This window comes from Microcoleus sp. FACHB-672 (assembly GCF_014695725.1).
In the GTDB taxonomy this organism is placed as follows: domain Bacteria; phylum Cyanobacteriota; class Cyanobacteriia; order Cyanobacteriales; family Oscillatoriaceae; genus FACHB-68.
In genome coordinates this window covers 230686-288146 of the sequence record NZ_JACJOU010000007.1, presented here as the reverse complement: position 1 = coordinate 288146, position 57461 = coordinate 230686, and the positions used below count along the sequence as shown (strand labels likewise).

53 protein-coding genes and 1 pseudogene (2 of these 54 only partly in view) are annotated in these 57461 nt (G+C 47.3%); 26 read left to right on the top strand and 28 right to left on the bottom strand.

The window, feature by feature from the left end; translation table 11 throughout:
- Positions 1-2310, bottom strand: partial view of a bifunctional acetate--CoA ligase family protein/GNAT family N-acetyltransferase gene (locus tag H6F56_RS04905; RefSeq protein ID WP_190665722.1) — the 5' portion only. Its footprint begins 453 nt before the window's first position; only the first 2310 of its 2763 coding nucleotides appear in the window; its start codon is at positions 2308-2310; its stop codon lies beyond the left edge, outside the window.
- A gap of 813 nt (positions 2311-3123) precedes the next feature.
- Between H6F56_RS04905 and pckA the strand changes: the two genes are divergently transcribed.
- From pckA to gap, 3 genes are all read left to right on the top strand, one after another.
- Positions 3124-4791 carry a phosphoenolpyruvate carboxykinase (ATP) gene (gene pckA, locus H6F56_RS04900; protein ID WP_190665721.1) on the top strand — a complete coding sequence of 556 codons (1668 nt, stop codon included), beginning with the start codon at positions 3124-3126 and terminating at the stop codon, positions 4789-4791.
- Between the two features lie 127 nt (positions 4792-4918).
- Positions 4919-5101, top strand: coding sequence for a hypothetical protein (locus H6F56_RS04895; RefSeq protein ID WP_190665720.1), 183 nt, complete (start codon positions 4919-4921; stop codon positions 5099-5101).
- A gap of 41 nt (positions 5102-5142) precedes the next feature.
- Positions 5143-6177 carry a type I glyceraldehyde-3-phosphate dehydrogenase gene (gene gap / locus H6F56_RS04890; protein WP_190665719.1) on the top strand — a complete coding sequence of 345 codons (1035 nt, stop codon included), beginning with the start codon at positions 5143-5145 and terminating at the stop codon, positions 6175-6177.
- 193 nt (positions 6178-6370) lie between these two features.
- Here gap and H6F56_RS04885 read toward each other — a convergent pair whose 3' ends face one another.
- From H6F56_RS04885 to H6F56_RS26745, 3 genes are all read right to left on the bottom strand, one after another.
- Positions 6371-7396, bottom strand: coding sequence for an NAD-dependent epimerase/dehydratase family protein (locus H6F56_RS04885; protein ID WP_190665718.1), 1026 nt, complete (start codon positions 7394-7396; stop codon positions 6371-6373).
- 161 nt (positions 7397-7557) lie between these two features.
- Positions 7558-8622, bottom strand: coding sequence for a uroporphyrinogen decarboxylase (gene hemE / locus H6F56_RS04880; RefSeq protein ID WP_190665717.1), 1065 nt, complete (start codon positions 8620-8622; stop codon positions 7558-7560).
- 70 nt (positions 8623-8692) lie between these two features.
- Entirely contained in the window at positions 8693-8818 is a 126-nt protein-coding gene (locus H6F56_RS26745) for a hypothetical protein (RefSeq protein WP_255513682.1), read from the bottom strand.
- A gap of 363 nt (positions 8819-9181) precedes the next feature.
- On the opposite strand from H6F56_RS26745, the gene H6F56_RS04875 reads away from it, so the two are divergent.
- From H6F56_RS04875 to H6F56_RS04845, 7 genes are all read left to right on the top strand, one after another.
- A complete protein-coding gene (locus tag H6F56_RS04875; protein WP_190665716.1) occupies positions 9182-10213 on the top strand; it encodes a PstS family phosphate ABC transporter substrate-binding protein in 1032 nt (343 codons plus the stop codon).
- A gap of 159 nt (positions 10214-10372) precedes the next feature.
- Positions 10373-11314, top strand: coding sequence for a phosphate ABC transporter permease subunit PstC (pstC, locus tag H6F56_RS04870; protein ID WP_190665715.1), 942 nt, complete (start codon positions 10373-10375; stop codon positions 11312-11314).
- Positions 11315-11319: 5 nt separating this feature from the next.
- Positions 11320-12222, top strand: a complete 903-nt coding sequence (pstA, locus tag H6F56_RS04865; RefSeq protein ID WP_190665714.1) for a phosphate ABC transporter permease PstA — start codon at positions 11320-11322, stop codon at positions 12220-12222.
- A 111-nt stretch (positions 12223-12333) separates the two neighbouring features.
- The gene (gene pstB / locus H6F56_RS04860; protein ID WP_190665713.1) at positions 12334-13143 is read left to right on the top strand and encodes a phosphate ABC transporter ATP-binding protein PstB; all 810 of its coding nucleotides are present in this window, start codon (positions 12334-12336) and stop codon (positions 13141-13143) included.
- Between the two features lie 76 nt (positions 13144-13219).
- Positions 13220-14191, top strand: coding sequence for a polyphosphate kinase 2 family protein (locus H6F56_RS04855; protein WP_190665712.1), 972 nt, complete (start codon positions 13220-13222; stop codon positions 14189-14191).
- 40 nt (positions 14192-14231) lie between these two features.
- Positions 14232-15359, top strand: a complete 1128-nt coding sequence (locus tag H6F56_RS04850) for a sulfate ABC transporter substrate-binding protein (protein WP_190665711.1) — start codon at positions 14232-14234, stop codon at positions 15357-15359.
- Between the two features lie 267 nt (positions 15360-15626).
- A complete protein-coding gene (locus H6F56_RS04845) occupies positions 15627-16049 on the top strand; it encodes a YidH family protein (protein WP_190665710.1) in 423 nt (140 codons plus the stop codon).
- Positions 16050-16321: 272 nt separating this feature from the next.
- On the opposite strand, the gene H6F56_RS04840 is transcribed toward H6F56_RS04845, so the two are convergent.
- Together H6F56_RS04840 and H6F56_RS04835 are read right to left on the bottom strand one after the other, a co-directional pair.
- Positions 16322-16951, bottom strand: coding sequence for a hypothetical protein (locus H6F56_RS04840; protein ID WP_190665709.1), 630 nt, complete (start codon positions 16949-16951; stop codon positions 16322-16324).
- 56 nt (positions 16952-17007) lie between these two features.
- Positions 17008-17718, bottom strand: coding sequence for a cadmium resistance transporter (locus tag H6F56_RS04835; RefSeq protein ID WP_190665708.1), 711 nt, complete (start codon positions 17716-17718; stop codon positions 17008-17010).
- Positions 17719-18263: 545 nt separating this feature from the next.
- Between H6F56_RS04835 and H6F56_RS04830 the strand changes: the two genes are divergently transcribed.
- The gene (locus H6F56_RS04830) at positions 18264-18884 is read left to right on the top strand and encodes a DUF1003 domain-containing protein (RefSeq protein ID WP_242031860.1); all 621 of its coding nucleotides are present in this window, start codon (positions 18264-18266) and stop codon (positions 18882-18884) included.
- A gap of 3 nt (positions 18885-18887) precedes the next feature.
- Here the strand turns inward: H6F56_RS04830 and H6F56_RS04825 are convergent, their stop codons facing one another.
- Entirely contained in the window at positions 18888-19058 is a 171-nt protein-coding gene (locus H6F56_RS04825; RefSeq protein ID WP_190665706.1) for a hypothetical protein, read from the bottom strand.
- 599 nt (positions 19059-19657) lie between these two features.
- Between H6F56_RS04825 and H6F56_RS04820 the strand changes: the two genes are divergently transcribed.
- Positions 19658-20326, top strand: coding sequence for a DUF4214 domain-containing protein (locus H6F56_RS04820; RefSeq protein WP_190665705.1), 669 nt, complete (start codon positions 19658-19660; stop codon positions 20324-20326).
- A 240-nt stretch (positions 20327-20566) separates the two neighbouring features.
- Here the strand turns inward: H6F56_RS04820 and H6F56_RS04815 are convergent, their stop codons facing one another.
- Entirely contained in the window at positions 20567-21370 is an 804-nt protein-coding gene (locus H6F56_RS04815; protein WP_190665704.1) for a DUF1206 domain-containing protein, read from the bottom strand.
- A 671-nt stretch (positions 21371-22041) separates the two neighbouring features.
- Between H6F56_RS04815 and H6F56_RS04810 the strand changes: the two genes are divergently transcribed.
- From H6F56_RS04810 to atpC, 4 genes are all read left to right on the top strand, one after another.
- Positions 22042-22194: a hypothetical protein gene (locus H6F56_RS04810; protein WP_190665703.1), complete on the top strand. Its 153-nt coding sequence runs from the start codon at positions 22042-22044 to the stop codon at positions 22192-22194.
- A 560-nt stretch (positions 22195-22754) separates the two neighbouring features.
- Positions 22755-23711, top strand: a complete 957-nt coding sequence (locus H6F56_RS04805) for an ADP-ribosylglycohydrolase family protein (RefSeq protein ID WP_190665702.1) — start codon at positions 22755-22757, stop codon at positions 23709-23711.
- A 382-nt stretch (positions 23712-24093) separates the two neighbouring features.
- The gene (atpD, locus tag H6F56_RS04800; protein ID WP_190665701.1) at positions 24094-25551 is read left to right on the top strand and encodes a F0F1 ATP synthase subunit beta; all 1458 of its coding nucleotides are present in this window, start codon (positions 24094-24096) and stop codon (positions 25549-25551) included.
- A gap of 160 nt (positions 25552-25711) precedes the next feature.
- Positions 25712-26125: an ATP synthase F1 subunit epsilon gene (gene atpC / locus H6F56_RS04795; protein WP_190665700.1), complete on the top strand. Its 414-nt coding sequence runs from the start codon at positions 25712-25714 to the stop codon at positions 26123-26125.
- A 79-nt stretch (positions 26126-26204) separates the two neighbouring features.
- Here the strand turns inward: atpC and H6F56_RS04790 are convergent, their stop codons facing one another.
- From H6F56_RS04790 to H6F56_RS04780, 3 genes are all read right to left on the bottom strand, one after another.
- Positions 26205-26504 (bottom strand): hypothetical protein, encoded by a 300-nt coding sequence (locus H6F56_RS04790; protein WP_190665699.1) that lies wholly within the window; start codon positions 26502-26504, stop codon positions 26205-26207.
- Between the two features lie 69 nt (positions 26505-26573).
- A complete protein-coding gene (locus H6F56_RS04785; RefSeq protein ID WP_190665698.1) occupies positions 26574-27170 on the bottom strand; it encodes a DUF3177 family protein in 597 nt (198 codons plus the stop codon).
- A gap of 173 nt (positions 27171-27343) precedes the next feature.
- A complete protein-coding gene (locus H6F56_RS04780) occupies positions 27344-27565 on the bottom strand; it encodes a Calvin cycle protein CP12 (RefSeq protein WP_190665697.1) in 222 nt (73 codons plus the stop codon).
- A 728-nt stretch (positions 27566-28293) separates the two neighbouring features.
- Here H6F56_RS04780 and H6F56_RS04775 point away from each other — a divergent pair.
- Both H6F56_RS04775 and H6F56_RS04770 read left to right on the top strand, forming a co-directional pair.
- On the top strand, positions 28294-29520 hold the full coding sequence (locus tag H6F56_RS04775; RefSeq protein WP_323797582.1) for an FIST signal transduction protein: 1227 nt from the start codon (positions 28294-28296) through the stop codon (positions 29518-29520).
- A 110-nt stretch (positions 29521-29630) separates the two neighbouring features.
- Positions 29631-30236 carry a hypothetical protein gene (locus H6F56_RS04770; RefSeq protein ID WP_190665695.1) on the top strand — a complete coding sequence of 202 codons (606 nt, stop codon included), beginning with the start codon at positions 29631-29633 and terminating at the stop codon, positions 30234-30236.
- Positions 30237-30615: 379 nt separating this feature from the next.
- On the opposite strand, the gene H6F56_RS04765 is transcribed toward H6F56_RS04770, so the two are convergent.
- Positions 30616-31704, bottom strand: coding sequence for a metallophosphoesterase family protein (locus H6F56_RS04765; RefSeq protein WP_190665694.1), 1089 nt, complete (start codon positions 31702-31704; stop codon positions 30616-30618).
- A gap of 343 nt (positions 31705-32047) precedes the next feature.
- Here H6F56_RS04765 and H6F56_RS04760 point away from each other — a divergent pair, with 343 nt between their 5' ends.
- Complete coding sequence (locus H6F56_RS04760; protein ID WP_190665693.1) at positions 32048-33541, top strand: hypothetical protein; 1494 nt, start codon at positions 32048-32050, stop codon at positions 33539-33541.
- Between the two features lie 109 nt (positions 33542-33650).
- Here H6F56_RS04760 and H6F56_RS04755 read toward each other — a convergent pair whose 3' ends face one another.
- Positions 33651-35813: an NAD(P)/FAD-dependent oxidoreductase gene (locus H6F56_RS04755; RefSeq protein ID WP_190665692.1), complete on the bottom strand. Its 2163-nt coding sequence runs from the start codon at positions 35811-35813 to the stop codon at positions 33651-33653.
- Between the two features lie 162 nt (positions 35814-35975).
- Here H6F56_RS04755 and H6F56_RS04750 point away from each other — a divergent pair, with 162 nt between their 5' ends.
- Complete coding sequence (locus H6F56_RS04750) at positions 35976-36209, top strand: hypothetical protein (RefSeq protein WP_190665691.1); 234 nt, start codon at positions 35976-35978, stop codon at positions 36207-36209.
- Positions 36210-36289: 80 nt separating this feature from the next.
- Here H6F56_RS04750 and H6F56_RS04745 read toward each other — a convergent pair whose 3' ends face one another.
- Both H6F56_RS04745 and H6F56_RS04740 read right to left on the bottom strand, forming a co-directional pair.
- A complete protein-coding gene (locus H6F56_RS04745; RefSeq protein WP_309236438.1) occupies positions 36290-36727 on the bottom strand; it encodes an MgtC/SapB family protein in 438 nt (145 codons plus the stop codon).
- A 114-nt stretch (positions 36728-36841) separates the two neighbouring features.
- The gene (locus H6F56_RS04740; protein WP_190665690.1) at positions 36842-37948 is read right to left on the bottom strand and encodes a M23 family metallopeptidase; all 1107 of its coding nucleotides are present in this window, start codon (positions 37946-37948) and stop codon (positions 36842-36844) included.
- A gap of 264 nt (positions 37949-38212) precedes the next feature.
- Here H6F56_RS04740 and H6F56_RS04735 point away from each other — a divergent pair, with 264 nt between their 5' ends.
- Positions 38213-38902: a phosphatase PAP2 family protein gene (locus H6F56_RS04735; RefSeq protein WP_190665689.1), complete on the top strand. Its 690-nt coding sequence runs from the start codon at positions 38213-38215 to the stop codon at positions 38900-38902.
- A gap of 196 nt (positions 38903-39098) precedes the next feature.
- Complete coding sequence (locus H6F56_RS26110) at positions 39099-39464, top strand: hypothetical protein (protein WP_190665851.1); 366 nt, start codon at positions 39099-39101, stop codon at positions 39462-39464.
- 268 nt (positions 39465-39732) lie between these two features.
- Here H6F56_RS26110 and H6F56_RS04725 read toward each other — a convergent pair whose 3' ends face one another.
- The 9 genes and pseudogenes from H6F56_RS04725 to phnD form a co-directional block, all read right to left on the bottom strand.
- Entirely contained in the window at positions 39733-40794 is a 1062-nt protein-coding gene (locus H6F56_RS04725; RefSeq protein WP_190665688.1) for an NAD(P)-dependent alcohol dehydrogenase, read from the bottom strand.
- Positions 40795-40832: 38 nt separating this feature from the next.
- A complete protein-coding gene (locus H6F56_RS04720) occupies positions 40833-41039 on the bottom strand; it encodes a hypothetical protein (RefSeq protein WP_190665687.1) in 207 nt (68 codons plus the stop codon).
- Positions 41020-41781: an SDR family oxidoreductase gene (locus tag H6F56_RS04715; protein ID WP_190665686.1), complete on the bottom strand. Its 762-nt coding sequence runs from the start codon at positions 41779-41781 to the stop codon at positions 41020-41022. Before H6F56_RS04715 ends, H6F56_RS04720 begins: the two co-directional genes overlap by 20 nt.
- 30 nt (positions 41782-41811) lie before the next feature.
- On the bottom strand, positions 41812-42897 hold the full coding sequence (locus H6F56_RS04710; RefSeq protein ID WP_190665685.1) for an alpha/beta hydrolase: 1086 nt from the start codon (positions 42895-42897) through the stop codon (positions 41812-41814).
- A 271-nt stretch (positions 42898-43168) separates the two neighbouring features.
- Positions 43169-43705, bottom strand: a complete 537-nt coding sequence (locus H6F56_RS04705) for a cyclophilin-like fold protein (RefSeq protein ID WP_190665684.1) — start codon at positions 43703-43705, stop codon at positions 43169-43171.
- Positions 43705-44016 carry a cupin domain-containing protein gene (locus H6F56_RS04700; protein ID WP_309236437.1) on the bottom strand — a complete coding sequence of 104 codons (312 nt, stop codon included), beginning with the start codon at positions 44014-44016 and terminating at the stop codon, positions 43705-43707. Before H6F56_RS04700 ends, H6F56_RS04705 begins: the two co-directional genes overlap by 1 nt.
- Positions 44017-44681: 665 nt before the next feature.
- A pseudogene (locus H6F56_RS04695) lies at positions 44682-45272 on the bottom strand (DUF1350 family protein).
- Positions 45273-45434: 162 nt separating this feature from the next.
- A complete protein-coding gene (locus H6F56_RS04690) occupies positions 45435-47267 on the bottom strand; it encodes a sensor histidine kinase (protein WP_190665682.1) in 1833 nt (610 codons plus the stop codon).
- Positions 47268-47431: 164 nt separating this feature from the next.
- Positions 47432-48331, bottom strand: a complete 900-nt coding sequence (phnD, locus tag H6F56_RS04685) for a phosphate/phosphite/phosphonate ABC transporter substrate-binding protein (RefSeq protein WP_190665681.1) — start codon at positions 48329-48331, stop codon at positions 47432-47434.
- A gap of 720 nt (positions 48332-49051) precedes the next feature.
- Here phnD and H6F56_RS04680 point away from each other — a divergent pair.
- Positions 49052-50059, top strand: coding sequence for an AraC family transcriptional regulator (locus H6F56_RS04680; protein WP_190665680.1), 1008 nt, complete (start codon positions 49052-49054; stop codon positions 50057-50059).
- Here the strand turns inward: H6F56_RS04680 and H6F56_RS04675 are convergent.
- A complete protein-coding gene (locus H6F56_RS04675) occupies positions 50043-50345 on the bottom strand; it encodes a transposase (RefSeq protein WP_190665679.1) in 303 nt (100 codons plus the stop codon). The genes H6F56_RS04680 and H6F56_RS04675 overlap by 17 nt on opposite strands.
- A gap of 193 nt (positions 50346-50538) precedes the next feature.
- Here H6F56_RS04675 and H6F56_RS04670 point away from each other — a divergent pair, with 193 nt between their 5' ends.
- The gene (locus H6F56_RS04670; protein WP_190665678.1) at positions 50539-51720 is read left to right on the top strand and encodes an acyltransferase family protein; all 1182 of its coding nucleotides are present in this window, start codon (positions 50539-50541) and stop codon (positions 51718-51720) included.
- A gap of 425 nt (positions 51721-52145) precedes the next feature.
- Here the strand turns inward: H6F56_RS04670 and H6F56_RS04665 are convergent, their stop codons facing one another.
- Positions 52146-52910, bottom strand: coding sequence for a PHP domain-containing protein (locus tag H6F56_RS04665; protein ID WP_190665835.1), 765 nt, complete (start codon positions 52908-52910; stop codon positions 52146-52148).
- A gap of 69 nt (positions 52911-52979) precedes the next feature.
- Here H6F56_RS04665 and H6F56_RS04660 point away from each other — a divergent pair, with 69 nt between their 5' ends.
- The gene (locus H6F56_RS04660; protein ID WP_190665677.1) at positions 52980-53708 is read left to right on the top strand and encodes an ATP-binding cassette domain-containing protein; all 729 of its coding nucleotides are present in this window, start codon (positions 52980-52982) and stop codon (positions 53706-53708) included.
- A gap of 65 nt (positions 53709-53773) precedes the next feature.
- Here the strand turns inward: H6F56_RS04660 and H6F56_RS04655 are convergent, their stop codons facing one another.
- Both H6F56_RS04655 and H6F56_RS04650 read right to left on the bottom strand, forming a co-directional pair.
- Complete coding sequence (locus tag H6F56_RS04655) at positions 53774-55045, bottom strand: HetZ-related protein (RefSeq protein ID WP_190665676.1); 1272 nt, start codon at positions 55043-55045, stop codon at positions 53774-53776.
- A gap of 695 nt (positions 55046-55740) precedes the next feature.
- Positions 55741-56403 carry an L-threonylcarbamoyladenylate synthase gene (locus tag H6F56_RS04650; protein ID WP_190665675.1) on the bottom strand — a complete coding sequence of 221 codons (663 nt, stop codon included), beginning with the start codon at positions 56401-56403 and terminating at the stop codon, positions 55741-55743.
- A gap of 56 nt (positions 56404-56459) precedes the next feature.
- Here H6F56_RS04650 and larC point away from each other — a divergent pair, with 56 nt between their 5' ends.
- Positions 56460-57461, top strand: the 5' portion of a protein-coding gene (gene larC, locus H6F56_RS04645; RefSeq protein ID WP_190665674.1) for a nickel pincer cofactor biosynthesis protein LarC. The gene runs 456 nt beyond the window's last position; only the first 1002 of its 1458 coding nucleotides appear in the window; it begins with the start codon at positions 56460-56462; the stop codon falls past the right edge of the window.

The window sequence follows — 57461 nt, the reverse complement described above, 5'->3', positions numbered from 1 at the left end:
TGGACGAATCGGACGAATAATCACCGGCATCCCATCTTTCATTGTCCACGGTGCGACATATTGCGTCGGATAAGGGCGAATTGCCGGCAGCGGAAGTTGATCTTCCGTTAACTGTGGATCGTGCAGCACCACCCGCGCATCCAATGCGATCAATCCCGATCCGTTAGCGTGTGGATCGTGGGGAGTTGCCAGCAACGGATTAATATCAATCTCCTTAATCCAAGGCTGTTCAACCACAAGCTGGCTGAATCGCACCATTAACTGTTCTAGTGCAGCCAAATCAACCGGCTTCCGTCCCCGCACTCCTTTTAAGGCTGTGTAGATTTTTGTTTGTTCCATCATCCGCCGCGCCAGGGTGGTGTTAAGTGGTGGTAGCGCTAGTGCGCGATCTTTAAACACTTCCACTAATTGTCCGCCGGTGCCAAATAATAGAACCGGCCCAAATTGGGAATCAAGACTGCTGCCGATAATGATTTCGTAGCCTTCGAGTTTGAGCATCGGCTGAACCGTAACGCCGTGGAAATGCTCAGCACCCACTTTCTCAGTTACCGAAGATTGAATTCCCCCATACGCGCCTCTAACGGTTTCCTCGTCTTGCAACAGCAGCCGCACGCCGCCGACATCGGTTTTATGGGTTATTGTTTCAGAATAGAGCTTCAGAACCACTGGATAGCCAATTTCTTCCGCCAGTTGCACGGCTTCGTCTTCACTCTTAGCAATGCGCGTGTCAACGGTGGGAATTCCATAAGCAGCGAGTAGTTGCTTCGATTCATACTCGGTGAGAATCGTTCTGCCGGCTTTACGTGCGTTGTGGATAATATTGTCCGCCGTTTGAAGATCGCAAGCATTTTCCCCACAATCTCTCGATATCTCCGGCGTCTCGTATAAACCCCGCAAATTGTAGGTGTAGCGCCACATATAGTTAAAGATATGAGCCGCTGAATCGGGATAGGGCAATGTAAAAATATTGGCGCGGTTCAAAATTGCTTCGCCGGCAGCCACATCAGCACCTCCCATCCAACTGGCCAAAATTGGCTTCCCGTTCAATTCAGGCGTAACCAACTTGAGCTGTTCAGCCGTCTGAGTCGGATCGCTCATTGCTTGCGGTGTGAGAATTGTCAGCAAGCCGTCGCTGTTGGGGTCTTTTGCTGCAATTGCAATCGCTTTGGCGTATCGTTCCGGTTCCGCATCCCCCAAAATATCAATCGGGTTGCCGTGACTCCAATGCGTCGGCAGAAACTCATTCAGTGCAGTTATGGTTTCTGGGGATAATTGTGCCAGTTCCCCACCTTCCCCAATTAAAGCATCGGTTGCCAGGACTCCTGGCCCGCCGGCATTGGTGAGAATGGTTAAACGCTTGCCTTTGGGACGGGGTTGCTTTGCCAACACTTCCGCCATATTAAAGAGATCGTCAATGGTGTTGACTCGCAAAACGCCACTGCGCCGGAATGCTGCATCGAGTACCTCATCACTGCCGGCAAGTGCACCTGTATGAGAGGCTGCTGCCTTTGCTGCGGCATCTGTGCGTCCAGATTTAATCACAATAATCGGTTTAGTCAGCGCCACTTCCCGCGCTGCCGAGAGAAATGCTCGCGCATCCCCGATAGACTCCATATATATAACAATGCTTTGCGTCCGCAAATCGTCGCCGAGGTAGTAAATTAAATCGCCCCAACCGACATCCAGCATGGAACCAATGGACATAAACGCGCTGAACCCGACATTCTCGCGGAAACTCCAGTCAAGGATCGCGGTGCAGAGTGCGCCACTTTGCGAGATAAATCCAACATTGCCGGGACGCGCCATGACGCTGGCGAAGGTGGCGTTTAAGCCGGTTAGCGGACTCATGACGCCCAGACAATTTGGGCCAATAATTCGCATCCGTCCCCGCCGTGCTTCTTTGAGGATTTGCTGTTCGAGTTCAATGCCTTTTGGCCCAATTTCCCTGAAGCCGGCGGAAACAATAATTGCGCCTTTAACGCCGGCATCTACACACTCTTTAATTACGCCCGGTACAGTGGGTGCCGGTGTGACGACAACCGCCAGATCGACGGCTTCCGGCACATCTGCAATCGTGGGATAAGCTTTGATTCCCAAGACGCTGTGGCGTTTGGGATTGACGGGGAAAACAGTCCCCCCAAACGGGTTGCCGATCAAGTTCCACAGGATAGTGCGCCCAACACTTCCAGGTTTTTCAGTCGCACCGATTACAGCAACGGTTTGCGGTGCGAAGATGGCATCTAGGGGTTGACGTTCGTAGCGTAAAACGTCATGGGCAAAATCGGTGGTTGGCTTGATAGGCGTTGGCATCGCTCACTCCTGTTTTACTACCTCAAGCTTACGGGCCGGTTCTTCACGCGAAGGGTGTTCATTCCGTACCTACAACAGCGTAACTTTTAGTTTCGCCTTGAGGGTGTTTTTTCAAGACATCTTTATCTCTTGCCCACCTGTTCTAAAAGCCTTGCAAACTGCTAGAGATTGAGGACAATTTTTTATCTATCCTCTTCCCCCTCGCATCTATCCAAGGATAGTGATTATTTTGAGCGTTCAATTGGCTGTGCCCAGATCAGTCTTTGTGCCATGTCGCCGGCTCTCTGAAACTGATCAATTGGAGCCATATAACTGTGAAGTTTGTATAAAAACTGCTCCATCAATGTAAAGACTTTTATTAAATACATTTTTCATGTTTAAAAAACTTAATAATGCCCACTTTTCTTTGTAATGTTTAATACAATATCAATAAGAAGTTAAGAGGCAAAGCCCCGAAATAGAGGGGATAAAGTTTCCACAATTCAGCCAATCTCGAAGCTGTAGTTTTTACGAAAAGAAAAAACCTCCTTGCCTTTATAAGCCATTTGCTTAAAGAAAAAATTGATCCCCAATCTGATCTTGAGCCGTTTTAGAAGTAAAAGGCTTAATTGGTGACTGATTCCTGTCAATCGCTCACCCAGTGCGTATCAAGCTTAATGCTTTAGGTGCAGACTACATTTCTAGCAATTTGCAATGTTCAAAATTGCTTTATATATCACTTAAATTACTGTCTCTATCTTGGTTTTGATCGCTGTATTTTTCAGTGATCTTACTGAGTGATGCAATCAAATCTACAAACTGGAGTATCTAAATATGAACAATCATAGTAATGCCGGCAACAACGGATATCAGGCCGGCCTAAACTCTAAAAGTGAAAAAGATAGCGGGATGTGGGGTTTAGAAGCGCTGGGAATGAAAAACCTCGGCCATGTCTATCGCAACCTGCCGGTGTCGAAGTTGGTAGAACACGCATTGGCCCGTGGGGAAGGCGTTTTAGCCGGCAATGGTGCGTTTTGCGTCAACACCGGCAAATATACGGGTCGTTCACCTAACGATAAATTTATCGTCGTTGAGCCAAGCAGCCGCGATGAAATTCATTGGAACAAGCTCAACGTTCCCATCTCGGAAGATAATTTTGGCCGGCTATACCGGCGCGTCCTTTCCTACATCCAAGGACGGGATCTCTATGTCTTCGATGGCTATGTGGGCGCAGATCCTAAATACCGCGTCGGTGTCAGAGTTATTAATGAGCTAGCCTCCCAAAATTTATTCGCTCACCAGATGTTCCTCAGACCGACTCCTGAAGAACTCGCACAGCATCACGCCGACTTTACGGTGATTGCAGTTCCCGGCTTGCATGGAGATCCCGAAGAGGATGGCATTAACTCAGAAGCCTTCATCGTGATTCACTTTGCCAAAAAGCTCGTGCTGATCGGGGGTTCCAAGTATGCCGGTGAGATCAAAAAGTCGGTATTCTCCTTGATGAACTACTTCATGACAAAGCGCGACGTGCTGCCCATGCACTGTTCTGCCAACATGGATTCAGAGGGTCACACAGCTTTATTCTTCGGCCTTTCAGGCACTGGCAAAACTACACTCTCAGCTGATCCAAACCTGTATCTGATTGGAGATGATGAGCATGGCTGGTCAAGTGACGGCGTTTTCAACTTTGAAGGCGGCTGCTACGCCAAAACCATTAAACTTTCCCAAGAAAATGAGCCTCAGATCTGGGATGCGATTCGATTTGGGGCGATCATGGAAAACGTCGTGCTCGATCCCCACACTCGCATACCGGACTATGATGACGGCAGCTTAACGGAAAATACCAGAGTTGCTTATCCTGTCGAGTATATTCCCAACTGCCTGATCCCCGGCATGGGCGGGCATCCTAAGACGGTGATTTTCTTGACAGCAGATGCGTTTGGGGTGTTGCCGCCGATTGCCAAGCTGACAAAAGAACAGGCGATGTATCATTTCATGTCCGGTTATACCAGCAAACTAGCCGGGACTGAACGCGGAGTCACAGAACCCCAAGCAACGTTCTCAGCGTGTTTTGGCAAACCATTTTTACCGCTGTCGGCAGCAGTTTACGCGCAAATGCTGGGTGAAAGACTGGATAAACACGGTGCAGCGGTGTATTTAATTAACACCGGCTGGTCTGGTGGGCCTTACGGCGTTGGCAAGCGTATCCCGATTAAATACACGCGGGCGATGGTGTCAGCAGCGCTGAACGGACATTTGGATCGTGTCCAGTTCCACGCGCACCCAATCTTTAAGATATTGGTGCCGGCAACCGTTCCAGGGGTTCCTAGCGAGATTTTAGATCCCAGAAATACCTGGAGTGATGAGACAGTTTATGACCGGCAAGCAACTGCCTTAGCAAATTTGTTTGTGGAAAACTTTAAACAATATAAGAAAGCTTGCCTGGATATTGTCGAGCCGGCAGCCTCAGCCGAGGCGTGTGCGCTGATGGAAGTGTGAAAAATTTTAGATTTCTCCTTCTAAAGCTTTTCTAAAGTTTTCACCAACCCCCCAAACTCAATACAAGCATTGCCCTGGCTGGCTTTCCCAGCACCAGGGCTTTGTTTTAGCCAAATAAAGGGACGGTATGATTCCTCAAGTGTCTGATCAAGCACTAAGCCCCAGGCCGTGCCAAGAAAAGCCGGTTGTGCGTCGCCACATTGGGGGAATGCCTGGTTTCAACGATAGTCGCCAAGAGTTTGCCGGCACTAGCAATAGGAAAAAGTACACATCATTCATACTTTGGAACGGGGTTAGCGGCAGTCGTTGATAGATAGACTTTGTAAGAAAATACCAAAAGGAGCTTTTTTCATGGCAACCATAAAAGTAGGCATCAATGGATTTGGTCGGATTGGCCGGCTGGTTTTTCGTGCCGGTCTCGACCATCCAGAAATTGAGTTTTGCTGTATTAATGACCTTGTCCCACCAGACTGTCTGGCTTACTTGGTCAAGTACGACTCGACCCACGGCCCTTATAAGGGAACGGTTGAAGCTAAAGAAGATGGCATTGTAGTTAACGGCAAGTTTATTCCCTGCGTGTCGATGAGAAACCCAGAGGAGTTGCCTTGGGGTAAATATGGCGCAGATTATGTGGTTGAAGCCACCGGCTTATTTACCGATTATGAAGGGGCATCAAAACATTTGAAAGCCGGTGCAAAACGGGTGGTGATTTCTGCGCCGGTTAAAGCCACAGAAAAAGAAACCGCAGAACAAGTCCCTACGTTGTTAGTTGGTGTCAACCACGATAAATATGATCCCAGCAAGCATACGGTCGTTTCTAATGCCAGTTGCACAACCAACTGCCTCGCACCGATTGCTAAGGTGATTAATGATAACTTTGGTCTAGTTGAAGGTTTGATGACCACCGTTCACGCCATGACAGCCACCCAGCCAACGGTGGATGGGCCAAGTAAGAAAGATTTCCGGGGCGGACGCGGCGCGGTTCAGAATATCATCCCGGCTTCAACAGGTGCCGCGAAAGCTGTGACGCTGGTGTTACCGGAACTGAAAGGTAAGTTAACCGGCATGGCACTTCGCGTTCCGACTCCCGATGTCTCAGTGGTCGATCTCACCTTTAGAACTGAAAAAGCTACCAGTTACAAAGAAATCTGCGAGGCGATGAAGAAAGCTTCGGAAGGGGAACTGAAGGGAATCTTGGGTTACACCGAAGATGATGTTGTTTCCTCTGACTTTACTACCGATCCGCGTTCCAGTATTTTCGATGCCGGCGCTGGGATTGAATTAAACTCCAATTTCTTTAAAGTCGTTGCTTGGTACGACAATGAGTGGGGTTATTCTAACCGCATGATTGACTTAATTCTGGCAATGGCAGCGAAAGAGGGCTAAACTAAAATACATTTAATTTGCTTGATTATTGGCAACTTAAATGCTTAGCAGCTCTCGGTTTTGATTCAGCCGGGATTAGGGGATTTGAGAATAGTTGAATGCAACTTTCTCGAAGTGGCAAAAGTTCTCTATCCTTCTCCCGGCACATACTTTTTTCTAAAGTAATTATGCAACTTTAATGTTGACCAGGAGCTTAGGCTCGTTTACTTTCGCGCTCCTCAGCACTTTGTTCTGTATTAAACGTTTCTTCATTAACCATTCTGGGGCGCTCACCGACTCGACCGATTTTAAGAACATCGGTGAAGGTGCGGCAATAAGTTTGTAAGCCAAAGGTATCTGGACTCACCGGATTTAGATAAGTGAAATGCCGGTAGTTCACGCAGAACCGATCCCAAGCAGCCATCTGAATGCGAAATATGGCAATTAAGAGATTCGCAAGCCAAGGAGAAAGGGTAATGCGAAACTGAATTTTTTTATTGAGATAGGCACAAGCATCTTCAATCGCTTGATTAACAGTGACTCGCTCATTTCCCAAGACTAAATATCGCGGTTCATCGGGTTTAGGGGGATTGTGGATGAGGTGCAGCACAACCTGAGCGATGTCTTGACCATGAATGAAGTGGAAACTGCCATCTGCTTTGAAAAAGCGAATCAAATCAATCCATTTGACCACATCTGGCAAGCCGGCGGAAAGGTGAGAGTAGGGTTTGTTGCTATCCCCTCCTAAAACTAAGGTGGGAAATAGCGTTGTAATGCGGTTATTGATGGGCAAACGAGACAACTGGCGTAGGCATTCGTACTTGGAACGAATGTAGTCGGTTCCCAGTTCGTTGGCTTCTTTAAGTATTTCGTTATTGCGATCTAAGACACTTGCGGTGGAAAAGTAGATAATTTGCTCGCAAACATCGGGATCGAGCAAGTTCATCAACCGAAGCGTTTTGCCAACATTGACATCAAACACTGCCTGAGAACCTCCCCAAGCGGTGGCTGCGAGAATAGCACAATCGATGGTTTTGAGCAGCTTGGCATAGTGGTCAATGTCCAGCATATCCGCTTTGATTACGGTAACACCGGCACGGGTTTCGCAATTAATTTGAAGTTTTTCTGGGTTTCTGACGAGCAGGTAAAGCTCGTGGTTTGTCTCCTGAATCAGTGCTTCAGTAATGTAGTGACCAATACAGCCACTCGCGCCAGTGACTAAAATCCGCTTGGGAGCCATAGAATCAATTAATAAAAAGCAATCACTAAAAAGGTTTTGTTAAGCGAGAAGTGAAAAGTGGGAGTGGCTAGCCAATGATGGAGGAGTTTAACTCTTCACCTTTAACTAACCTCTAGTTCCTAGATCCCTCTCTTCACTTTCTTCTACATCAATGCCTAATTTCAGGCATGGACAGCCAGTAATTTGTCCGCCTGTTTGGCTGTTTCAAAGAAGAAGGCGGCATTTTCTTCGGGGGTGCCTGGTAAGATGCCGTGACCAAGATTTAAAATATGGCCACGATTGCCGGCTTTGCGAATGGTGTCGAGGATGCGTTCGCGGATAAAGTCTTGGGAACCAAAGAGAACGCAGGGATCGATATTTCCTTGCACTCCAACATTGGAACCGAGACGCTGCCGCGCTTCTGCGATATCGACTGTCCAATCTACACTGACAATATCCACACCCGATTGTGCCATCCTCTCTAATAGGCCGGCACTGCCATTAATGTAAAGGATCATTGGCGTATCGGGGTGAGTGGCTTTAACTTGTTGCACCACTCGTTGCTGGTAAGGCATGGCAAAAGTTTCGTAATCTTGGGGGCTGAGTTGGCCGGCCCAAGAGTCGAACATTTGCACAACTTGCGCCCCGCAGTCAATCTGGTAGCGCACGTAGACGGCAATCGAATCTGCGATTTTTCCAAGCAATTGATGCAGCATTGCCGGCTCAGAAAAAGCCATGCTTTTAATGATCGTGTAGTCTTTTGATGACTTACCCTCGATCGCGTAAGCTGCCAATGTCCAAGGCGCACCCACAAAGCCGAGTACGGTAGCTTTGTCACCGACTTCTTGCCGCAATGTCTGCAAAATTTCCCGGATAAACGGGAGAGATTCTGCTGGGTCGAGGGGGTGGACTTTCTCGATTTGCTCTAAGCTGCGGATGGGCGGATCAATGATCGGCCCTTTGCTTTCGATAATGTCAAAGGGAATGCCCATTCCCGGCAGGGGTGTGAGAATATCGGAAAACAAAATCACACCATCTGGCTGAAATGCCCGAAACGGTTGCATTGAAATTTCGATCGCCAGTTCGGGATTTTCGGAACGTTCCCGAAAAGAGGGGTACTTCTCCCGCAAATCGCGATAGACTTTCATATAGCGACCGGCTTGCCGCATCATCCACACGGGCGGACGGTCTAACACTTCTCCACGAGCGGCCCTTAGCAGATAGGGAATCTGGGTTGACCCAGTCATCTAAACTTCACCTTAATTTTTTCTTGAATGCCACTGTTCAGCTTACCACTCAAGAATTCCTCTTTTGAGTTTACATTTGTTCACAATTGGGCACAGGGCGCAGTTGTGCCGGCACCCTGCCGCCGATAAAACTTTCAGCGAATTGCAAAAATAGCTCGGTGCCGGTAATTTGCTCTGCCGCGTGGTCAATGGTCACTGCATTTTGATTGACTAACCGTTACTGGCGAACCTCCTCTAATTGAGAACTGCACTAAGTTGATCTACTTAATACTCAGATTTTTAACGGACTTTAACTAAATAAACAAAAATATACCTTCAGGGGGATTAGCCCACTTATTTTAGGTGTATATTATATAAACTCCGGTAAGTTTATGGATAAACCGGAGTATAAAAGCTCAAGCTTCCTAAATTCTTGGAAAATAGTTAGTCAACTCTCGCTATTTCAAGAGTTTGCAAACAGTTAAAACTCTGGATCTCGATGTACAGGGTTCTAATGATGCTGAAAAAATTTCATAAAAATATACCGAACAACAAACTTTGAAATTTCAGGTTATTGTCAATGTTTGACCGACTCGCTTTTTTTATTGGCCCCCTTTCCAAAGCCTTATTAAATTCTCGGGCTTTGCTGGTATTCACGCTCATTTTCAGCTATGGACTCACTGCTTGCAGTCAAGCTGAACAGAAGCGAAATCAAGTGAGTATTGATGGTGGAGCAGTAGGTTTTCCGATCCATCAATCAGTTGCTGAAGAATTTCAAAAATTTAAACCTGACGCTCAGGTTAGTGTAGCTTCAAGTGGTACGGGCGGGGGCGTGAGCAAGTTTTGTGCTGGAGAAATTGATATTGTTGGAGCTTCACGTTCTATCAAAGAGGAAGAAATCGAAAGATGCAAAAAAAAGGGAATAGATTTTGTAGAGCTGCCTATTGCTTTAGACGGAATTGCTGTTATAGTTAATCGTCAGAATAATTTTGCAAAATGCTTGACTATTGAAGAACTCAACAAAATCTGGAACTCCAAATCAGATCGCAAAATCACGAATTGGAATCAAGTTAATCCAAATTTTCCCGACCAGAAGCTAAAGCTATATGCCCCCGCTTCTGATACTGGAACGTTTGACTATTTCACACAAGCTGTCACCGGCAAAGCCAAAAATAGCCGCACAGACTACACTCCCAGTCACAATCAAAACGTCCTTGTGCAAGGAATTGGGGGAGATGAGAACGCTTTAGGATACGTTGGAATATCTTACTACATGGAAAACCAAGACAAGCTGAACTTGGTTGGAGTGGAAAGTCCAAAAGGAAACTGTGAAAAGCCAGTTCCTCTAGATAATGTTGTGAGAAATACTTATCTACCTTTATCTCGTCCCCTCTTTATCTATGTCAGTAAGGTGTCTCTAGATACAAAACCACAAGTTAAAGCGTTTGTTGAGTTTTATCTTGAGAATTCTTGGAAATGGATCGAGCAAGTTGGTTATGTATCGCTTCCCGATGAGGCTTATCCCAAACTCAAAGAAAAACTTGCCTCTGGTGAAACAGGTTCTAAATTCAAAGATGCAAAACCTGGTGAACCTATCGCAAATCTTCTTTAAGAGTAACTGTCAAGAAAAAATTCCACTGCTGCCCCGCTTGCTTCAAAACAAGCTTGAACTAGGTAAGCGTTGAGTAGAGGGTTCATCTTTAAATACCTTTTTAAGCTTGATTGCCCTCTCAATCACGCACACAGACATCAATCGCGTCTTCTACTTATTATGCAAAATACGAATTTTAGTGATGAGTTCAATCGGGAATCGATGCGTTCCCTGGAAAAAAATGCTTCTGATGATATTCAGGAAAAAATCATTGAAGCGCTTTTATTCGGTTGCGCCTTAATTTCGGTATTCACTACGTTTGGAATTGTTTTTATTATCTTTAGAGTGACCTTTGAATTTTTTCAAGAAGTTTCATTGGCTCAATTCTTTTTAGATACCAAGTGGACACCTTTATTTGCACAGAAACATTTTGGAATTTGGCCTTTAATCAATGGAACGTTCCTGACTACAGCAATTGCCATGCTTGTTGCCATTCCTCTGGGTTTATGTTCCGCTATCTATTTAGCTGAATATGCTTCACCTAAGGCGGCAGCTATTTTACGCCCAGCAGTTGAACTGCTGGCGGGAGTTCCTACTGTTGTCTACGGCTACTTTGCGCTTTTATTCGTGACGCCGGTTCTGCGGCAGTTTCTTCCCATAGAAATTTTTAACGCGTTGAGTGCTGGGCTAATGATGGGAATTATGATTAGCCCTACAGTTGGCTCTATTAGCTTAGATGCCATACAATCTGTGCCTCGCTCTTTGCGGGAAGGAGCTTACGCAATCGGCGTAACTAAATTGGAAACTATCATCAAAGTTGTCCTTCCTGCTGCCCTTTCCGGAATTGCTGCTTCGATTATTCTGGGCATTTCTAGAGCGGTGGGTGAAACGATGACTGTCTTAATTGCCGCCGGACAAGAGCCACGAATAAGCCTTAATCCCTTTCAATCAGTAGAAACAATGACGGCTTATATGGCTCAAATTTCGGGAGGAGATAGCCCTCGTGGCAGTGCTAATTACAACACCTTATATGCTGTTGGAGCTGTTCTGTTTTTGCTGACTCTATTTTTAAACGTTGTCAGTCATTGGATTTCTAATCGCTACAAAGAAAAATACGACTAATAAAGATGGCAAGTTCTATTTCTCGCAACAACCCCCAAAGACCTTCTGAAGAGTTCAGTCCCAATATTGAACAAAGAGAAACGACCGGCAAAATTTTTGAAATCATATTTTTGATAGGTTTATCTATCGGATTAGTGGTTCTTGCCGTCTTAGTTTTTGATGTCCTCAAAGATGGATTAGGCCGGCTGTTCACGCCTGGGTTTCTCACTGGAACTCCCTCACGATTTGCCGATCAAGGTGGCATACGTCCTGCTATTTTTGGCAGCATTCTTCTAGGGGGGCTAGTTATGCTAATTGCTGTACCTATCGGAGTAGGAGCAGCTTTGTATCTCGAAGAATATGCACCAAAAGCTTGGTGGACTGATGTAATCGAGATTAACGTTAGCAATTTAGCTGGAGTCCCTTCAATTGTCTATGGCCTGCTAGGGTTAGGCGTTTTCAATTATCTTTTGAATTTTGGGCCGGCTTTGCTTTCTGGAGCGCTAACTTTGTCTCTGCTGTCTCTACCAGTAATTATTGTGACCGGCAGAGAGGCAATTCGAGCGGTTCCCGATTCTATACGGCAAGCTTCTTACGGTTTAGGCACAACGAAGTGGCAGACTGTGTGGAATCATGTTTTACCTTATGCCGTCCCAGGGATTATGACAGGGGTAATTATTTCAGTTTCCCGCGCCATTGGTGATGCGGCTTCTCTAATTGTCGTTGGAGCTGTGAGTTTTCTCACATTTAATCCTGGTTTGTTTCAGCGCTTTATGGCCTTGCCCATCCAAATTTACACCTATATTACTCGCCCAGAGCCTGGTTTTTCTAACGCAGCAGCGGCGTCAATCATTGTTCTACTGCTCTTGATTATGGTTTTGAATGGCGGAGCAATTTACTTTCGGCAACGTTTCTCAACATTTAAATGAACCTCTGAGTTCAAATTTTCTCAAAATCGACACTAGAGAGTTTTTAAGTTTTTTTTAACTTAAATTTCACTCCTATAACTTCACTCTACCCGACATTAGGAAATCCGCGATATGCCCTCCAATCCCACTACTCAAAGTAAGCCAACTAATTCAATTTTTACCGCTGAAGGTGTTCAAGTTTATTACGGGGATTTTTTGGCATTACATTCGGTCAACATTGAAATTCCTGAAAGACAAATTGTAGCTTTCATTGGTCCTTCAGGATGTGGTAAAAGCACCTTCCTGCGATGCTTCAATCGGATGAATGATTTAATACCTGGAGCCAGAGTAGAAGGCAAGATTAATTACCAGGGTAAAAACATTTATGATGACAAGATAAATCCGGTGAAAATCCGGCGTCAAGTTGGCATGGTATTTCAGAAACCAAATCCTTTTCCAAAGTCAATCTACGAAAACATTTCCTTTGGGCCGCGTGCTAATGGTTATAAGGGCAATATGGACGAACTCGTGGAGCAATCGCTGCGGCGAGCTGCGCTTTGGGATGAGGTGAAGGACAAGTTGAAAGAAAAGGGTACAGCTTTATCTGGAGGACAGCAGCAGCGGCTTTGCATCGCTCGTGCAATCGCCATGAAGCCAGATGTGTTGTTGATGGATGAACCCTGTTCTGCGCTCGATCCCATTTCCACTCAGCAGGTTGAAGAACTGTGCCGAGAGCTAAAAGAACAATACACCATGATTATGGTGACTCACAATATGCAGCAAGCCTCACGGATATCAGACTTAACTGCATTTTTCAACACAGTAACTGATGATACCGGCAAGCGCCGGGGAAAATTAGTTGAGTTCAGTCCTACCGAGCAAATTTTCGCTTCTCCTAATACTAAAGAAGCTAAAGCCTACATCAGCGGTAAATTTGGTTAAGTCTTGCAAGACCTCTGTTGGATTCCTCACCAACAGGTCTTAAAATCAACCAATTTCTTCAAAATCTGGAGCCAAAATGAGCCAGTCAAGTAATTCAAAAGATAAGAGTTCTGCTGCCACCGACAGCATAAAGCAAGCAGAATCTTATAAAACTGAACAAGCGGCAGAAAAAGCGACGAGTGAATCTGCCGAGGAGATGGCACCTGAAAAAATTGTTGTAGACGAACCACCGCCTGAACCAGACTATCCTCGCTACCGGGTTTACCCCGGACAGCCCATCAGCTTGGCTAATCTCGATCCAAATGCCAGCGAAAAGTACCAGAAAAAGAAGCACGTTGAAAAGCAACTGGAAAAGCAGCGGCTGCGCTTGAAAAATTTACAAGAACGGTTATATGCCGAACACAAGCGCAGCTTGCTGATTGTGCTGCAAGCAATGGACACCGGCGGCAAAGATGGCACAATCAAACACGTATTTGGCGGGCTTAATCCGCAAGGTTGCCAAGTGTGGTCATTCAAAAAGCCTAGTGACGAGGAATTCAATCACGACTTTTTGTGGCGATACCACCAGCGGGCACCACAGCGCGGGATGATATCGATCTTCAATCGCTCCCATTACGAAGACGTGCTAGTTGTGCGAGTAAAGCAGTTAGTGGCTGAAAACGTTTGGCGAGAGCGCTATCACTTGATTAATGAGTTTGAGCATATGCTCAGTCTTAACAATATTGCGGTTGTCAAGTTTTTTCTCCATATATCCAAAGATGAACAAAAACGCCGCTTAGAAAGCCGGATAGAAGACCCAGATAAGCATTGGAAGTTTTCAAGCAACGACTTGAAAGAGCGACAGTTCTGGGATGACTATCAAGCGGCTTTCGAGGACATGATTAATAATTGCTCGACTGCTTATGCCCCTTGGTACATAGTGCCGGCTAATAATAAGTGGTATCGCAATTTAGTCGTTGCTCGTGTGATTGCGGACACGTTAGAGGCGATGAATCCGCAGTATCCTCCAGCAGAGATAGGCTTAGAAAATATTGTGATTCCGGATTAAGAGGGGTTAATTCAGGTTCTAAAAATTTTGGGGTGAAGTTATGGAAATTCAAAATTCAAAATTCAAAATTCAAAAAGCTTTGCAGACGATTAAGCAGTCGTGCCGGCGATCAATAACAAGGTGGTCAAACAAACGTTCTGTGTGGGGTTTTGTCTCCTTATTTTTGCTAGGAGCTAGCTTGAGCGTCGCTGTTGCTGCCTGCTCTGGAAGTAATGCAACCTCAGCACCTCAAAAGGATATAAAGCTATCCCTGGTTTCTTACTCAGTCACTCAAGCAGCTTACGAGCAAATCGTACCAAAATTTGTAGAAAAGTGGCAGAAAGAACATAATCAAAATGTCACAATCGAGCAGAGTTATGGGGGATCTGGTTCCCAATCTAATGCAGTGGTTGATGGCTCAAAAGAAGCAGATATTGTACACCTTTCACTCGCTCTTGACACCCAAAAAATACAGCAAGCCGGTTTAATTGAACCGGGTTGGGAAAGAAAATCTCCTAGAAGTGGCATTGTTACCCGTTCTGTCGTCGCGATTGTCACCCGTCCTGATAATCCTAAAGGCATTAACAGTTGGGAAGACTTGGCACAAGAGGGCCTAAGTATCATTACAGCTAACCCCAAAACATCGGGTATTGCTATTTGGAATTTCTTAGCTTTATGGGGTTCAGTAACCCAAAAAGGGGGTGACGAGACTCAAGCATTAGAGTTTACGACCAACGTGTATAAAAATGTCCCTGTACTAGCCAACAATGCGCGTCAGGCTAGCGAACTATTTTTCAAGCAAGGTAAGGGAGATGTCTTACTCAACTACGAAGACGAGGTAATTTATGCCGAGCAAAACGGTCAAAAACTACCTTATGTAGTCCCCGATATTAACATTTCCATTGATAACCCTGTCGCCCTTGTAGACAAAAATGTTGACAAGCACGGCACCAGAGAAGTTGCACAAGCATTTATCGATTATCTTTACACAAGTGAAGCGCAACAAGAATTTGCGAAGTTAGGATACCGTCCCGTCAACCCCAGCGTGGTTGCAGAAGTGGCTCAAAACTATCCCCAACTTGAAACACTCTTCACTGTGCAAGATTTGGGGGGTTGGGATGATGTGCAAAATAAGTTCTTTGCAGAGGGGGCAATTTTTGACCAAATTCAGGTAGCCGGCAAGATCTGAGTAGAATGAGTCGAGAGCGAACTCTCGACTTATTCTAATTTTTAATATTTTCAAATAGCTAATTGTCTCTAAGATTTAGAGTTAAATAATAAAAAAATATTAGAAATAACTAGCTATATTAATAAAAATATAAGATTATTAAAAGTTATTTTTAGGATGGTGATTTTAGTTAATTTAGCCATCATAATCCTATAAAATGAAGTGTTTATAAAGGCTTTCTAGCTTATTTAATTTTTACATTTAAAGTTAGAGATAAGGATGTAATCGATGCATTTACTGTTTAAATCCCCCAAAGTAGATGCAGACAAGCCAAGGCGACTGAATCCGTCACGGGTGCGGGAACATCAAGCAAATGAGCGCACCTACCTGGCATGGATGCGGACTGCAATTGCCCTGATGGGTTTTGGCGTCGTCATTGTGCGCCTTCGCACTTTCCAGACGCCTCTTTTGCCTGGTCCCGGCAATGGCTGGAAGTTGGGTTTAGTGTTTTCTTTAGTGGGTCTAATGACGGTGTTGCTCTCAGCCGGCCACTATTTTGCCGTGCGCCGCGACATCGAGGAAGATACTTATGAGCCGGCAGACCGCTGGGTAATCCTGCTCAGTCTTGCTGTGATCCTTCTAGGAACTGGGGTGATCTATTTTGCATTCGCAGCCCCTCTTAGCCCAATGAGTCCTGTTGTACCTGACTGATGGGCGCTGTGGTCGAGTGTCAAACTATTTGTCTCGCAGACACACTGTTATCCTCAGCATCTTGAGTAGAAACAGAAAGAAGCTAACAGTTCTAATATTCTTGAATATAAAAAACCTTACTATTTTTGAACTGAGCAACTACTAAAAAAAATCTCTTTGGGAATATGTTTAATCCCAAAGAGATTTTTTTTGAAAGTCTTATTAATCTAAGCTGTCAGTCATTTGACAATTAGAGAAGCAATTTGGCACTCAACAGCTAAACAACTGTGGGTTTAGTCCTCAATTGGTGCGTTAGGAAGCTTCGCATCAATATCAGCTTGTGACAAAGCCGGAATTGACCAAGTGCCCTCACCAGCTTTGAAAACTTTGGCCGGCTCAATATTGAACTCAACAGCGCCGGTGTTTGGATTCGTCTTAGCCACTAGCTGAGTTCCACTCACGACTTTGAGCGCTAGCGGTTCCGAAAGTTCTGCTGCGTCCACAGAAGTCAAACCACCAACTTTGGCTCCACTTGGAACGTAAACGCCATCACAGTTCCAATCATCATCTGTGGTTTTACCATTTCCAAGGAAGTAAAGGGTGCTTTCCTGGGCGGCTTTCTTAGGTTTATGAGCGTAGACAGCCAAGGTTTTTCCTGTCTCATTGCTGCACTGCGCCCAATCGTTTGCTGTTTCCAAGATGTACTTTTGCAGTTTCAACTCGCCCAGTTGTCGCTCAATTTCCTCTGGGGCATACTCAGATTGATTCGGGTTGTCCTTTGTCTGCAAAAGGTTATCAATCGTTTGATTAACCTCTGTATAGTCAGGAGTTTTAGTCAAGTTCGGGTTAGCCCAAGAAGGTTGGACAATCACCAGATTGACTAGAAGGACTAGGGCTACTAAAGCCATTTTGAAGAGTTTCATGATGTTTCTCCTTTTCACGATTACAACGTCTTTTTAGAAAAATATTGCCGCCCGACTCAATTTTCTTTTGCTTCCAGCAACAGCCCACTCATGGCATACAGTTTGACCAGTCCAGCCAAACACAAGCAACTAGCTGCCAACGCTATCGGAGTGAGCGAAGCACTGTCGAGGACAATAAACACACCTAAGCCAATCAAGACAAAGGGAACGAGATGGTTGCCGTAGCGGGTTAGCACATCGGCGACTGCTGGTTGAGAAGCCAACTTATAAGTTGCGTAGCACCAAACCCCAACCAGTGACAGAAAGACTCCAATGATCCCCAGCAAGCTTTCTAGGGCACTGTTGGCAAACAATGGCATATAGATACTGATATTGTCGCTACCATTGGCGATGGTAATAGATGCCACGCTAAAGGTGTGGGGAGATAGAAAACGAGCGAAGGGAAAAGATTTATCTAAATCTGTTTCCTCCTGCATCTCCTCTGGCGAATCACTGTCTGGATTTAACAAACTGTTCAGCCCAACAGCAATTGGTGCAAAACCCAGAAGTCCAATCCAATGGGATGGCAAGACCAAGCCTCCCAAGAAGCCGGTTAAGCTGGCAACGACTAGGGTGCTGAAACCCAGATACTGACCCATCACAATGTGTCGCCGGCGAAAGGTTGCATTCACCTGGGAGAATAACAGTGTCAGGATCGCTAGATCGTCAAGATTGGTGGCTGTGAAAGCTGTGATGCCGGTGGGGATTGCAGTGATAAATCCGCTCATTTCTATCTCTCCTTAATCAGGATGCTAGGGGGTTATTAGCTAGCATCGGGTTCTATCTGTAACTGCTGAGTCAACAACCGCGCTTGTTAGCGGGGAATCGCTCAGGTTGGTTGTACTTGCCAAACTGGACTGGCCCTCAGCAAGCATTTAGTTCGTAACGATAATTTCACTTTATGACTCCAATTCCATAAAATCAAATATTGTTTCTTTTGTGATTAATCACTTTGTTTTATTAATTGTCTGATCTCAAAGATTAAAAGCAGTAGCGTTTATATAGAAAGTTGAGCATATATAGATTTCAGGCGTTAATTGACGCTTCTAGCAGCGCTGCGAGCCTTGTTGTTTCTGGGTCAGTCGCTTAATCACTTTTATTTATCGTTATTAAAAATAAGAATATTTGATTTTATTGGTTGGAAGGCATTATTCTGAAATCAGTCGGGATTGAGAGCAAGAAATTAATCCAGATTTATTACAGGCAACCCAGAGTCAAGAGGTGCAACATGAATCCACAGAAATCAGTGTCAAACCGTGTTGAAGTCAAACAAATGAAAACATCTACTCCTTCACAAAAAAAGCCATCAAAGATAGAACAGTTACCGCTAGAAAATGACAAATCGACCCCAGGACAGCGCCTTGCCGATGCGCTTGCAGCTAAAGTGGGATCTTGGGGATTTCTGACTGTACAAACTAGCATCCTAGCTGGGTGGGTTGGGATGAACATGATGCCTGGAGTGCCTCACTGGGACGAACAACCGTTCATCCTGCTCAACTTGGTCTTTTCCTTTGCCTCAGCCTACACTGCACCGATTGTGTTGATGAGTCAAAACCGGCAGTCTGATATAGAGCGCGAAAAAAATGAATATGACCACAAAGTGAATCGTCAATCTGCACAAAACGTTGAGCTGCTGCATGAAAAAATTGACTCCTTGCAGGCTCAACAGCTTAAAGAACTGACTCAAATTGTTAAACAGCAACAGCAGTCGCTCAATGAAATTAGGGCAAGTGTGGTGCCGGTGCTTAAGAAGCAGCAGCAATCTCCCAATGAAATTAAAATGCTTGATACCCAGTTTCCTAATGGATATTCAATCTACCTCCCCTTCAAATTTGATGAATTAGTTGAGAACAACACTCAAGAGTTTAAATCGCTTATTCCTCCCCAAAAATAAGTTTCAAACCCAAGAATTTTGCAGACCTTCGAGAACAGCTAAATGGCCCTTATCGCCGAACTGCTCACCTCGCAATTCGCCAGCTTTAAGAGTTTCGAGAAAACCGACTAATGGTAAGGGCATTCTAGGCACCATTCGCAGCAGTGTGTTGCGGCTCACAGTCAACCTAATCATCGTGAGAGCTGATTTTTGCTGATGGCAGCAGAAAAGTTCGTCACATCCAAGAAATTATTGATAAAAAAAGAGAGCCGCGCTACTTGGAGATTAGGACAGACCTGGACAGACTACCAAAAAATTAAATTGTAAATTAAAGAAGGTTTTTCAAAAACTTGGCTAATATTATTAACTATAAGTTTTAAAATTATGGAAGCTCTAAGCAAAGCAAAATTGAGCAATTAAAATATTTTTATATTAAAAAGCTATGTCAAAAAGAAGCAGTAGTAATATTTTTTTAGGCTGTTTGTAGCTGCATATCTTACGCAATCAAATTCTTTGAAAGCAAAGGAAGTAATTTGCGAGAATTACGAGCGGTAAATGCTGGGTGTAATCAAGCTTATTAACCTGTTTCTGCTGGACGACTATCAGCTTTGGGGCGTTTCACTCCAGTCTGTTTAGGGGCAGATACAGAAATTATAAAAAATCATTGTACTTTCGGCCACTTCCCATCTAATGCTCCGTCTACTTTATCGGGGTCTCTAAACACGAAGCCTTAGTCTCACCCGTTAGGATTAACCAGGCGCGGGATGTCAGAGACTTGTGAAACAGGATTGAATATGTTAGAGACGATTGACAGTCTTATGAAGGGGTTGGAGGCAAGCAAGATGAAAGGCGAAATTCTGGCAAGTGCAGCGCTACTCTTCACCATGAGTTTAGCAGGGCCGGTGAAAGCAGCAAATGCCGTAAACTTTAATGGGATGCTGGCGAGTCAGGACTGCCAAACGTGCGCCGTGAACAGTCCGGCTTTGATCGCTCAAAGCAGCAGCGATGACCGGCAAGTTTACGACGCGATTAACAGGATTTATAAAGATGTACTGGGTCGAGATGCTGATTATCGGGGACTCAGAACTTGGGCCAGAGAGTTAGAAAATGGTGCGACGCTTCAAGACATCCGCGAGGAGATCGCCCGTAGCGATGAAGCTGAGAACAGGATCGAAGATATTTATCGAGACGTGCTGGGGCGAAATGCTGATTCTCGCGGCACCAGAACTTGGGTTAATGCGCTTGCCGGTGGTGCGAGTCTGCGTGATGTTCGCGAAAGAGTTGCTGACAGCCGAGAAGCGGAGGATGCGATCAATCGCCTCTATCGAGAAGTGCTGGGTCGAGATGCTGATCGTAAAGGCATGAAAACTTGGAAACGCGAGTTAGGCGAGGGTGCGTCCCTCACCCAAATTCGTCGCGAAATTGGTAATAGTGCAGAAGCCCGCCAGCGTAGAAGACGCTAAATACCAAGCAAGTTAAACTGACTTAGGACTTACGCATTTCAATTCTGAAAAGGATTGGGAGGGAGATAGGGATAAGACTTCTCTGGCTTATTTAACTCACTGCGTAAGTCCTGATAAAGTCAGGTTTTATGACGGCTTTTACGCTCATTCCCACCAGAGTCAAGACATTTTCTGTAGCATTGATCTGATGGGATTTTAATCAGCCGGCAGATAGGTTCTTAATCGGTTAATTTTAATTTTTTAACCTGTAACAATTCGACGAAAACGAGCTTGTACTCCCATATAAGTTCCATAAGCCATCAGACCAAGCGCCACGATCCCCAAAAGCCAAGGCCCATAAGGCTGTTGTGCAAGTGCATCGAGTGCGCCGCTCAATCCTTGCGCTTGGTTGGGGTCAGATTGACGTGCTGCTTGGAGCAAAAAGATGCCGGTGATGCTTAAAACAACACCCCGTGCAGCCAGACCAAATCTACCCAACCGTATTGCCCAAGTTTCCTGTGTGTTGCTCATCTGGCTTAACTTGAGTTCCTTACGGAATTTGGCGCTATAAGCTTTATAGAAGTGATAGAAACCCACCCCAAGTATAATTGCTCCCACGGTTCCCACTAGCCACTGACCGAACGGCTGCGCCATTAAACGGGCCGTCGAGTCTGCTGTGGAATTGTCTCCGCCGGCACTTCTTGAACCGAGAACGATTTTAACAGCGCTCAAGGCTAAGCCGGTATAAATCAGGCCGCTAACTGCAGCTCCCGCACGCGATGCAAGTCCCTTCGCGTCTGTACCTTTATTCTCTGGATCTTTTAGCGCTTCCACAAAACGCCATATCGCATAGCTGAGTAGTCCAATAGCCACTAAACTCAGCAAAAATTTTCCAAACGGTTGCGTCACAATTGCCTCTAAAGCGCCTTGTGTATCAGTCGTTTTGCCACCTGTGCCCATCGCCGCCTGTAGCGCTAGTAAGCCAACAATTGCATAGACGATTCCTTTAGCCGCATAACCAAACCGCGCTAAACGTTCAATCCATAAAGAAGCACTTTGTCTCATAAAATTTAAAATTTAGATGAAATTACACCCATGCTTTTAGCGACATATCTTTCTCATAGACATCTACCTGAGGAGATATCTTTAGGATTTTGATGGAAAAAAGACTAAAAAGGAAGTGTCGTGAAGCCGGCGCAAAAGCTCAAACTAGGAGCCAAAACTACAGCTTCCAACTGTTTAACAGCAAATTATGATATTCCAGGTTAGGAACCCCTGTTGACGTTAAGCCAGAAGCAGGGTTAGGAAGATGAAAATTATTCTGGCTATCTTGCTTTTAGGGACAGAACTCTACATCTGCGTTAGTCTGCCGATTTTAATCTAATTAATTAATTTTTACGATAACTTTAATACTGCGATTTTTTTAGCTAACTTTACCATGTTGACATCTTAAATGTTAAAATCAAAATTAGAAAGTCAAAGAAATATTTTATTAGATTTCGTTTTCTCTATGGGTTCAGCATGATCTTGCTTCCAGCCGAATTACCCAAAACCTTTACACAAAACGCTGATTTCCTAAAGGTGATTGCCCATACTTCCGGGGATATGACCTTAGAGCTTCTACGCGCTATTCAAGGCAATACTTAGGGAAGATTGTAACCGGCAATAAATCCTGTCACACTATCTACAACACTGGAGTGAACTCGTTCCCTGATGAGTCTGCCAGGGAGAAAGCTATGTTAAAAGAATTTCGTGATTTTGCCTCTTTGTTCGGACTGCTGTGCTTGCTATACTTCTGGCAAAATCCTGCAAACTTTGCCTCATTCAGTCCAGTGGGTGCTGAGTGGAGTCAGTTTTACGGCAGCTTGCAACAAGTAGAAAAAAGGTGAGTTTTTTGGGTCTTTTTCAGAATCTGATTCCTCAAGAAACAGAACAGTCCCACACAATGATTGAGTTCTCTCGAACAACAGCTTCAGGAAATGTTAAATCAGACTTTTCAAGATTAGTCGGCTAAAGTGACGCTGCTGTGTAAAAAATATCTTCAGTTAGTTATCCTTCCAAAGACTGTTACGCCTCAGTAAAGGGTGACAGTCCTTGGGGGATCTTGCCCTCTTCCGCTAAGCTTACAGATAATGCATTAATAAAAGAGGTTATCTGTGTGTTTTTTATCGGCACCCCTCTTTGAGGGAGTGGTGTTCGTTTCAGGGTGCATCTTATCGATTCTTGATTGACTCTTTTCCATCAATAGCTAGCATCGGCATCGCTGCTTAGTTGCTCTGATGATGGTTTAAATCTTAGCAATTGACAAGCCCTCCAGTCTCTCGCTGGGGGGCTTTGCATTGGGATGAACTTGCGATTAAAGTTTTCTAATTATCGGTTAAGGTGATAGCGGCGAGTCATCACGAGGCTCGATTACGCAATACCAGTTCATATTAAGGCAGGTGTAAAAATGCAACCCACATCAAAAATCTTGTCGGGTTTAATGGGTTTATGTGTGGGCGATGCCTTGGGGGTGCCGGTGGAATTTACCAGCCGTGCTGAAAGGGTTAAGATGCCGGTGACAGAAATGACCGGCTATGGCACTTATAACCAACCACCCGGCACTTGGTCAGATGATAGTTCCCTGACATTTTGCTTAGCAAACTCTCTGTGTGCCGGCTTTTCTTTAGAGGCAATAGGCGATGCTTTCGGCTGGTGGTACAGCGAAGGTTACTGGACGCCTTACGGGGAAGTTTTTGACGTTGGCAACACCACCAGACAAGCAATTACAAACTTACAACGAGGCGTCCTGCCTCTCAATGCCGGCCTCACGAGTGCATCAAATAATGGCAATGGTTCATTGATGCGAATTCTTCCCCTATCATTTTATTATAAAAATCTCAGCTTTTCAGAATTAATTGAGCGAGTTCATCAAGTTTCTCGAATTACTCACGGACATTGTCGGTCACAAATAGCCTGCGGAATTTATACCAGTATTGCCATAAATTTATTAAAAAGATTAGATCCTAAATCTGCTTATCTGCAAGGCATCAAAAATATTAAATCAATTTATACGCAACCTGTAACCGTCCGAGAAATTAACTCTCATTTTCACCGAGTCTTCAGCGGTAACATAGAGACACTGTCAATTGATGAGATTCACTCAACTGGATATGTGATTCACACCCTAGAAGCGGCTTTGTGGTGTTTATTAAATACTTCTTCCTATGCCGAATCTGTGCTAAAAGCTGTGAATTTGGGCGAAGATACCGATACCACCGCAGCCGTCACCGGCGGTCTTGCCGGCATCTACTACGGCTTAGAAAATATCCCCAAAGAATGGGTCGCTCAAATAGCCAGAAAAGATGATATCGTTGCCTTAGCAACTCGCCTAGAAGCAGCCATTAATAGCTCTAGCAAAAAGTAACTGTAGCAGCTCAACCCTTTAGATCCAGTAGTCAGAGCAGTTATTGACCCTCTTGCAAAAGCGCAGAACCATCAATTCGTTTATCACTGCAACCATTAACTTATCTGTGTATGCCTATGCCTAGGCTTAACGGCACGCTACGCTATCATCGGTGGTTGAATAAAAAATAATTATTTAAATACCAAGTAGCTATATTCATATATAATTAATCACGCATAGCGAGAATGCCAACCCGAACACACATCCAAAAATCGCCCAAAAGGATGTTGTGAGGAAAGATCACCCCGATCCCCATCAGTGGTAATCTGAACAATGGCAATTGTAACGCTCCGTAAAAATTTCCGACCGTATCTGAAATAGCTAAACACAAAAAGGCGCGAGCATGGTCACCACCGCAGAAAAGACAAACGTAGGCTACATCACTCAAATCATTGGACCCGTTGTAGACGTTAAATTCCCCAACGGCAAGATGCCCCAAATCTACAACGCGCTGATCGTTACCGGCAAAAACGCAGCCGGCAATGAAGTTTCCGTCACCTGTGAAGTGCAACAATTGCTGGGCGACAACCAGGTGCGTGCCGTTTCCATGAAAACCACCGACGGCTTGGTGCGTGGCATGGAAGCAATGGATACCGGCGCACCCATCAGCGTACCCGTAGGTGCCGGCACCCTAGGTCGAATTTTTAACGTCATCGGCGAACCCATCGACAATCAAGGGCCGGTCAACACCGAAGCGACCTCTCCCATTCACCGTGACGCCCCAGCATTCACCGAATTAGAAACCAAGCCCTCCGTTTTTGAAACCGGCATCAAGGTTGTAGACTTGTTGGCTCCCTACCGGCGCGGCGGCAAAATCGGTCTGTTTGGCGGTGCCGGTGTTGGCAAAACCGTAATTATCCAAGAACTGATTAACAACATCGCCAAAGCACACGGCGGCGTATCCGTATTTGGCGGCGTAGGCGAACGCACTCGCGAAGGCAACGACCTTTACAACGAATTTAAAGAATCTGGCGTTATTAACGAAAAAAACCTCGGTGAATCCAAGGTTGCCCTCGTCTACGGCCAGATGAACGAGCCACCCGGAGCACGGATGCGCGTCGGTCTGTCTGCTTTGACAATGGCCGAATACTTCCGCGATGTCAACAAGCAAGACGTGCTGCTGTTCATCGACAACATCTTCCGCTTCGTGCAAGCCGGTTCTGAAGTGTCCGCACTCTTAGGCCGGATGCCTTCCGCCGTGGGATATCAGCCCACTCTAGCAACCGAAATGGGTCAATTGCAAGAGCGCATCACCTCCACCACCGAAGGTTCCATTACCTCCATTCAAGCCGTTTACGTGCCGGCAGATGACTTGACCGACCCCGCGCCGGCAACCACCTTTGCTCACTTAGACGCCACCACCGTGCTGTCTCGTGCGCTGGCATCCAAAGGGATTTACCCAGCCGTTGACCCCTTAGATTCCACCTCCACCATGTTGCAACCCAGCGTTGTGGGTGAGGATCACTACAACACGGCTCGTACGGTGCAATCAACCCTGCAACGTTATAAGGAACTTCAAGATATCATCGCCATCTTGGGCTTAGATGAATTGTCTGAAGACGACCGGCTCACGGTTGCTCGCGCTCGGAAGATTGAGCGGTTCTTGTCTCAACCCTTCTTCGTGGCAGAAATCTTCACCGGCGCTCCTGGCAAATATGTCAAGCTCGCAGACACCATCAAAGGATTTAAGATGATTCTGTCTGGTGAACTCGATGCACTGCCAGAACAAGCGTTTTACTTGGTTGGCGACATCAACGAAGCAATCGCCAAAGCCGAAAAAATGAAAGCCGAAGGCAAGTAATCACAAGGCGAGGATGTGGGAATTCTCCACGTCCCTAGCTTGCTGACGCGAAGCGGTGGGATGGCTGCACCAACTAAAGGTACGGGCATTGGTAAATTTTCCCATGCCCCATCCCCTGTGTTCCATTCGCAACTGACAACTGACAACTGACAACTAACCTATGACATTAACAGTTCGCGTAATTGCGCCCGGTACAACGGTTTGGGATGCCACCGCTCAAGAAGTCATTCTGCCAAGCACCACCGGCCAACTCGGTATTTTATCGGGACACGCTCCCCTGCTGACGGCTCTCGATACCGGCGTAATGCGAGTCCGTCCCGATAAAGAGTGGGTGGCAATTGCCTTGATGGGTGGCTTTGCAGAAGTTGAAAACGACGAGGTCACCATTCTGGTTAATGGCGCACAGCGGGGTGAGTCCATCAATCTTGAAGAAGCGCGTACAGCTTATAACCAAGCCCAAACCCGCGTCAATCAATCCCAGAGTGGCAACCGCCAAGAGCAAATTCAAGCCATGCAAGCACTGAAGCGCGCTCGCGCCCGCTTTCAAGCTGCCGGCGGCATGGTGCAAGCCTAACGAAACTAAAAACAGAGGATAGAGGCATGATCATCCCTCTTCACTCTGTTATTAGGCTCTTGCCCTTAGTCCCTATTCCCTAAACTCCCACTTCTGATAGCAACGGCTGCATCGTTTCCCAAGATAGCCCTTGCTGGATGTATTGGGGGTTATTTGGGTTATAGGGACTTGCGAGCCGGTCAATCGTGAGAATTGTTGCTTGATCGGGCAACACCGACACCTCTGGATCAAAAGCTGTAGGGCGCATTAGTGAACTAGAAAAGCCCTTAAAAATCGCAATTTGATCCGCTTCCCCCTCGATTTCAGCCGTTACGATCAGAACTTCCTGCGGTCGTTTCGCTGTATATTTTTCCAAACGCTGCTCAATAGAATTGTTCATTTCCACTGTTAATTGCTAACTGTTCAATAACTATTCGCAATTATCAAGCAACCAAGGACAAGGGATAAATCAGTGACCCGTCGCAGATCGCCCCTGCAATTTTAGCTTGACCAGCACAAAGTAGCTCAGAGACACCACGTAAATCAACAAACCGACAACACCTAGAAAGCCTAAAAACTGGACTGTCGTATTCGCGTGGAAATACTGTTTAAACAGCAACGGTGGATCGATCCAAACTTGACAAAACCGGCTACTCAGTGCCGTTTTATCTACTGCACAACGTAGGAAAGGAATTTGGAATAGCGCACCCAAAGCACTGTAAACCGTAATCGCCCATCGCCAAGATGTAAAAGCCAGCTTCAAAGGTGACGAGGATTGGTCGTCAATTTCTTCATTAATATCCACCCAAAACCACAAAGATATGGGGATCAAGACGCGAGCAATTACCGTGGCGACAAAGCTAAGCGGGATCGACGCAATCATTAAGTAAAGCGTAATCGCTAGCAAGCTAGCCACCCGCCAGTAAATAATTAGCAACCGCACAACCGCCTCAGATTTTTGGACAAATGCCCAAAGTAGCAAAATCAAGGGGATTGCAATTGTAAATACAACCGCCAGCCGGTAATCTATCCAAACTAACGATTTAAACCAAGGTTCAGCAGGCATAGTTATTCAAAAAACAATCTCAGAGGAATCTATTGCCGATTCCCAGGCTAGCATTTTATTTTCACAATATCTCCTAGCACAAAAAACAAGCAACTGGAATCTTTTATGCAGTATTCCAGTTGCTTGCCAGTTATCGGCTTTTCCGGAGTATTCGCCTAAAGCATCAACTGACTTTATTCGTCATAGATTCGGCATTCAGCCGCATCAGGGTTGTCATCACAGTATTTCTCAAGGGAATTCTTCGGCTTACTTTGACGTTGATGGGAGGCTTCAGCTTGCAGTTCTTCAACGACATCCCATGCAGCCGCACACTCACCGGAGGTTGCGCCATTAACATCACAGGCGGCGCGAGCCTGTTCGCGCTCTTGTTCAATTTGTTTCTCGAGGTTGCTCATAGATTTGGTGGTTTCAACAACGTTCTATTAGTATCGGCAGAATTTCAAGATTTACTGCTCTTGAAATTTCACTCAGGTGTTGCCCCAGCAGACATTAAAACGCTGAAATGCTAGCAAGCTAGAATGCTGATTTTGCAATCGTTCTAACCTACTCTGCCCGCTCGCCTTTCGGCTACAACTTTCAAACGTTCAAACTCTATTCTGGATAGGCGCTCACTCACTATTGACACATGAATACAGCAGCCAGACTGTATCGCTCTGTATTTTTTAAGGTTTTGCCGTCAACCGAGCCTCGAAGTAAGTTTACACCTGAGTGCTGTCTCTATTAAATATGTTAACTCATGTTAAGAACGGATTTTCCCACTTCTTTACCCAGGCACGCTTCTCTGGCACTCTATCTTCCTGAGCCGCTGTAGCCTACCATAGTCTGTGAGTCGCAATATACTTGCAGGCTAAACTAAAGCAGAGGTATAGCAGCCATCCTTCTCACACTGGCGCTCCTCTTCGGTGTGGTTCAACCCATTTAATCCTTGGAAGCCCCCGAATTCAACCTTACCATTTTGCGTTAGATTTACAAAGGATGAAAAGTGAATGCAAATCCTACAGCTATTAACTAGCCTAGGTAACAGACCATTGAACTCCAGTCCCAACTCTAAATTCTAAACTTTAAAATGGTATAGCCCTACGCTGTGAGAGTTTCTCCGAGGGTAGAACCGATGGCAGACCAGATGAAGTGGACAAACGCCTTATCAACCCGTTCTTCGTTGGAAGCGGCAGTCAAAGAAGTTGTAGAACAAGCGCAACAGTCGTTGGACGCACCGGCAGATTTAGGGCTGGTATTTATTTCATCGGCCTTTGCCAGTGAGTATTCCCGGCTAATGCCCTTACTCCAAGAGTATTTATCAGTGCCGGCCTTAATTGGCTGTGGCGGCGGCGGCATCATCGGCATGAACCGGCAAAGCACGACCCAAGAAATCGAAGGAGAACCCGCTCTGAGTCTGACTCTAGCGCATTTGCCTGGAGTAACCGTCCGGGCCTTTCATATCCCTAACGAAGACTTGCCCGACTTAGATAGCGCCCCAAATACCTGGGTCGATCTCATCGGCGTTGAGCCGGCAGATCAGCCTCAATTCATCCTCCTGTCAGATCCCTTCACGTCTGGCATTAATGATTTGATCGAAGGACTTGATTTTGCCTACCCCGGTGCCTCCAAAATTGGGGGTTTGGCCAGCGGCAGTGGCATTGGGTCCGGCATAGGATTGTTCTCTAACTATCGGCTGCACCGAGATGGCACTGTTGGCCTCGCCCTCAGCGGCAATATCATCATGGAAACCATCGTGGCCCAAGGATGCCGGCCCATTGGCCAAACTTACCATGTCAGTGCCGGTGAACGGAATGTCGTGCTAGGACTGGAGGAGCAAGCCATTGGGTGCGCTAAATCTCGAACCCCCTTAGAAGTGCTGCGCGAATTGATTCAAAGCCTCAACGAAGAAGACCGACAACTCGCCCAGAACTCCCTATTTGTTGGGGTAGCGCGGGATGAATTTAAACAAGAACTTGATCGCGGCGACTTCTTAATCCGGACTTTGCTAGGAGTAGACCCCAAAGCCGGTGCCATTGCCATTGGGGATCGCGTCAGACCCGGACAGCGCATTCAATTCCACCTCCGCGACGCCCGTACCTCAGCAGAAGACCTGGAAATGCTCCTAGAACGCTATCAGAGACAGGCTTCCTCAACAGGTCTTCCTGCCGGCGTCGGCGCTTTAATGTTCTCCTGTGTGGGGCGAGGAGAAGGGCTTTATGGCAAAGCCAATTTTGACTCCCAACTGTTCAACCAGTATCTCAAAAACATCCCGCTCAGTGGCTTCTTCTGCAATGGCGAAATAGGCCCTGTCTGCGGCAGCACCTTCTTGCACGGCTACACCTCAGTCTTTGGGATTTGCCGGCAGCTCTGAAAAAGGATAAAAAGTAAATAGTCAACCCTCCAAGGAGGAATTTTCCATATCCTTTCCCTGTCCAAGCGCTCGCGTTTCCTCTCCTAACTACACACAATTGACCCCCGACAATGACCATTAAAACAACATCTGAGCAGATAAATACTTTGCAAAAGCTGTTCAACACCGGCGTTGAGCGCTCCAATACAATGTTGAATTATCTGACAGAATGGCCGCTTCACTTGCAGATGTCTGCGATTGAAATATTGTCGTCTCAGCAGTTGCAAACAAAACTAGAGCAACGCGTTAACACGGAATACGTCGCCGCAATGGAACTTGCCGTCAGAGGAGAATTTGAGGCGGTTGCTCAGCTGATTTTTCCCGCAGATAGTGCCGCTACCCTTGTAGAAGTGCTCGCCGATCCCGACCGGCGAAACCTTGACCAAGAGGCCCTTAAAATGAAAACCCTTAGCGAAGTCGGGAATATCTTCTTCAACGGCGTAATGGGTTCTCTAAGTAATGTGATCAATGGAGGCATTACTTATATGGCTCCCACCTACAAAGAAAATACAGTTAAACATTTATTAGCATCAAGTGATTCAAATGTTAATGCAACGGCAATCTTAGGAAGAATCCAATTTAAAATTGAACAAATTCAAGTCAAAGGAGATATTATTTTATTTTTTAAAATTTATCCCTTTGAAAATTTACTAGAAGACATTACGCTAAATAAATAGCATCCTTAAAAGCCAATCAAAGCATCCTGTTCACTGTTGGTAAATGAGTGAGGTTAAGGTTATAGTTTTTAAAGAACTTTGCAAATAATCTGTTTTGATAAAATTGTTGCAGAAATCGAGAAGTTCGGGAGCATCGCATTTTTGTAAATTTGAAGTGCTTGCATTTTTCCTGCTTGGCGTCATTTCAAGGAGCAAGATGTTCCCCTAATATTTGGCAAATCTAGGAAGCATCCAGAAGTTCTGCCGGCACTTAGGTTTTACTTACTTTTTCTACAAATGTTAATAAGGGCGAATTGAGCCAGTAAAATTTTCCATTAGACAAATAACCTTAGCTCAAAACCCGCCCGTGTCCTAAAAAAAATCTTGGCTGAGTGCAGATTTAAAGCATGAGCGTGGCGTGGTTGTCGATACTGTCAGTCGCGCTAAACGCTTCAAAATATCGTCGCACTGGTGAAGGAAAATCAGAGAAATCAAACATCGCATCGCCCATCGCAATATCTGCCCAAAAATAGCGCAGACTGGCAACCAACGGTTCTGCCTGCGCCGGCGGTAAATTTAAAGGCGCTTCTGTTAAAAGTCGCATCATAAAAGGATAACTGCGCTCACCCATCCACTCACGCGATTGCTGTGGCAGCGCCGGCATATCAGGAACAGCATCCACCCGATGAGTTTCAATTTTCAACTGTTTTTGACCTTGCCCGTCCATTTGAAATTGCAAGACTCGATACGGGTGCGGGTAGCTAACTAAAGAGCCGGTCGTGATATCGTAGATTCCGTGATTTTCCGCAACATCCTGAACGTGCAAATGGCCGGTAAATACCAACTGCGCCCCCGCTTGCCGCAGCAATTCTAACAGTGCCGGTGCATTCTCCAGCATATAGCGCCGGCCTAAAGAATGGCGCGATTGCCCCGGTAGATGCTCTACAACATTGTGATGCACCATCACCATCACCACCGGCTCATCAGCAGCACTTAAAACCGCTTTCAGCCACGCCATCTGCTCATCATCCAAACGCCCGAAAGGCAGTTGTTTGCCTTCCCCATCAAACTGGTTAGAATTCAAACTGATCAGTCGCACTCCCGGCAAAATTTCGCGAGTGTAATAAAGCTGTTGGGGGTTGTCATAACCTTGCCGCAGATAGTAACTTGGAAAATCTGCCAAACCAATGGATCGCTCATTGGGCAGCAGTTGCGGGACATCATGATTTCCCGGCACCACGTAAACCGGAAAAGGCAGTTGAGCGAGCCGATCAGACAGCCAAGCATGATTCTCCGGTTCACCATGCTGTGTCAAGTCCCCCGGTAGCAACAGAAAATCAAGATCGAGCTTAGCTAGATGCTTGAAGACTATTTCCAGCGCCGGAATACTGACTTCTACCAGATGAAAGCGGCTAGGATGATCCCAGATCGTGTGAGGAAGCCCAATGTGGGGGTCGCTGACTACCGCAAAGCGAAAATTTAGATTCATAATCAAAAGTTAACAAAATGAGATGCTGTAAATTTCCCGCCGTCCCGCAAGGATAGGGCTAGGAACGTTAGGCTAGGGAAGATATTCCTGTAACAATTTTTACTGTTTACTGTGAAATTTGGGCTTTCCAGCAGTCTTAAACCGGACAGTGTCGGCAGGAAATTTACACAGAGCCTAGATTTTGTGTCTTACTTATTAATAGCTGTAAGCATAGAAGTATAGAGGTTTTAAATGATGCGCGGTACGTGATAACCTCTAAATATTGAATAACTATTGACAAAGTAACACAAGTCTGTAAATAACATTTTAAAATTTCTGGATCACATCAATGAGCAAAACTGATATGTCCAACAACCCATATTTCCCGGACGCAAACGACCCAGAGCGTGCGCTCACATCCCAACGTACTGATGCCTCAGCCGCTTGGACAAACATGAATGAGGAGCCGGCTAACCCGTCAGAACAAGACGCCGAAGACTGGCTAACCATTAATTTCCCGAACGCCATCAGGATCGATGAAATTGAGGGCAAAACCGTTGAGGAACCGGCACCGCCACCCGTGGCAGAACAGCCCCAGACAACAGCCATTGCACCTTGGTCCACTTCCGCACCATTTTTGTCAGAAAGTGATGCCGGCATCACGAATCTTGGCGATCTCATCGCACTGGTTCAACAACTTCGCCAGCGCAACTATGAACTAAGCCAGCGTGTAATTTCTGTCGAAAACGCACTTCATAACTGTCAAAATGCAGTGCAGATGCAGCAAACGCTCTCCCAATCCCAAGAAACTCTATTAACCCAAAGAACCCAAGATTTAGAAGCCGCTCAAGCGCACATCATCCAGCTGACTCACAAACTCGCAACCACCTATCAAGAATCCCAGTGCCAGAAACAATTAATTTATAGCTTGTCAGAGCAGTTAGAAATCAGTCAGCAACGACTGGCTCAAATCGAGCGGGAATGCACCGTTACACAGCAGCGATACAGCGAACAGTCTCACCGGCTTCTGCAAACAGAAACCACCTGCCGGGATTTACGCGCACGTCTACACCGGCAGCAACGCCACACCTTGCAATTAAAAGCCGCCCTAGAAAAATGTTTAGAGATGCCTGAGTCCTCAAATGCATCGAAAGAAGCTGCGCTGAGGGAAGACACCAATAGCGAAATCATCGCCGCAGGGGAAGAAGAACTCAAGGAAACGGAAGATCAAGAAAGAACAATAGAAGCGCTCACTCAACAACTCAACTTCCAACATCCAACCGTTGATGCGCCGGTGCCCATTGCCAGTAAAGCAGATCCCATTAAACCTTGGGTGGCACCAGGAGCAGAGATGAGTGAGCGGGCAACTTCTCAACCTTTAGATTCCCTAATTACACCCGCAACCCCCGATCTGCCGGTGAATGATTATCTAAGCACCCCAAGCGAGCCGGCAGACCCTTACGACTCAAGCCCAGCAGCAAATAACACCGAAACTCGTCTGTGGCAAGAGTTAGCCCAATTGATTGACTCAGCCGCCTCCCTTGCAAATCTCCACTCACCGGCTGCCCTTACCGCAGCAGAGCCGGCACTCGCACCGGCTGCTAATCAAAACAGTGAAGTTGGAGAAGTCGCGAAGCCAGAAGCAGAACACCCAGCACGGGAACGGGGCCAAAATTTAATCTTCAACCCACCCAATCCGAACTCCGATGCTCCCGAACCCCAGCCGGCAGCCACCAGCGGAACTTCAGACACCGCACTCCCAAATTGGCCATCGCCAATCGTTTATCCCCAGCAGCCCCCCAAAAAGCGCCAATCACTGGCGGCAATTGACCTGCCAACCTTTCCCCGAATCAAGTAAAAATAAGCCTTGGGCGTGGGGAATTTTGGAAAAATCAGGGGGAGATGGCAAGAAGCAAACAGACACCCCCTAATCCCCGCCCATTCCCAAAAAATAAGTGGGCTAAACTCTATAAAAACTCCCCTTCACACTTAGCGACTTGCCTTTCCCTACCCATCGCTGAGAGCTGAGCACTCTTCTGAGGACGCCCTAAGCCATCTGTGAGCGCGTAGCTAATAGCCAGGAGCCACAGCCAAAGCGCAGGATAACGCGGTTCTAGCCAAGGCTGAACCCGCCGGCTGAAGTATGGCACCCACCACCACAGCCAGCTATTGAGAGACTCAAGGGTAAAGCTTAAGTAGGCACCTCCCCAGCGCAGCACATCTTTGAGGTTGACAAAATTAAGAATCCATACTAAAAGGAATGGATTTTTCCAAGCGGCTTCTAGGGCGAGCCGGTTAAACGTCAGCCAATCGACTCGGTCTTTAATAAACGTCTCGGCTACGACTTCTTTTTGCTGGGATAGAATCCCGAAAAAGGTATTCAAGATGGCATTAATCTCCTGGGGTCGGATGAATTTACCCGTCGGCACCATCATGCCTTTAGAAAACAGCCAAGTCACAGAGACGTTGCTTTGATAGGCGCGAATTTGGTTCAAATGACCGGCACTGAGGAGATCGTGCTTGAGTGCAGTATCCAGCAGTTCAGTTAAGCGCGGCAAATTGCGAACCAAAGAACCAAAGCCGGTGAAGACAAGGGGAGATTGGAGAGATGCGGCATCGCCTATCGCAATCAGCCGATCCACTGCCACTTTGCGATCACTGCTGCCCATACTAAAATGGCCGGGAATGTAACCGAACGTTGCCTTTTTCCAAACCAGCTTCTCCATATCGCACCGGCGATACTCTGGCAAAATCGTGAAAAAGTCCTCGTACATCTCCAGCAAGGAACCTGGATTTGTGGGGTTTACCTGATGGTAGTGGAACAAATAAACCGTCAGTTCCTCGCCGGCAGCCGGAAATAACTCCCAAATCAGCTGCCGGCCTCGCGAGATATCCCCATGAGTGTTCAGCACATCCCCATACTGCGAATCCCACACCCCTGGCTCAAATCCGCTATCAATCACTGCACCTACGGTTGGGCATACACTGTCAAATGCGCGCCCACCGTTGAGCTGCCAAGCAATGGGAGAAGCGGTTCCCATCGCATCCACCAGCAAACGACCTGTTGCTTGCCGTTCGCTGCCGGTGGGCAAATGCTTGGTTTGAACTGTAACTTGAGCCGGTTCTACATCTGCCCGGATAAACTCGGTTTCATCCCAAATCTCACCGTCGGCAGATTTAAGTTTTTCCCCACACAAGCGCAGCAGATGTTCAGCATCCAGCGCTACATTCAGCACCTTCGGGGTGTGAAGAACCGGCGCTTTTGCTATCGGTGGATTATTGGCATCAAAAAACTTGTGAAACCCATCTTTGTATTCCCGTGCGATTATACTTTCTACCTCAATCGGGGTAAACAAACCCAAATCTATTAAGCTTTGAATCTCATTGCGGGAAATATTCCACTCACGATTCATTCGCCCAAACGGCAGCCGTTCCAGTAGCAACACCCGGTAGCCTAACTTCGCCATTACCGCTGCGTGGATCACGCCCAAAGCGCCCCCCACATAGATTAGGTCATAAGTAGAGTTTGGAGAAGATCGCTCTCGTTCTCCTCCTCTTCCTCTGTCCCTCTCTTTCCCAGAGAACACAACCTGACGCGGTTTTTGGGGATTCCGCACCCCCTCCCGCCAGCGTTGTTCCCACCAGTAGACGCGCTTGAGGTCATATTCACCATTGGGGAATTTCTGAAAGTATTTAACGGTTTGTGGGTAAGCCGGTGCGAGTGCCTCAAAGATAGACTGCTGCGACAGATCAACCGTCGGCGGTTCTGGATATTGATGGGGGAACTGCTGTCTCAGGCCGGCAGTCAGATGCTCCAACAGTTGGCTTTCTCGAACTACCGGCTTTTCTACCCAGCGAAACACCTTCAAATACGTTGTTCGCTGTACCGACCAAATAAAGACTGACAGTTCCTCAGTTGGTGAGGGCAAAGTTGAGGCGGTGAGAGAGGTTTGACTCTCTCCCTTTTCTCCTCTCCCCCTTTCCCCGCCTTGGTTCTGGGAAAACAGCACTCGGATGCCGTCAGGGGTGAGCAGTTTCTCCCCAGTTCCTGGCTGAAAATCTTCTTGCAACCAGCGTCTTACCCCATCTCTGTCCGGGGTTGGAATTTCCAAGTAGAGGATTTCTTTCATTTGGGGGGTATTAACTCCGATAAATAACCTAAAGACAGAGTAGACAAGGGTACAAAGTGCGCTACACTTCCGGATACTGAAATTAAAACAGCTTAAAAAAAGTTTACACAGTTCTCATAGTTTCTTAGTTTCTTAAACCAAAATAAATTGCTTTAACTTGCCATGAATTATCCCATTCCCAGCAATCAACAAGAAATTGTGGCGATGCAAACCGAGCCGGTCGATGAGGAGTTGGTCGCGGCTGCCATCGCCGGCGTGATTAAAATTACTCGATCTGAAGGTCGATCCTTAGACCAATTAATGGCTGAGGTGCTAGCCGACGACAATCTCCTCGACAAGGTGCAAAGACGCTGGCTCAGCGATGTTGTGGCTCAAGCTTGGGAATGTCTGACTTAAGTGCTGAGCTGAAGGAGTTTTGAGGAATGAGTGAGGAAAGAGAGTTTTGAGCGCCCCATGCCCCATGCCCCATGCCCGCATCACTTTTCTAGTAGCTTAAATATTCTGAGAATCAATAAACATAGGGTGACCCCGATTATTCCGAGTTGCCATAGACCACAACCGGCAGCAACCCCCAAAGCCGCTGAAACCCAAATTGCTGCCGCTGAGGTTAAGCCACGAATTTTAAACTTTCCAGTTTCCTGCTGAGACTGGCTAATAATTTCCCCAGCCCCAAGAAAACCTATGCCGGTTGAGACTCCCTGCATCACCCGGCTGATAGTGTCGGAAACATCTTCAGCGGTTCCGAGTTGGAGCGGGACGATCACAAAAATTGCGGCCCCGAGGCTAACCAGCATATGTGTTCTTAAACCCGCCGGTTTTCCCTTGAGTTGACGTTCCCAACCAATGCCGGCACCGAAAAGCATCGCAAGGCCGAGCCGGAAAATGATACCGATCCAGTCATTAGGGGCTAGCACGGTGCAAATTAAACCTGTGAAGAAGAACTGATAGCGGCATCGGTTGAGTTTATAGCAATTGTCAGTGCAATTGGTGTAAATCGTCTGAAATGGTAAACCATTGAGCGCTTAAAATTATTGGAGTTCGACTTCTCGCTTCACATCAATTAATACGCGATCACCCCGCATCAACTGATATTCGCCACGCCAGACGCCTGGAATCAAGGGACGCTCTTTGTTGTTACGTTTACCGGCATAGTTCATCCACACCCGATTTGATTCATTAATCTCTCGTTTGTCGTCCACAATGACTTTACCATCAGGAGCAAATATCCGGACTTGCTGAGTATCTCCTTTGAGGACGCCATAGGCGTGCACCCAAAATAATAAGGCAGGACTATCTTGTGGGAACGTTGTCTCAGTAAAGCGTCCTTCCCACAGATCATTCATTTTAGGGGGTTGAGTGGAAAAGCCGGCACGGATCAGGCCGGTGGGTGTATAAGCAATGGGTTGATCCCATAACGGGCGCGCCTCGATTTTGCAGCCGGTTTCATCAGTTGGCCCAACAAAGGGGTCTACAACTTTACCTTGGTAACGAACACTAAGATGTACGTGGGGGAAGGAAGCTAAGCCTGATGAGCCGATCATGCCCAATACAGCGCCTTTTTCAACCTGGGTTCCCGCTTGGGCAACCACGCTACCATTGCGGAGGTGGCAGTATTGAGTTTGCCAACCGTTAGCGTGTTCGATTACGACACCATTGCCACACTCTTTGCCTTCTACAGCTTGTTTGGTCGTCTGATCTTCAACTCGCCGGTCGGGTTCTCCATCGCGTACTCGCAGCACTTTACCGGCTGCTGAGGCTTTGACGGCAACACCGGCAGCCATCGTCTTTTCGTCGGGGATGGCAAAGTCTGTGCCATTGTGCTCGTCATAGGTTAAGCGACCGCAATTAAAATCTACGGCTTCTGGGCCTGGATCGCGGTCTAAATGGTGCATGATAAAGCAATCTTTGCCAAGCTCGCAGTCAATAGGGATACCTAATTGGAAATCACGATTCGATTGGGCGATAGTGGGTGCTGAGGTGGCTGCCGGTTTTGCATTGGATTGAGTGATCGTGGGTGCTGAGGTGGCTGCCGGTTTTGCTATTGTCGTTGACTGTTGACCAAGGCAGCTGGGCAGACTGGACAGCGCAATGGTGAGAAGGAAGATAAAAAAATGTTTTTTGGATACTGGAATCATTGTCGCTATGACCATTTGGGTAGGAAGCTTTGACGAAGGTTGTTGAAGCAGGTTTCGTTTAAGCCAAGATTGAAGCGCGTGCCGGTGTGGTCAATCTGCTAAGTTTTTCGGCAGGATGAATAAAAGCGATAACCGCTTTCGGCCAGCCAAACGCCTACAGCCGCACTGCGGAGAAAGAAGGCTGGCTAAGAGCCGGTGTTGCCCAAGTTTGGGCTAATTTGCTGTAGACGACTCACCCATGCAACCCCCTAAATACTGCACATCATGCGTTATAAGCTTTTATCATTGCTCTCAACAATTCGGATTGTAGGACTGCTGGTTGCCGCCTTCGCGATGTGGGGTTTTGTCCAAATCGCTGATGAAGTGCTCGATAAGGAAACCCAAGCGATTGACACGGCAATTTTACTCGCTCTGAAGCGCTCCCACACTCCGCTGCTGGATCAATTGATGCTTGGTGTGACGTTTTTGGGGGAACCGACTTTTTTGCTGGTAATCTGTCTTGGCTTAGGAGTTTTGTTGCTAATCCTCAAGCGCCAGACGGAAGCTACAACTTTGGTGATTGCGGCAGCCGGCGCAGTTGGCTTAAATTATTTGCTTAAAGTTCTATTTTCCCGTGACAGGCCGGCTTTGTGGGATCGCGTGATTGATGTGGGTCAATACAGTTTCCCTAGCGGTCATGCAATGGTTTCGATGGTGATTTACGGTTTAATTGGGTTTTTGGTGGCAAATCGCTTTCCCCGGTGGCGCTGGTTGATTGTAACGCTAAGCATTGGGTTAATTGCGGCGATTGGGTTAAGCCGGCTTTATCTAGGCGTTCACTGGCCAACTGATGTGGTTGCAGGATATTCAGCCGGCTTGGTATGGCTGTTGACTTGTATTCTCAGTCTGGAAGTTTGGAGCTTTTATCGTTCTGCTGCCGGTGAAAATGAGGATAAATCTCTTACTCCAGATTAAAGTATTTTTGTCAAGTTTCTGCTGGAGTAATCTTTAATCGCTCGATCTCCCTAAGTCCTATTCCCTGGTTCATTAATTTTCAGGAAACCTTTACCATGTAAGGGTTTCCTATTTTTTATGGCGATGTTAAGAATTTCTTATATTTAGATACTCTCAAAAAAAAACAGTAACGTTCGTAACAAATTTATAAGTCTTTATGACTTTTTCATATTTAACCGTTAAGTTAATAATAGATAGTCAGCTTGGTGAGGAAGAAGTTATGGTTGCGGTACAAATCAGGATGGATGAAGATTTAGACCAGGAAGAAGTGATTAAATATCGCACTGGCCAAAAGGTTGAGCTAAAACAGCGTCCTGGTGTTGTCCATACAATCGCTGAGTATGATCCCATGATGGTGCCGCCCATCTGGTTAGAGAACGACCCCCAGCCCAGATATCCTGAAGAATTAAGATTAGTTCGTCATTCTCCTGTAAGCGTCGGTTCGGTGCAGCTACCAGGAGGTTGCAAGGTACGGTATTTAGATGTGCAAGGGCGTGTGCGGGTGATCAGCAAAACCTGCTGATAAATTAAGTATTTTTGCTGGCTATCGGTGCCGTGCGTGAACCAAGCCGACGGCACTCATTATTAAACCGCAGATGAACGAACTATCCGTTTATCTGCGGTTTCTGTTTGGATTGCTGTTAAAGGATGTAATGCCAAATCCGATTAGGGTTAGCGACCCAAAAATCGGGTGCGACAGACACACCCGCCCGAATTGCCGACTGTACACTCCCCAAAAAAAGAGTCACAATTAACCGAATTGGGTATTACTCCTTCGAGGTTCCACTCGGTTATTCAGATTTAAGAGATGCCATATCGATACAGAAGCGGTATTTCACATCGGACTTGAGCAGTCTTTCGTAAGCTTCGTTAACTTTTTGGATGGGGATGACTTCAACATCGGCTGTGATGTTATGTTCGCCGCAAAAGTCGAGCATCTCCTGGGTTTCGGCAATTCCACCGATCATAGACCCGGAGAGACTCCGACGACCCACGATCAGGCTGAATGCCGCGATATCCATTGGCTTTTCGGGTGCGCCGACAAGAGTGATGTTGCCGTCAAGGCGAAGCAGGTTGAGATAGGCGTTGATGTCGTGATTGGCGGAGACGGTATCGAGGATGAAATCAAAGCTACCAGCGTGCTTCTGCATCTCGTCGGCATTGCGGGAGACCACCACTTCGTGGGCACCGAGGCGGAGCGCATCTTCCGTCTTAGCGGGCGAGGTGGTGAAGACGACAACGTGGGCACCGAACGCACGGGCGAACTTCACGCCCATGTGTCCCAGCCCGCCAAGACCTACTACGCCGACCTTCTTGCCCTTAGTGACGCCCCAGTGGCGCAGAGGCGAGTAGGTAGTGATGCCGGCGCAGAGGAGCGGCGCAACCCCGGCGAGAGCGAGGTTATCTGGAACGCGCAGAACGAAGCGTTCATCGACGACGACGCTATCAGAGTAGCCACCATAGGTGACTGGAGCAGTCTTGTGCTTGTCTGGGGAGTTGTAGGTGAAGATTACATTTTGGCAAAACTGCTCAAAGCCAGCTTTGCAATGGGGACAGGTACTATCCGAATCGACCATACAGCCGATCGCCGCGAGATCACCGGGCTTGTACTTCGTCACTGCCGAGCCAACCTCAGTGACCCGTCCGACGATCTCATGACCGGGGACGATTGGGTAGGTAGTAGACATGAAGTCGCTCCACTCATTACGCACCGAATGGACGTCCGAGTGACAGATGCCGCAGAAAAGGATTTCGATCTGAACATCATGTTCGGTTGGATCGCGCCGTGCGATTGTGTCGGAAGCGAGCGGTGCGGTCGCACTGGCTGCGGAGTAAGCTTTGGCGTTGTACATAATATTGATGCTCCAATCTGGAAGATAAGCTGGTTTACTTATACTCGCTCTTGAATCTGTCCTGGTATTGTTCGTCGCTGACTTTTTTCAGCCAGTCCACGGGTTTGCCGTCGAGTACCTTCTGAGTAGCGATATGAGTCATCGCCCTTGGCGGTGAAGGTGACGATAGCGACAATGCTTTGTTGTCGTGCGTTTAGGGTTTTATCGGGTTGGCGAGGAACATCACTACACCGTTTGACCGCCATCAATGACCAGGGCGTGCCCGACGGCGAAGGAGGACGCATCCGAACACAGCCAGACGACGGCATTGGCGATCTCTTCGGGTTGACCCATCCTGCCAATTGGTTCCTGCGAGATCACTCGCTCTTGTCCTTCGGAAGTGCCGCCGCTGAAGCGATCCATCATCGGGGTGTCGATGATTCCGGGACACACAGCGTTAATGCGAATGTTCTGCGCGGCATAGTCGAGAGCGGCTGCCTTGGTCAGTCCGACCACGCCGTGCTTTGCAGCCACGTAAGCAGCTTGACCTTTGAAGCCTTTGACTCCAGCACCTGAAGAGGTATTCACGATCGCACCGCCCCCAAGCTTTTGCATCAGCGGGATTTCGTGCTTCAGGCACAGGAACACGCCACGCAAGTTGATGTTGACTATGCGATCCCACTCCGCCTCATCCAGTTCCGCCGCCGCCGCTAGCTTCTGTTCCACACCGGCGTTGTTGAAGGCAAAGTCCAGTCGCCCGAAGGTCTCAATGGTCTGATCCAGGGCTGCCTTCACGTCCTCGGTTCGTGTTATGTCGCACTTGACGGCGATCGCCCGTCCGCCGAGTTCCTCAATCATACGAGCCGTTTCTTGATTGCCCTGTTCTGAAATGTCAGCGACTACCACTGCCGCGCCTTCGCGTGCAAACGCTAGCGCTGTAGCTCGACCAATGCCGTTTGCTGCTCCGGTGACAAAGGCTACCTTGCCTGTAAAGTTCTGATTGTTCATGGGATTTTTTACCTTGTTTCTTGCTTCACCCTATTTCAGATGTTGGGTGAAAAAGGATGTGAGCTTGTCAAAGGGGATAAGGTTCACCCGGTCATACAAATCGACGTGTCCCGCATTCGGAACCCGGACGATCTCCTTCGGCTCGACAGCGCGGTTGTAGGCGTCCTCGCTGAACTCCCGGGAGTGGGCTTCTGTGCCGGTGACAAAGAGCAGCGGACGACCGATCTCCTCGATCCTTTCAAGCGGGTAATAGTTCATGAACCGCACGACGCTGGTCAGCGTCGGCTTCGTCGTCCGCTCGGGAGACGAGCCTTTCGGTGTGAACTCGCCCCGGGGAGTCCGGTAGAAGTCGAAGAACTCGCGCTGAACCGGGTCGGTGCTCGCCGTCAGTTCGTTCGTCGTTCCACCCACGTAGGCGGTCTCGCCGCCCGTGAACTCCACGTAACGCTGCTCCGCCGCCGCAGCGATCATCTGCTTCCTTTGCTCGGCGGTCACCGACTTCCTAAGCCCATTGCGAGCCGCCGCGCCCATGTCGTACATACTCACAGTCGCGACGACCTTGATGCGGGGGTCGATCTTGGCGGCGCTGATAACGAAGCTCCCGCTGCCGCAAATCCCAAGAACACCGATCCGGTCTCTGTCCACGAATGGTCGGGTGCCCAGGAAGTCCACTGCTGCGCTGAAGTCCTCGGCATAAATCTCTGGCGCGATGAGGTTTCGCGGACTCCCCTCGCTCTCGCCCCAGAAGGACAAATCGAGGGACAAGGTGATGAATCCCTGTTCAGCCAGTTTTTGGGCATACAGATTCGAGCTTTGTTCTTTGACTGCGCCCATGGGGTGCCCGACAATGATTGCCGGATTCTTGGCGTTCTGATTTAAGGCTTTGGGAATGAAGAGATTCCCGGCAACCTGCATGTTGTATTGGTTTTTGAATGTCACCTTTTGCATGGTCACCTTGTCGCTCTTGTAGAAGTTGTCCGCCCCCTCGACCACAGCGGACTGCTGCACGGGTGCTTGGGAGACCTTACGCGAGACGTGTGTTTTGTCAAGTGCAAATGCCGCCGTTGTGCAGATTGCACTAATCAAGAGGGTTGGTATTAGAATGCGGTTTTTCATTGAGTTCTCCATCTGTGTGGGTTTATCTAGCGGATTAGCTTTGGTTCGATGCCTCTGCCTTCAGCGGGGCCATATCAATGACGAAGCAAACTTCTAAATTGCTGTTTCCTGTCTTTGCGCGTTTGAATTGTTAATCCTGCGAGGCTTCACCTCGGTTATTCGGATTTAAGGGAGGCCATATCAATCAGGAAGCGGTACTTCATATTGGTGCTTGGTATTGCTCGTCATTGACCTGTTCCATTCAGTCCACAGTGCAGGCAGATCACCCTCTTTATGGCGATGGAACAAGCTCGATTGTCACTTCTACAGAGTCAGGGGTATTAAATGCCTCGATGCCAGCATCTATCTTGCTGAGCACGATGATGCCGGGGTCGGGGATTTCCTGTCCGTCATGGCGATAATAAATAGCCACATCAGGACCAGGAGACCAGTAAATGACATCTCCAACTTCATAAGTTTTGGTTCGCTCTCCCTCCTGCGAAATCGCTCTCGGCAGGTGGGCAAACTTTTCTCTTCCAAACAAATCGTTCATCGTCAGCGTTAATGGCAGCAGGGAAACAAAATCCCCAGTGGTTTTGCTGTCAATCAAAGTGGCTGTCACAACTTTGTCTCCGACCTTGATGTTTATCTTCATACTGTTTGCCCGCTCGGTTGATATTTCATTTGGTATCTTTGACGGGGTGCTGATGGTCATACTGTTATCGGCACGGCAGGCTGAGTCACTCAGGGACATCAATACGGCGAGAACCAAAATCAGCATTCTTTTCTGACAATTTTTTCCCTTAATGGCACGCCATCTCAAAAGCATTAAGATCTTCCTCTGTACTGCTCGTCACTGACCTGTTCCATCCAGTCCACGACCCTGCCGTCGAGTTGTTCGTGAATAGCAATATGGGTCATGGCTGTAGTTGCTGTAGCTCCGTGCCAGTGCTTTACACCTGGCGGAATCCAGACGACATCACCAGGTCTGATCTCCTGAACTTGACCGCCCCATTGCTGAACCCAACCAACTCCAGCCGTCACGATGAGGGTTTGCCCCAGGGGATGGGTATGCCACGCTGTGCGCGCACCAGGCTTGAAGGTGACACTTGCGCCAGAGGCGCGTGATGGATCGTGCACCGGAAAAAGAGGATTGATGCGGACAGAACCCGTGAAATATTCGGCAGATCCTTCAGTGGAAGGCTGCGAACCATTCCGCGTGATTTCCACGGTCTGTGCGCGATCGCCAGATGAGACTTGTGTATGCCCTGCCTGCGGGAACCCCAAAGCCAATAAGGAAAACGCCATGACAGGTATCGTGAGCCGTTTCATTTCTGTTCCTCCATAGTTGTGCAACGCCCATGCAAAGCTTGACCACAGCGACCAATGCCTGCCGTGGATTTGATGATGCTTCTCGTGCAATCGCAAGAAGCGCTTAACTAAATAAACTTGAGTGTTCTCTTGAAGAGAAATCCAGACGCTTACAAGAAGCCGGAATCACGTTTCATTGCTTTAATCTCATTCTATGAATCCTGAAAGGCAAGCAATAGGATGATTGTCTAGGATGGTTGTACAATCCTGCAAACCTGCACCGATTTCGATTCCAGCCACGCTAGATTCTCTTACAGGTTTAGCAGCTAAACCCTTGTCTTTACCTTGATGGGCCTATAAATCTATCTGACGGGCATAAGAAATGAACACTGCAAGAATGAGTGAAGAGTCTGGTAGAGCCTTGATGAATGACCTTCAGACAAAGCGCGAGGTAGAGCGAGTGCATCCAACGGTGTAAAAGTCTGCCCTGCTTTCTAACCAATATCTTGGCCTAGAGGAGTCGTATGACTACCGATGAGTTGCTTGAGCGTCACCATCTCTGGAAAGCAGTCTTGGATAATGTCGTATAAGCCTAGGGTTTGATCCAGGTCATCCTTGGTGAATTTAATTAACAGATTGCGACGGATTTGATAACGTTCAGCAATGATTACGTCGGTTTCCAAGGGCAAGGGGGTAAACTCCACTGGAAACGGAGTGGAGAATTTATCTAGGAAGGGGATTGACTTCCGAGCGGGGAAATTGTTGAAAGAAATGAGGATATTTCCGGCTCATTCTACTTTGGCTAAGCTGCCAATCAGGAGGTGCAACTTACAGCCCATACTGTGACCTAGCCCATAAATTGGGAGATGGCACTTCTGCAACAGTCCCCCATCTTAGAGGGTTTCTACGCCTGGGTTAAAGTTTTGGAACACCTGCTGGGCGATCGCTCGGTGATCAAAGGTATTCACAAACGGCGTGGCAATCACTACATAGCCTTGACGACTCAGATCCTCCAATAGCAACCGATAGGTGACATGGGGAGCCGTCGCCACAAAGGCACCCCCCAGAAAATGCAGAATCGCCACCTATCGAGGGGGAATTAAAACCCAGTTTACTGCTACTTCCTGCCAATCCATAGGGGGTTGTCAATTCTGAATTTGTAATTTTGGGGTTGGTGAGGGGTTATTTTTGAGGGTTTTTCAACCCTCCCCTAAAATTTTGGCAGACTCATTGCTTCATGCTAATGCTCATGAACGGGCCAAAGATAGGGAGGCGGGTTGCGGAATTTGAATCACAAACTCTGTGCCTTGTCCCAGTTCTGAAATGCAGGTTAGAGACCCGCCATGCTTTTCTGTGACAATCTGATAGCTAATCGACATTCCCAACCCAGTGCCTTTCCCCACTGCTTTGGTGGTGAAGAAGGGATCGAACAATCGCTTCTGAACTTCTTCCGGCATCCCTAGCGCATTATCCGCAATGCGAATCACCACTTGATCCGCGACTGCTTCAGTCCGGATCGTAATTTGACTAGGATGCTGACTTAATTCAGTGGGCGATCGCTTCGTATCCCGTTCCTCCAAGGCATCAATCGCATTGGTCAGAATGTTCATAAACACCTGATTTAACTGTCCGGCATAGCACTCTACCAGCGGTAAAGAACCATAGTCTCGGAGCACTTGAATGGTGGGACGTTGACTATTAGCCTTGAGCCGACCTTGGAGAATCATCAGGGTGCTATCAATGCCCTCATGGATCTCAACGGTCTTAATTTCTGCTTCATCCAGACGGGAGAAATTGCGTAACGATTGCACAATTTCACGAATTCGTTCTGTACCTACTTGCATAGAGCGCAAGATCCTCGGTAAATCTTCCCGTAAAAACTCCAGATCAATATCCTCTACTTTAGTTTGGATATCCAGAGTGGAATCAGGGTACTGGCGATCGTAGAGGGTAAGGAGTTCCAGTAAATCTTGGATGTATTGATTGGCATGGATTAAATTGCCATGAATAAAGTTGACGGGATTATTAATTTCGTGGGCTACTCCCGCCACAAGCTGTCCTAGGCTAGACATCTTCTCGGCTTGCACTAATTGAGATTGGGCTTGCCGAAGATGGTCAAGGGCTTGCTGAAGTTCCTGCGTTCGCGCCTCTACTCGGTCTTCCAAGGTGTCGCGGCTCAGCTCTAACTCATGGGTATACTTGTCTATTTGTTGAATCAGGCTGTTAAACGAAATTGCCAGGGTTCCCATCTCATCTTTGGTGGTGACAGGAACTTGCAGGGTGAAGTTTGATTCACGCGACACCTGTTGGGCAATCTTCGTGATGGCTTCAATGGGACGAGCAATAACTCGACCTGTCAGAATTGCTAGGACAACGGCCAACAGCACGGCTCCGCCCATACTGATCAGGATAATTTTTATGCGTAGAGCTTCTGCTGCTTCCATCTCAGAGGTGGCTACTAAGCGTTGATTTTGAGCCGCTTTGAGATTTCGATCCAGTTGTTCGGTAAAGCGGTCAAACTTGATCTCTAAGGTAAGGAACGAGTCTTTCCGTAGGGTTGCTAATAAATCTTGCTGGGCCTTGGATATGGAGGGTTGTGAAAGATCCGCAGGGTGAAACTGCTGCCAAGTCATTTCTGCCCATTGTTTATAGGCAGTCGTCGTAGCTTGATAGGTTTGGATGAACCGCTGAAAATCCTGCTGGGGCATCACCAGGGATGTAGGATGCTGGTCAATAAATTCCTGAAGTTTAGAAGAGAGAGCTTGGATTTGCGTAACATGCCCTAATAGCCGAGATCGCTCCAAGTCAAACCAGATCGGATCGCCTAACACCATCATCAGCCGTTGGGGATGGGCGCGAATCGCCGATGTTTCCCTAGCTAAGCTGCCGACTAGATCTTCTTGCTCATAGGCAATCTCTAATCGAGCTAGGGCTTGTTGCTGATAATAATCACCTACCACCAACCCGACTGTTGCTCCTGTAACTGCTACACCAATGGCTAGAGAATATCCATAGGCAATTTTTTTAGCAATTCCTAAACGTCCTACATAGGGCTGGAGAATTCTCAAAAACGTTTGCATGCTTCACCTCGAACAATTAGTATCCCGTTGGCAGGGGAGAACCTGGAAAGTTTCTCTTCTCAGCCTATTTATATCCGGGTCAATCCATCTTCAAATGGAACTAACTTTATCGATGTTCCGGACACACCATGCCAAATCGAGGGGAATTCTCCTACATTTTCTGCTTAACCTTGTAGGAAAGCGCCTTGTCCCATGACCTTATAGACCTGCCGAATTACGTCAAAGTCTGTATCTTGAATTTCAATCATCTTGCCCCCTGTAAACTTAGCACCATCGACTGGAGCGATCACTGCTAGAATCTCGGCTTGATTCTGAAAAATGCGTTGCTGGATATTGGCTACTAAACCAGCTTCTAGCTTACTATTCAACACAAAGGGATCGGAGGGTAATGAAACCCCTTTCGCCAAGATCGGTAAGTCAGTTGCGGTCATTTTTTCATCTTTCAGGAATTTTTCGTGACGCACAAAGCCGCCGCCCCAAGCGTCCACATCCCCGTTCTTTAAGGCAGGCAGTCCTTTTTTGCCTAAAAGCTTGATGGTCACGTCAACTTTAGGATCTAATCCCGCATCAATCAGTAATTTAATCGGGCCTAAATAGCCGCTAGTTGAGCCAAGCTCCCACAGGGCAATGGTTTTGCCCTTTAGATCCTGCACTGACTTGATTCCACTGTTCGATCTAGTTGCAAGGATCGAGTAGTAATTTTGCCGCTCAATGGCGGCAATGGGAACCGCATTCGTCCGGGCACGCATCACCACATACTCCGACGGGCCTGTAAATACTAGGTCAACCTGATCCTGTTGGAGAGCAGACACCACTGCAATATAGCTGTCTACGGGAACGAATTCTACCTTGGTTTCCAGAATCTTTGTCAGAAGTAACCGTAACGGTTCGTAATCTTTTTTCAAATCTTCTAGACCCTTGACATCAGAAACAGCAAACCTTAACTTCTCTAGTTTGCTGAAGGGAGAGGGACTCTGAAAAGGATTAGAGGATTGTGTCGTAGCGGTTGTGCAGCCCGACACAACAAATAAAGCTGAATAAAGGCAGAAGTTACGACGCTTCATAGATGCTACTTAGAAATAAGGTTGACTGACTCTATCCACTGAAACTTTACCACCCTTGTAAAACACTTCCACTGTGATTAAGTATTGTCAACTTCTATAGAACCCATTTGACATCTTCTGCTGCAATCGCAAGCTTAATACCTATCCGGGTTTCATCTTTTTTGCAGTAATTTCTCTATACTTTTATAGCTCTTGGTTGTTAGGTTGCTTCAAACGGCTTTCCTGCCTCCCTTGTGCTTTAAGAAAAGATCCCAAATGGGTTCTATACAGGTGTACTGATATAAAAGCTATTGAAGCTTAGGCGAACCCCAAAGCCAATAAGGAAAATGCCATGACAGGTATCGTGAGCCGTTTCATTTCTGTTCCTCCATAGTTGTGCAACGCCCATGCAAAGCTTGACCACAGCGACCAATGCCTGCTGTGGATTTGATGAGGCTTCTCGTGCAATCGCAAGAAGCGCTTAACTAAATAAACTTGAGTGTTCTCTTGAAGAGAAATCCAGACGTTTACAAGAAGCCGGAATCACGTTTCATTGCTTTAACCTCATTCTATGAATCCTGAAAGGCAAGCAATAGGATGATTGTCTAGGATGGTTGTACAATCCTGCACGCCTTGCACCAGATTCAATTCAAGTCACGCTAGATTCTTATACAGGCTTAGCTGCCAAACCCTTGTCTTTACCTTGATGTGTCCATAAATCTATTTGAGCAGGCACAAGAAATGAACGCTGCAAGAACGAGTGAAAAGTCTGGTAGAGCCTTGATGAATGACTTTCAGACAAAGCGCGAGGCAGACCGAGCGCAAGCCAACCGAGAGGAACTAACGGAGCGAATTGCCCAAGCGATTCGTCAAGATGGAGCGATCGAGTCGCTGAAAGGATTACACTTCTATCGCGCCTCCTACCCTTCGGAATGCTTTCATAGTGTGTCTATTCCTGCCTTTTGTGCGATTGCTCAAGGCAGCAAAGAAGTCCTTCTAGGCAGTGATCGCTATCAGTACGACCCAATGCATTATTTGCTGGGGACGGTCGAACTGCCGATTGCCAGCCGAATTCTAGAAGCAACCCAGGAAAAACCGTACCTGGGTCTTCGTTTCGATCTTGACCCTACTCTAGTTGGCTCAGCCATGGTTGAGGCAGGCTATCCCTCAGCCCAAAGGGGTGCTAGTGTCAAAGCAATCGACGTCAGTCCGTTGGATGTAGATCTGTTAGATGCTGTCGTGCGGCTCGTCAGGTTGCTCGATTCCCCGGCTAAAGCGCATGTGCTCGCACCTCTGATTAAGCGGGAGATTATCTACCGGCTCTTGATGGGAGTGCAAGGGAATCGGCTCCATCAGATTGCAGTTCTGGGTGGCTCTACCCACCAAATTGCTAGAGCCGTTGATCGACTTCGTAAAGACTTTAACCAGCCGCTTCGGATTGAAAGCATCGCACGAGAGCTGGGAATGAGTGTCTCGGGCTTTCACCATCACTTCAAGTCTGTCACTGCAATGAGTCCCCTGCAGTTCCAGAAGCAACTGCGGCTCCAGGAGGCTCGCCGTCTGATGCTGGGGCAAAACCTTGATGCTAGCAGTGCTGCTTACCGTGTGGGTTATGACGATGCCTCGCACTTCAACCGGGAGTACAAGCGCCTCTTTGGTGCACCACCAATGCGTGATGTGGAGCGGTTGCGAGAAGCTACTAGGGAGACTGCTATTGCAGTTGAAGGGTTGGTTAGGACAAAGACTTGAAGGCATTATCCACGGCCTCCCAGAAATTCTCAAATTGGTTTAGGGTTTTACACAGGTAGTGCTTGAGCCGTGCCCAAAACTTCTTAATCTTGTTTAAGTCAGGGGAGTATGGCGGCAGAAATAGCAGGGTGCATCCGGCTTGCTCAATGGCTTGTTGAATCGCCGCACACTTATGAAAACTGGCATTATCAATCACCACCACTTGCTCTGGGTGTAATTGGGGGACAAGCCATTGCTCGACCCATGCTTCAACCAAGCCGGTGTTACAACTAGCTTTAAATGTCATTACTATTCCTTCCATTGCTATACGCCAGCGATTTCATTTAATTAACTTGACAGACTTAATCAGTTGCTTTAGCTTTATGCCGGCAGTTAGGGCAATTCATTCTGCCTAGATATCAACTCAGTCTGCAAATATTATCTGGCGGCGCGGTATTTTGCCTCGTATTCTGGAAAAGACTTGAAACCGGCACCAACGAATGACAACTGACGAGCAATTTTTACCCACGCCAAAACAATCCCCGCGCCTAATGTCTCTGGATGTGTTTCGAGGCATTGCAATCACCGGCATGATTTTAGTTAACAATCCGGGTAGCTGGGATTATGTTTATGCTCCCCTAAAACACGCAGAATGGCACGGTTGCACCCCGACGGACTTAGTTTTTCCCTTCTTCCTCTTCATTGTCGGTGTGGCAATGGCGTTCTCTCTTTCCAAATACACCCCAGAAAATCGCCCAACTGCTGCCGTTTACAGGCGGATTGTCCGCAGATGTGTCTTACTATTTGCCCTTGGTTTATTATTAGCCGTTATTCCTTTAATTCTCGATTGGCTGTTTAATACAAAACCCCTTGATTTCAGCATCCTTCGCATTATGGGCGTCTTGCAGCGCATCAGTTTGTGTTACTTGATATCTAGCGCGATTATTCTGCATCTGCCGCGCAAAACTCAATGGGTGCTGGCAGCCGTGATCCTGCTGGGATATTGGGTGCTAATGCAACAAATTCCCGTACCCGGATATGGTGCCGGCAACTTCTCTCCCCACGGCGAAGGCAGTTTGCCGGCTTATCTTGATCGGCTGATCCTCACTTCTCCACACTTGCTAAAGCGTGACATCGGATTTGATCCCGAAGGACTATTCAGCACCCTTCCTGCCGTCGTCAGTGTTCTTATTGGTTACTTTACCGGGGAGTGGCTGCGCCGGCACAAAGTACGAACAGAAATTAGTGTGCAATTGGCGATTGCCGGCCTTTGTTGTCTAATTGTCGGGCATTTGTGGGGGTTCGTGTTTCCTATCAATAAGCAGCTTTGGACAAGTTCTTACGTTGTTTTTACCAGTGGTTGGGCGTTACTGTTGCTTGCCGGCTTGTACTATATTTTAGAAGTCCGCAACTGGCGTAAGTGGGCATGGCCATTTGAAGTGATGGGGTTGAATGCTATTTTCCTTTTTGTCGCCTCTGGTACTGTTGCCCGCTTTCTAATTAAGACTCATATCGGTGCCGGTAAAGACGCTCCCACAACTTATACTTGGCTCTACGAAAACTTATTTCGACCGTGGGCCGGCGCAATGAAAGGTTCCCTCGCTTTTGCCCTTACCACTGTCTTTTTGTGGTGGTTAATTCTTTATTTCATGTACAAAAAAAAGTGGTTTTTTAAGCTCTGAAAATCTGATTATTTAATCAAACAACTTTTGTTATAGCCTTACTCTGTGATTGGTTAATACTCAGTACCTCCAAAAGCTTGCAGCAGGGGCAAGATGCCCACTAGAAATCTAACAACCTATTTAGTATTGTTATATCTACAAAAATTTAAGATGTTGGGTTGATAAACTATTATCTACAAGAACTTGAGACGCTGCGTTCGGCGAAGTGAAACGGAGGGTATCAACTTAACCTACTTATCTGCGTATGGGTATGCCTATGCCTATGCCTGCGGCACGCTGCGCTTAACGGCACGCTATGCTTAACGGCAGGCTGCGCTATTATCTGCGGTTCTAATTCAAAAAGTTCTATTTTATTTCCGTAAATCCTACAAAAAAAGCAAAAGAAAAAATCTCTTCTTTTGCCTTGTATATTTTTAATTTTGCCTTTAAAGTCGCTGGAGCAAATTTTTTCCGTGAGTGTCGGTGCCGCAGGTTTTTAATAACCCGTAAGTAGCGCTAAATTGTTCCACCACTTGAGTTTGTTTGGGGCTAGTACGCCAAGGATTTGGATTATTGTAAGCGTAGTAACTTTCCACACCATCAATCCCTAATTCAGCAGCCGCTGGAATTAACTTAGTTTCTGAGATGCGATACCGTGCGGGATGCGCCAAAACTGCTAAACCACCAGCTTCCTGAATTGCAGAAATTACAGAGCCGGCTTGATAATCACTGCCCTGTACTCCTTTCCCTTGCAAATAAGGCTGCATACTCAGGTGTTCTGGGTCAAAAGCATAGCCTAAAATGTGTACCTCACATCCTAGTAAATCAGCATTCACTTCAACGCCAACCCACAGGTGGGGCGCTTGTGGGCATTCAGAATTAGGAATTGAGGAATGAGAATGATTGTTCTCATAATTCACTTTCAATTCTTCCTGATTTTGTTGCCATTGGTCTAACCAGTGCTGAGCCAGCTTATAGCCGTTAACACTGTGGTGATCTGTAATTGCCAGCCCTTTAAGACCAATTGTGATGGCTTGTTCAATCAACACCTCTGGCTGCAGTTGGCCGTCAGAGTGGACTGTATGCATATGAAAGTTATAAGAACGCGGACAACTTTCTGCATGAATCGTTTTAAAGACTTGCTTTAGTGCCGGCATATTCTGTGCTGCCGGCTTGGGCGAAGCAGAAGCCTGAGCAAGATTGACTGCCATGACTGCCTCAAAAGGAGTGGGTTCTTGTCTAATATATCGAAATATTTCTAAAACGGGAGCGACCATAGGATGCTGAAAGTCGCCTTTACCAAAAAGTTGTCTAATGCGTCTGGCCCAACAGCCCCTCCATTTCGGTTGGATATTGAATTTGAGGTTCCTAGTGGCTTGATTGTGCTATTTGGACAGTCTGGCTGTGGAAAAAGTTCCACCCTTCTAGCGATCGCCGGCTTAATGCATCCAGACTGGGGCTATATAAAAGTAGCAGAGACAACATTTTTAGATACAGACCGGCGCATCAATTTACCAGCGCATCGGCGACAAGTCGGATATGTTTTTCAAAATTATGCATTATTTCCCCATCTAAATGTTACTGAAAATATCAGTTTTGGGTTAAACCACTGGCACCGGCACCACCGCCAACAGCGAATTGCAGAATTAGTTGAGCTGTTAGAACTTCAAGACTTGGTGCATCTGCCGGTGGGGCAAATCTCTGGGGGACAGGCTCAACGAGTTGCCATTGCCCGTGCTGTTGCACCCTACCCAAAAATCCTTTTATTAGATGAACCGTTCAGTGCCCTTGATGATGAGTTGAGAGCTACTCTGAGAGCGGAGTTGAAAATTATTCAGCATCGATTGAATTTGCCCATTATACTGGTTACTCATTCACGTTCAGAGGCGATGGAACTTGCTGATCATGTCGTCACTTTAGGGGCTGGTAAAGTTATCGAAGTCGGCTTAGCAAAGCAATTGCTCGATTCTCGTTCTGATCAAATTCACTCTAATTTTCGTTGGGGTTAAGCGAGGTTAGATTATGGATTTTGGATAATTTTAATATCCAAAATCCAAACCTAGCTTGCTGTTCATCATTCGGTCACCAGTCCTGAGTTGCGGGCTTCCCAGGCCAGGTTTAACAGCTGAGTCCAGCGCTTTTGCAACTGTTTCGGCGTGCACTTTAAGACTTGGGCAATTTCTTGTTCACTCTTTTGGGCACGCTTGAGGTCTAATAGCTGCCGGTCTTGGGGGGTGAGTTTGTTCATAAACGCTTCCCACTGTTGGGGAGGCATTCCCAAATTTTGATCCAGATCCGCACCCAACCACTGATGCACCAGTTTCCAATTGTGAGAGCGAGCAAACTTTTCAACGTGGTACTTAAAGCGCTGTTGCAGGTAGTCCCGCTGACGTGAACTCAGATTGAGGACTTCATCAATTTCTTGTGCAGCCATGTCTTGAAGTTTTAAGACCAGGTAATCTACACAGTCCGATTGACCTTGAGATTCCAGATATTGTACGAGTTCGGCGACAACCCGATCCCGCAAAACGGCCTCAGCGGGGTCAATCGTTTCGGAGATCATCTGTTCTCGCACTTGTTGCGCGGCGTGAGAGCGATTTTGCACTTCTGCATCTTCGCCTTTGGGGAATTCAATCGCTTGTTCAATATCAAGGACTGTCTCAGCCGGCTGGTTGTTGGCGAACCCTTGAGCACGCAGCACCACCAACTGTTGGGCACCCCGACCGGGCAAGTTGATCCGACGCTTGGCAAAGTGTTCGGTAAAGGCCATATACTCGGCCAGTTCAAGCTGGGTGCGCGGCGTGTAATCTTCAGTGAGTTGGTTTTCCCGGCGGAAAGCTCGTAAAGATTCCATATAGAAGCCTTGCAGGAAGTCTTCGATCAGGTTGTAGCGGCCTTGAAAGCCCAAGCGTGAGCGTAACGGGGCAACATGGCGATAAACCATTGAACTGAGGGTGCTGTGCAGTTCCACGCGGCCTTGTTTGGAACCGAGTTGATAGTAATCTAGGCATTTTTGCATCCGGTGCCGTGCCAAGACTTGCTGCCAAGAGTGAACTTGACCGGAGTTTTGGATGCGGGCGCTTTTTTGGCAAATCCGCTCGATTTCCTTGGCAATTCGCATGGCGACTGCCGGCACGCTTCTGGAAGATGATTGGATTTTTTCGTGCAGTTCCCGGACAAGCTGGTTGGCTAGGGTTTGGGTGTCGATTCCTCCTAGGGAATTCATTTCTAGGGGTTCTGACTCGTTGCCCTGCCGAGGAGCATTATTGGGAGTACCGGATGGTGCAGGGTTGATGCTGAAATTGTTGGAAGTTTGGTAGAAGGAATTTGCAAGTGGGGAGTTCATGATTTTGCCTCTGGGGACGCACCGTAGCGACAAACAGTAATAAAGTCGTAGGCAGTTAGGGGAGGAAGCGTGTGAGGAGTGAGTTTCACCCGCCGCACCGTCTCTTAACTTTCTACTCTTCGACTGTATGAAACTGTCATTGTCTGCGGTGACGCCGCTGTGGCACTAACCCAACCTATGCGATATCGAGTTGCCACCCTCGAAAGTAACTGTTTGCCGGCCTTATACGGATATCCGAAATCCCTCTCGTCTCCAGGGGCGCAAACCCTTGCTGGATAATCACTCTCTGCCATAAAGACCGCTTGCCAACCAGTTAGATAGATGGGGGGTTTCACCCCTCAGTGTAGTGGACGATTGCTCAACTGGTCTACGTTCCCCAAACCGGCACAACAACTGTCACATTTATAGAAGAGATTCAAAAAGGTCATTGTAGTGATTGAATTCGGCTGGTCAGCTTAAACGAAAAAAGCCTGTAGATTCAATCATTTGTGAGTTAGAGGTTGCTCGCCTTTCTGTGTCGCTGGCGCTCTCCAACCGTGTCTGGCTTGAGCCTTAGTATCGCTGAATACAAAGCTTCTCTTCCTTCTCGCAACCCACGCATCAGGATACTGAGCAAAGAAGTGAGGGGAGTGCTGAGTGATGAGTGGGTGAGGAAGTGAGGGAAGGAGGGGGAGAAAAGCCCAATTCCTGATTCCCTACTCGCTGACGCCTGACACCCAAGTAGCTACGGCTTGCCATCCTAAACCTTGTCGCACAACCACGGCTTCTGGGCCGGTTAAATCTAAAATGGTGGAAACCTGATATCCTGGCTCTTGGCCACTGTCCACGATCACATCCACTAATTTTTCTAGCCGATCAAACAGTTCTGCCCGCCCAGGGGGGTTGTCGAGCGCCGGCTTTGTTTCATCATCATTCAGCAAGTGAGCTGAGGTAGAAATGATGGGATTGCCCAGCGACTGTAACAACGACTGACACACTGCATGATCGGGAACGCGAATGCCGGTGGTTTTACGCTTGGGGTTCATCACAAGCTTGGGCACTAATTTAGTTGCCGGCATCAAGAATGTGTAGGTTCCGGGTATCAAATGCTTCATGAGGCGATAAGCTTCATTTGTCACCACGGCGTAGTGCGCCACATTCGAGAGGGAAGGGCACAGGAAGGTGAGGGGCTTGTCGTTGGATAGCTGCTTGATGCGCCGCACGCGCTCTACTGCTGCCTTAACGTTGAGGTCGCAACCAATGGCATACACTGTATCGGTGGGATATAGCATGACTGCTCCATTCCGAAGCGCATCCTTAATTTCCTCGATTTTGCGTGCTTGGGGTGTGTCGGGATGAATTTGGTAAACAGTAGCCATAACAATAGAGTTGAGTGTTGAGTATTGAGTGCAGTTCTCCCCATTCTCAATGAACAATGAAGAAAATCGCTTACCTCGAATGTCCCACCGGCATTGCTGGTGATATGTGCCTCGGTGCTCTCGTTAGTGCGGGCGTTCCTTTAGATTACCTCATCGAAAAGTTGAACGGTTTGGGCATTTCTGAAGAGTACCAGTTACGCGCTGAACTTGTCCATCGCAATGGTCAGCAAGCCACTAAAGTTTATGTTGACTTAAAACAGACAGTTTTGCATTCTGTTTCAGCGGATTCTGCGGCAGTTCTACCTCTGGCAAGTGACGAGCCGGCTGAACCGCCAACGTTTAGTAATCATCACCCCCACGGCGAAAATCACAACCTGGATCACCGGCACGAGGCTAATACCAACCACAGCCATACGCGTCATCTGCCAGAGATTGAGCGGATGATTGCCTCAGCTCGGTTGCCGGCACGGGCGCAAGCATGGAGTTTAGCGGTATTTCGCAAGCTAGCAGCGGCAGAAGGGGCGGTGCATGGCATTCCCCCTGAGCGGGTGCATTTCCACGAGGTGGGTGCTACGGATGCGATTGTGGATATTGTGGGCACCTGTTTGGGGTTAGATTGGCTGGGAATTGATGAGCTGTATTGCTCTGCTTTACCCACCGGCGGCGGTACGGTGAGGGCAGCACATGGCGAGTTGCCGGTGCCAACGCCGGCAGTATTGAAGTTGTGGGAAATGAGGCAGGTGCCGGTTTACAGCAATGGTATTGAGCGGGAGTTGGTAACGCCAACGGGTGCTGCAATTGCGGTTACTTTAGCAAAAGGTTTTGGTTCTGTGCCGGCTATGGCGATAAATCGCCTGGGATCGGGTGCCGGTACTCGCCAGTTGGCAATTCCAAATATCCTACGTTTGTGGATTGGAAAAAAAGTCAAAGGCAAAAAGTTAAAAGTTAAAATAAAAGGGAAAAAGGGCAAAGCTGAACAGGTAATTTCTGCTAGCTTAGCTATTGGGAACTCAATGGTTATGCGTCCTTTGTCTTTGGCAAATGGTCAAAAAGAAAAG

Excerpts from the sequence above, each read along its gene's own strand:
- pckA (WP_190665721.1), top strand. The coding sequence starts at position 3,124 with ATGAACAATCATAGTAATGCCGGCAACAACGGATATCAGGCCGGCCTA.
- H6F56_RS04895 (WP_190665720.1), top strand. The coding sequence starts at position 4,919 with ATGATTCCTCAAGTGTCTGATCAAGCACTAAGCCCCAGGCCGTGCCAA.
- gap (WP_190665719.1), top strand. The coding sequence starts at position 5,143 with ATGGCAACCATAAAAGTAGGCATCAATGGATTTGGTCGGATTGGCCGG.
- H6F56_RS04885 (WP_190665718.1), bottom strand. The coding sequence starts at position 7,396 with ATGGCTCCCAAGCGGATTTTAGTCACTGGCGCGAGTGGCTGTATTGGT.
- hemE (WP_190665717.1), bottom strand. The coding sequence starts at position 8,622 with ATGACTGGGTCAACCCAGATTCCCTATCTGCTAAGGGCCGCTCGTGGA.
- H6F56_RS04875 (WP_190665716.1), top strand. The coding sequence starts at position 9,182 with ATGTTTGACCGACTCGCTTTTTTTATTGGCCCCCTTTCCAAAGCCTTA.
- pstC (WP_190665715.1), top strand. The coding sequence starts at position 10,373 with ATGCAAAATACGAATTTTAGTGATGAGTTCAATCGGGAATCGATGCGT.
- pstA (WP_190665714.1), top strand. The coding sequence starts at position 11,320 with ATGGCAAGTTCTATTTCTCGCAACAACCCCCAAAGACCTTCTGAAGAG.
- pstB (WP_190665713.1), top strand. The coding sequence starts at position 12,334 with ATGCCCTCCAATCCCACTACTCAAAGTAAGCCAACTAATTCAATTTTT.
- H6F56_RS04855 (WP_190665712.1), top strand. The coding sequence starts at position 13,220 with ATGAGCCAGTCAAGTAATTCAAAAGATAAGAGTTCTGCTGCCACCGAC.
- H6F56_RS04850 (WP_190665711.1), top strand. The coding sequence starts at position 14,232 with ATGGAAATTCAAAATTCAAAATTCAAAATTCAAAAAGCTTTGCAGACG.
- H6F56_RS04845 (WP_190665710.1), top strand. The coding sequence starts at position 15,627 with ATGCATTTACTGTTTAAATCCCCCAAAGTAGATGCAGACAAGCCAAGG.
- H6F56_RS04840 (WP_190665709.1), bottom strand. The coding sequence starts at position 16,951 with ATGAAACTCTTCAAAATGGCTTTAGTAGCCCTAGTCCTTCTAGTCAAT.
- H6F56_RS04835 (WP_190665708.1), bottom strand. The coding sequence starts at position 17,718 with ATGAGCGGATTTATCACTGCAATCCCCACCGGCATCACAGCTTTCACA.
- H6F56_RS04830 (WP_242031860.1), top strand. The coding sequence starts at position 18,264 with ATGAAAACATCTACTCCTTCACAAAAAAAGCCATCAAAGATAGAACAG.
- H6F56_RS04825 (WP_190665706.1), bottom strand. The coding sequence starts at position 19,058 with ATGATTAGGTTGACTGTGAGCCGCAACACACTGCTGCGAATGGTGCCT.
- H6F56_RS04820 (WP_190665705.1), top strand. The coding sequence starts at position 19,658 with ATGTTAGAGACGATTGACAGTCTTATGAAGGGGTTGGAGGCAAGCAAG.
- H6F56_RS04815 (WP_190665704.1), bottom strand. The coding sequence starts at position 21,370 with ATGAGACAAAGTGCTTCTTTATGGATTGAACGTTTAGCGCGGTTTGGT.
- H6F56_RS04810 (WP_190665703.1), top strand. The coding sequence starts at position 22,042 with ATGTTAAAAGAATTTCGTGATTTTGCCTCTTTGTTCGGACTGCTGTGC.
- H6F56_RS04805 (WP_190665702.1), top strand. The coding sequence starts at position 22,755 with ATGCAACCCACATCAAAAATCTTGTCGGGTTTAATGGGTTTATGTGTG.
- atpD (WP_190665701.1), top strand. The coding sequence starts at position 24,094 with ATGGTCACCACCGCAGAAAAGACAAACGTAGGCTACATCACTCAAATC.
- atpC (WP_190665700.1), top strand. The coding sequence starts at position 25,712 with ATGACATTAACAGTTCGCGTAATTGCGCCCGGTACAACGGTTTGGGAT.
- H6F56_RS04790 (WP_190665699.1), bottom strand. The coding sequence starts at position 26,504 with ATGAACAATTCTATTGAGCAGCGTTTGGAAAAATATACAGCGAAACGA.
- H6F56_RS04785 (WP_190665698.1), bottom strand. The coding sequence starts at position 27,170 with ATGCCTGCTGAACCTTGGTTTAAATCGTTAGTTTGGATAGATTACCGG.
- H6F56_RS04780 (WP_190665697.1), bottom strand. The coding sequence starts at position 27,565 with ATGAGCAACCTCGAGAAACAAATTGAACAAGAGCGCGAACAGGCTCGC.
- H6F56_RS04775 (WP_323797582.1), top strand. The coding sequence starts at position 28,294 with ATGAAGTGGACAAACGCCTTATCAACCCGTTCTTCGTTGGAAGCGGCA.
- H6F56_RS04770 (WP_190665695.1), top strand. The coding sequence starts at position 29,631 with ATGACCATTAAAACAACATCTGAGCAGATAAATACTTTGCAAAAGCTG.
- H6F56_RS04765 (WP_190665694.1), bottom strand. The coding sequence starts at position 31,704 with ATGAATCTAAATTTTCGCTTTGCGGTAGTCAGCGACCCCCACATTGGG.
- H6F56_RS04760 (WP_190665693.1), top strand. The coding sequence starts at position 32,048 with ATGTCCAACAACCCATATTTCCCGGACGCAAACGACCCAGAGCGTGCG.
- H6F56_RS04755 (WP_190665692.1), bottom strand. The coding sequence starts at position 35,813 with ATGAAAGAAATCCTCTACTTGGAAATTCCAACCCCGGACAGAGATGGG.
- H6F56_RS04750 (WP_190665691.1), top strand. The coding sequence starts at position 35,976 with ATGAATTATCCCATTCCCAGCAATCAACAAGAAATTGTGGCGATGCAA.
- H6F56_RS04740 (WP_190665690.1), bottom strand. The coding sequence starts at position 37,948 with ATGATTCCAGTATCCAAAAAACATTTTTTTATCTTCCTTCTCACCATT.
- H6F56_RS04735 (WP_190665689.1), top strand. The coding sequence starts at position 38,213 with ATGCGTTATAAGCTTTTATCATTGCTCTCAACAATTCGGATTGTAGGA.
- H6F56_RS26110 (WP_190665851.1), top strand. The coding sequence starts at position 39,099 with ATGACTTTTTCATATTTAACCGTTAAGTTAATAATAGATAGTCAGCTT.
- H6F56_RS04725 (WP_190665688.1), bottom strand. The coding sequence starts at position 40,794 with ATGTACAACGCCAAAGCTTACTCCGCAGCCAGTGCGACCGCACCGCTC.
- H6F56_RS04720 (WP_190665687.1), bottom strand. The coding sequence starts at position 41,039 with ATGGCGGTCAAACGGTGTAGTGATGTTCCTCGCCAACCCGATAAAACC.
- H6F56_RS04715 (WP_190665686.1), bottom strand. The coding sequence starts at position 41,781 with ATGAACAATCAGAACTTTACAGGCAAGGTAGCCTTTGTCACCGGAGCA.
- H6F56_RS04710 (WP_190665685.1), bottom strand. The coding sequence starts at position 42,897 with ATGAAAAACCGCATTCTAATACCAACCCTCTTGATTAGTGCAATCTGC.
- H6F56_RS04705 (WP_190665684.1), bottom strand. The coding sequence starts at position 43,705 with ATGCTTTTGAGATGGCGTGCCATTAAGGGAAAAAATTGTCAGAAAAGA.
- H6F56_RS04690 (WP_190665682.1), bottom strand. The coding sequence starts at position 47,267 with ATGCAAACGTTTTTGAGAATTCTCCAGCCCTATGTAGGACGTTTAGGA.
- phnD (WP_190665681.1), bottom strand. The coding sequence starts at position 48,331 with ATGAAGCGTCGTAACTTCTGCCTTTATTCAGCTTTATTTGTTGTGTCG.
- H6F56_RS04680 (WP_190665680.1), top strand. The coding sequence starts at position 49,052 with ATGAACGCTGCAAGAACGAGTGAAAAGTCTGGTAGAGCCTTGATGAAT.
- H6F56_RS04675 (WP_190665679.1), bottom strand. The coding sequence starts at position 50,345 with ATGACATTTAAAGCTAGTTGTAACACCGGCTTGGTTGAAGCATGGGTC.
- H6F56_RS04670 (WP_190665678.1), top strand. The coding sequence starts at position 50,539 with ATGACAACTGACGAGCAATTTTTACCCACGCCAAAACAATCCCCGCGC.
- H6F56_RS04665 (WP_190665835.1), bottom strand. The coding sequence starts at position 52,910 with ATGGCAGTCAATCTTGCTCAGGCTTCTGCTTCGCCCAAGCCGGCAGCA.
- H6F56_RS04660 (WP_190665677.1), top strand. The coding sequence starts at position 52,980 with ATGCTGAAAGTCGCCTTTACCAAAAAGTTGTCTAATGCGTCTGGCCCA.
- H6F56_RS04655 (WP_190665676.1), bottom strand. The coding sequence starts at position 55,045 with ATGAACTCCCCACTTGCAAATTCCTTCTACCAAACTTCCAACAATTTC.
- H6F56_RS04650 (WP_190665675.1), bottom strand. The coding sequence starts at position 56,403 with ATGGCTACTGTTTACCAAATTCATCCCGACACACCCCAAGCACGCAAA.